The sequence below is a fragment of the Pseudochelatococcus contaminans genome (assembly GCF_014195635.1).
Taxonomy (GTDB): Bacteria; Pseudomonadota; Alphaproteobacteria; order Rhizobiales; family Beijerinckiaceae; genus Pseudochelatococcus; species Pseudochelatococcus contaminans.
In genome coordinates, this window is record NZ_JACICC010000002.1 from 1 (window position 1) to 52,804 (window position 52,804).

Consider the following 52,804-nt stretch of genomic DNA (forward strand, 5'->3'; position numbering starts at 1 on the left):
TCGCCGGCGAGGCTGGCAAAGATGCGGTCGAACACGCCCAACCGGCTCCAGCGCATAAAGCGGTTGTAAAGCGTCTTGTGTGGACCGTAGTCCTTCGGCGCATCCTTCCACTGCAAGCCGTTCTTGATCACGTAGACGATGCCACTGACCACGCGCCGGTCATCGACGCGCGGAACCCCATGCGGCAGCGGGAAAAACGGCGATATCCGCGCCATCTGGCACTCACTCAACAAAAACAAATCACCCATCGCAGCCTCCTCAATGGAGACTGTGAATCACATCTAAAGCCAAATTAATAGGTCCTGAACCTAGTGAAAAGGCCTCCGGCATCCCAAGACCGTACACGTCTCCGGGGCTCGGGAGTATTTTTGTAACCGCCGCATCTATGCTGAATAAATTACGCTTCGCCGTAAATTTTACAGATTCAACACTCTGAATTATCTTCAAAAAATCATCTACACTTTTATAGAAATTCTTTATCTCGACCTTCTTTCCGATCTTGCTTTTTAAATAATGTGCAATAAATGACTTCTTCTTTGCATCGGATATATACAGGCATTTTTCTTTGTCATCATACAAGCAGAATAACTGCTTTGACAGCTCCACCTGATCTTTCGATCTTGGGTTGGCCTCATCAATACCTAAGGTAAGATTTGCAACATCTTCGCTATATGACGTCTTGTCACCATACTTGAAACTTGACCACCAATACGTACTACTATCAGAAAAAATCTCTACCTTATACACGCTGTGACCATGCAAGTACCTATGGCTGTCTTCCCCCACAATTGGAGAAAAATCAGACATGCTCGCGGTTTTCTCGCCAACAATCAGATGCATTGCAGAAAACTCCAACGCCATCCCAAGCACCCCGTCTCAGCCATCCACATTATGGCGAGACTGGGGCGCTGCTATGATTCAGTCAAGCTAGCTGAACCGGCAACCTATCTATGAGCCGATGTTAGTCAGAACAGATAGTGAACACAAGTCGATTCGGCGGGCCGCATCATGACGCCTCCCCCTTGTCACCGCGAAGCGTGCGTAAATCGCCGTCCGTCAACGTCACGTTCAGAGCCTTTGCGAGCTTGACGATTCCGGCAGGGGTAAACTTCAACGTCTCGTTGATCCCCTCACTACCGTCAGGCTTCTCATATATGGTCGCCTTGTTCGTAGCGTAGCCAGCCTTGCGCTTGTCGGCATATGCTAAGAGCCGCTTGCTGCCGGTCTGACGATAAGCCCAGCCGTTTCGTTGCAACCATGCGACGAACTTGTTCTGTGTGGTCTGAAGCATGGCGACTGCCTGGCGGAGACCGAACAGGTCGTCAGCACCAGCGATCCGGTCGAGGGCGTCGACGTCCTCGCGCATGTCGGCGATCTGCGCGTTCTTTTCCTCGATCCGTACTTTCTGGTGCTCGATCTGTGCAGCCTGATTGGCAGCGAGCATCAGGGCTTCGGCGAAGGTCTGTGGGATGGGGAATTCGGGTGCAGCGGGCTTGGCAGGCTGCTTCACCGCTTCTTCCAGTTCCATCCAGCGGTCTATGATCTTGGCGCGGAGGTCGACGCGGTAGCCGGAAACGAGGATGAGGGTTTCGCGCTTGGGGAGGTTGAAGACCGGGTTCGACTTGCCGGAGGCGTCTTTGTAGCTGCCAGCAAATTTGCTGGCAGTCCCTTCGCCCAGCGTTTCCAGCATGTTGCGGATGTCACGGAGAACGTCAGCGTGGTTCTTGATCGTCAGCTCGGCAATCTCCCGGCTCGACATGGCGAGCGGTTCGCCAGCGGTCGGCGTGAACAGCGACAGCTCATTCTGTGCGGCGGCGACCGGCTCCTTGTTCGCCTCGCGCTCCTGCTGGATGAGTTTGTATGTCTCCCGGCCAGCCGGCAGCGGGCATACCCAAGTGTGGATCGCCTCAATCTCCGATGCGCGATAAGCAAACCGCGCGCTGTGGTCGACCGACTCGACGTAGATCAGCACGTCTTCCGGGGTGCGGGCGTTGGCGGTGTCGCCGAACCTCACGTTCGCGGGCAGGTTTTCCGACAGGATGTACACGACAACTTGGTGATCGCCCGGCCCCAGCGTTTCCGGCCGACGCCACAACGCCACGGCGTCTCTCTTCCTCGGCGGGATAACCGTGCTGAATACTTGCCTCTCAACTCCTTGAAACATGGGAACTTGATGGATGCCGTCCGACTGGATGGCGTACTGCTTCGGCAGTTCATGGGGGACGATGTCGGTTCGGCGGTGCGCTACAGGCGCGCGTGTGCTATTGGCGGGGATAGCCATTCTAGCCTCCTACATAGGCTTGATCGGTTAGGGCAAGCTTGGTGCGGGAACACCTTGCTTGCCCGCTTAAGTTACACAACTTTGTCATGCCGTCAAGGGCATTGCGCATGTTGTGTAACTGGACTATCTTCCGCGTATGTCTGGAGAACTGAAATCTGTGCGCCTACAAATGGTCATCGCCCCCTCTCAGGTGGCGACCATAGACGCTTGGCGGAAAGAGCAGGATGATCTGCCATCACGGTCAGAAGCCATCCGCCGGTTGATTGATCTAGGGATAGAGACTGCGAAGGAGCGCGCTCAACAAAAAGCCCCGCCGAAGCAGGGCTGAAAGATCACGCTAAAGGCGTGCGTGTGATATTCGCGAAGTCGGACGCATTCAAGCTTGCGAACGAGAACGTGTAAAGCATGGTGAACGCCCGGCCCGTGCTGCATGATCCTTAAAATTTCTGCTTTACTGCCACACATTTATATTCAAGCGCCTTGCCACCTTTAACCGTCAATCGCGCGTCACCTGTCAGCCTGTCTGCAACAAACTCCCAATCCCACGCTGCCCCCCAGCCCCCCGAAAAAGACAGCTTATCGACGGTAGAGAAGAAGTTGGTAATCCCACCCGAATGCCCGTCCAACTCTTGCCAGCGCTTTGTGACCCCGACCAAAGCGGCGCTGCCCGTTGGGGCGGATAAGCCATACCCACCATCAGGAGCACAAGGCGTCAGATCCGCGACAAAATCGCCCGAAATGCAACTCACCATGTCACCGAATGCCTTATGGTCGCCAAGGCTTAAGACAATTTCCGGTGCCCCTTTTCGCTCGCAGCGGATAACCCGATCCGCCGATTGCACCACATCGCCGCGGCTCTCCCCTGGCTTCCATGCGCAAATCTCGGCCTCTTGGTTCTTCCAGCATGCGCCATCTGGCCGCATTCTACCCAACCGACCGCTCGGCTTCTGGCTGCCTGGAAACTCGTTGTAATAGCCGAGCGACTGTCCACTAGGCTCGATATTGATAATTGCGAATCGGTCGCCGGCAGTAATCTGAAAGCTGCCCTTCCGAATATCTGGACCGGGGGCGATAGGGCTGAAGTCGCACGGGCCGTCGATCAGTATCTCACCGCGAACAGCGAGCATACAATCAGCGGGGCGCGCGATAGCTTCCCCTGCCATAAATGCTCCCGCAAAAATAATAGCCCGCTTCACCCAACCCACGTCACAATCCTTCCCACAGAAACAATACAGTACCATTAGCCGGCGGACCTGTCGTCAGCATAGCATAATCAATTATCGAACTGCGCTCGCGACGTTCCGTAGAAATCCCTGATTTACCCTCATTTGCACTCCCGCAAACTGCTCTGCTGCCTCGCGCGCATCGCTCATACCCGTTATGTTCACATCTGTTTTCGGATTATAATTCATCACCGTTGACCTATTGAAGACGCTCGGGTCGGGGGTCAAGGGGCGCGCGTCCATCATTGCCGCAATGTTGTCATTCGCGCGGGCTAGGCCGCCGCTTTCGGCGTACCCAGCGAGAGCTTGACTTGCCTGCCGAACGGCATCCAGAAGCGTGGCGTGCGGCTTACTTTGCTGTTCAGGTTGCGGCTGCGCGTCGATCTTTTGCTGATGCTCTCTCTGAAATTTCTCCAAATACTTATTGTATCGCCTGATCAACGTTTGCGCATTCTGCCCCTGTTCAATACCTCCAGGGAGGCTCGTCCACTCGCCCCTAAGCGCCCTGCCAATCCCCGCAATGGTCTCGGGATCGCCCGAGCGAAGGTCGTCGTGCAAATTCCGCCCCGTGGCTCTTTTGTATCTCGTTCTCGCTAGGTACCATGCCGCCTTATCTTGATTGGGAGGGGTGAACTCCTTCAGGCCCAGCGCATTTGCAGCGCCGTCCCATGTTCCTTTTAGCATTTGAAAGAGGCCAGCGGCAGAGCTTGTTCTTCCGGCGTTTGGCCCGCGCCTGATAGGAACGTCTACGCGAGGATGATCTGCATAAGAACTGAATCGACGCCCTCCGTACATGACGTTGTAGGCTGGGGATTCGCTTGATGCAATCGTGGCGAGTAACGCCTTTTGCTCCGGTGTCTCCACTCCGGAAAATGGCACATAACCCGACGCGTCGACTGCTGGTGACGTGCCCGCACCCTCTCCCCTCTCCTTCCCTCCCAACCACGATGGAGCATTACGCTGCCACCACGTTCGGTTATCGCCTCCTTCACCACCGCTCGCCGGCTTCCCTCCCCCTTCTCCAAACCCAAGCTTACCCTTTGCCCAATTCCAGGCTCGGCCAGCCGGGCTTGCATTCCATGCCGACTTCTCCGCTGCCTTTCCTTCATCAATGCGCTGCTGGATCTTGTCCGTGGATTGCTGGCGGTATTCTTCATCAGTCGCGAGCTTGTATGAATCGTATCCAGCGAACGCCCCCAGAGCGACGCCGCCAGCACGGGCCAGACCGCCAAACAGACCAAGAAGGCCCATCCTGCCGCCACCGCCCCTAGCGAGGTCTGTAGCCCCTGCCCCGACCTTCAGAAACGCCCCCAAAATATCCGTCACCCATTTACCGGCGACATAGGCGGCAAACCCGGTGAATGCGATTTGCAGCGCCCCGATGCCGCCAATTTCATCCCCGCCCAATTTCTTGAGCCAGTCAGAAACCGTAGCGAGGGTGTCTTTCAGCTTCTGGATTGTGGGTTCCCACTTTGCCCAATCAACGAGCCCGACCTCGCCCGTCTCCTTCCACCGCTTGTAATCCTGATACAGCGTGACAAGTCCGGCCGCCGCCAGCGCCAATAATCGTATGGGCGAGGACAGCAGCCATACCGCGCCGGCAAGCCCTCCGATCATAATCATTGCGGCCTTCACGGCAGGGTCCAGATCATTGAAGTTGACGATTGCATCGAGGATCATCCGCGACATGTCGAGGACGCCCTTGGCAATGTCGCTGACGACACGGGCGATTTTGCTGCCATGCTCGTCGAGGAACTCCGTAAACTGCTTGATCTGCGGCCCCAGCTCCTTGTTTAACGAGTGGACGATCTTATCGGTAATAACCGAAATGGATTCGCCCATGCTCCGCCAGTGGCCCATGAACTCCTTGGCGGATCGCCCTGCCTCATCGGGATCGAGCCCGAGCTTTCGCAACTTGGAGTTGTATTCAGCGATGTACTTGTCGAGCGGTTCCAGCATCGCCTGAAAGGTGCTTTCATCGATGCCGAACCGCTCAGCAAAAGCGCGAGCGTTCGCGTAGGGCATCGTGCGAAACTTCTCGCCCAGCGCCTTGAATGTCGCAGCGGTGTCGTTGAGATTGACGCCAGAGCCTAGAAAATGCTGGAGAACACCCTTTCCGCCCGGATTGTCCCGCATGAACCGGGCGAGGTTTTCCATCGACTGCCTTGCGCCGGAAGCCGAGCCACCGACCTGCTCAACGGCATAGCTGATCCCCTTGATCTTCCCGGCAGACGATCCAAGCCTGTCCGACGAATAGGCCATTGCCTCCATTTCCCGAGACAGCCGGGCAGTGGCAGCCGTCACGGTCGCTGCCATGACCTGTACTGCCGATCCGAGCGCAAGAGCAGTCTGCGTCATGCTCTTGACGCCCTCGACAAATTTCTTCGCACCAGCCTCATCAATCTTGAAGCCGAGGGCGACGAGGAACTCACGAATGACGTTGGGATTATCGGCCATGGTGGTTATTGTCCGATCTGTTTTGCGCAAATTTGAACACAAAAATATTGACGCAAGCCCCGCCGTTGTGTATAAATATACACAACAAAGGAGCGCTGTTCATGACTTCCAGCCGGGACATCATCAAGCAGATAGAGGCCGATGGCTGGTATTTGGTCGGCACCACAGGCTCGCACCATCACTACAAGCACCCGACGAAGCCGGGAAAGGTGACGGTGCCGCATCCGAAGAAGGATCTGCCGAAGGGTACGCTCCTATCGATCAAGAAGCAGGCGGGGCTCAAATAGCCCCACTAGGAGGTCTCAATGCGATACGTGGCATTTATTCATAAAGACCCGGGCAGCGATTACGGCGTCAGCTTCCCCGATTTTCCCGGCTGCATCTCAGCGGGGTCTACGGTTGATGAGGCGGTGGCCAATGCAATCGAGGCCCTGTCGGGGCATGTCGCTGTGATGGTGGCGGATGGCGATGAAATCCCCCCTCCGCGCGCGCTGGATGGCGTGCTGGCCGATCCGGAGTTTGCAGAGGAGCGCGAGGGGGCAACCTATGTCTACGTTCCGCTGATCCGTGAGAGAGGCGCATGGATCAGGGTCAACGTATCGATGGACTCAGGGCTTGTTGAGGCCATTGATGCTGCAGCAAAACAGCGCGGTCTTACCCGATCCGCGTTTCTCGCAGCGGCAGCGCGGAAGGAAATCGAGGCTGCGGCTTAACGCAGTCTACGTTTTCTTCGCTGCCTCCTGCGCCCGTGCCGAGTTCTCGTCAGAGGCATCCAGCGCCTCGTTCATGATCGCGACATCCACAAGGTCGAGTGTGCCGTCAACGAGGCTTTCGTAACGGCATACTCCCCTCAAGGCCGGCCTCAATAGCCAATCCTCGTGATCGGGCAGTATCACAGGCTCGTAGCTGGGGCCGCCGGTCGTTCTGCGTTCAATCCGGATTGGCCGGCGCGAAAAAAACCGCCGAGATTCCCCTGAATGACCTGGGACACGATGCCGAGAAGCGCCAGCAGATCGATGTCGTCGAACATCATGCGTCTGGCGTTTGCGCTCCATACCGGAGCCCACCCAAGCCCGCCGTCCTGCTGGCGGGACGTAACAGAAAGGCAGATGTCGACGACGTAATCAAAGTCCTCATCGGTCATCGCCGCGACGGCTTTTGTCAGTGGCTCAATCGAGGCCAGATCGGACAATGATCCCGCCTCGGATGCGGATGTAACGCTGACCATCATCGGCGCCAGTCGGCGCACGATATGCGCCTGACGACGGGCATCTATCCGGCCATATCGATATGTATGGCCGCTCGCTTCAAATTGACTGTCCATGCTGGCGGCCCTCAAATTTCCGGCGTGCCGGTGCCGATCTTCTGATCAAGCTGTACGAAATCGAATACCCACTCCATAATCGGCCCGGTTTTGGCATAGCTGTTGGATGGGAATCTGCGGAAAGCGCCCTGTTGGCCGGTAATGCTGTCACCGCGAACGACGTCACGCAGCGAGAACGTATTCCTGCCGTGGTAGGCGCTGGACGATGTCTGATAGTTGTACATGTCCGTCATCTGCGCGTTTGTCGGGCTGGTCTTCAGCAGGCGGATTGTTACAGTGCCAGCGCGGCCGGCATGCAGGTTATGCTGCCCTTGCCCGCCAGCCCCGATCATCATCGTATTTTTGTCGTCTGCCATTTCCACGGTGATGCCCTCTTCGGCAACGCCGGATTCATTCCCGAGGGAAATCGTGGACGTCAAAACAGAACTAAGAGAAATATTCCCCCCAGGCCCAGAAATCGCGGCCTGAATGTCAAGAAAGCTGTATGTTGCCACGCTGAGCCTCCATTATCGATTGATGTTGATCATTACATTGGTGCTGTGAATAGCGCCCGCGAGTTTGGCGGCCACCTGAATCGGAACAGATTTGCGTGCCTCCCGGTCTGCTTGCGCCTGCGTACTGACAGGCGGGGCATAGACATAGAAACCCTTGGCCAGCGTATCCCCAGTGCGTAGCTGGCCAAAGCCGTCAGCGAGCCACACGCCGGGAGCCACAAGGCCATTGTTCACGGCTTGTACCAATGTGGTCTCTATCGTCGTGACGATGCGATGCGTGCCCTCGTCAGTCTGCGGTATCTTCGTCGTGCTCTGATAGAGCAGGTTGAAAACATCCGTCTGTACCGCATCCTTGAGCCAGTCCGTGCCGTGCACTTCATCGAAGAAGTAGCCATTCGCCATCACGCCTTCCTGGATGATGGCTGTATCGTTGGCATAGCGAACGAATACGTTGATGTTCTTGGAGTGCAGCGCAGCGGCCTGAGATTCAGTAAGGCTTTCTGCGACGATGCCCGGCTCCTGCTTGAACTTGAGCGTGATGGTGGTGCGGTTGCCGGTAAAGTCCACGGTAAAGGCGCGGCCATACAACGACGCTGCAGCAAACGGGCTGGATGATGAGTATTGGACAAATGTGTTGCGATAGTTCAGCGCCTTGATGCGGCTGCCGATATCAAGTGCATAGGACGCATCGAGTGACCGGGAGTCCTGCGTTGTGACGCCGAAAATACGGCTGTGGCCTGTGACCTCGATAAACTCAGCTGTCGCGAGAATATCATTGTCGGGCAAATCGCCTGCCGCGATCAACAGGCCATACCACTCCGACGAAACGTCGGCCAAAGCCCGAACGCCGTCGATAAGGGCCTCAGCGTCAGCGCCGTCGACTGGCACAGAGGCATGCGCACTGTCCAATCCGAGCAGTCCCGAGATATCAGTCCCGGTGGAGTGAGCGCTACCGTAGCCAATTTTTGACGAAACACCGCTCGTTGCACTGGTCACATCGAAGCGATTGCTTGCGCTGTCCCAAGTGATCACCGCGCCAGTCAGCTTTGCATTGACCGCCGTCGCAACGCCATTCAGGTTTGTGACCGCTGACAGGTCGACACCTGATACGGTCTTCGGGGCCCCATCAACTGCAATCTTGAACGACCCAGCGGTTACCGCGGTGAACGCGCCAATCTCTTGTTGAGCGACAGACCGAACCCCGCCGTGCAGGACACCAGCCGTCGCCACCCTTGCCCACCGGCCGATATACACCTCTGCCGGGCGCGGAGCCTGGGAGAAAAAGAGGGACGCGGCCTTATACTCTGGCGCGTCAGTGCCAAAATCCTGCGCAATGCCGTCGATAGCGGTATAGCGCCGGATGCGTTCGGCGATATCGATAACGGGCGACGCGCCCGCGATTAAGAGCGCCCCGAAATTGCGGCGCGGGGCCGCCATCGGCGACATATTAAGAGTGACGTTAACAACATTGCTGACTGACAAGCCCTTGGCCATGGTCACTTCTCCACTTCCCAGGGATCGCCGTTGATTGCGCCCTGCGCTGAATTAAGGTTGAGGATTGCGTATTCGCGGGTAATCTCGCGGCGGACACGGATGGTTAGATCTGCACCCCTGATCCACCTCTGCTGCACGAGGCTGGGCACCGATACGACTGCACCGACATCGACAAGGCCCATGTCCCTGAGTTGCAGCGGCTCGCGATTTTGAGCGATCGACAGGCCATCACGGAGGATGCCCGCATAGCGATGGCTGTTCGGGCCGTAGAAGCTCGCAGTCACGCTGACAACCTCGTGCCGACTCAGCGTCGTCGAGCCCTCACCTGCCGAATTGTGGATCTGGACGGCGTTATCGTCCGGCTCTCGGTGGACAATGCCAACGGCCGCCCAATCCGTTTCAGAAGACGGCTGCTTCGGCGGGATCGGCTGCCATCGGGGGCGTACCATCGTCGCAGATAGCCCCGTAATGCCGGCGACCATCTCCTGAAGGAAATCTTCAAGATCATCATCTTCCAGCGGGGACGGTTTTGACGCAGGCGTGAGGTATCCGCCCGTCGCGCTGGTTCTTGCGGACATGGGTGGCCTCGTTGATATTATGGGTTGTGTTAGGGTGAGATCAGGTCGCAGGTTGCCGCGACGAACCCGGCCCCGTACCGCGAATAGTCGTTGACATTGGAAACAGTGTAGCTGCGACCGTTCCAGCTGAGGATGTCGGCGGCGACGTCACCATACCCAGCCGTCAGCTGGAATTGCGTATGGACCATGATCGAGCCCTTGAGCCGCGATCCTGTATCGATGCGATCAAGGATATCGCCGGTATCTGCCGTGACCACGCCGCTGATAGTTGTGGTCTGAGATGTCTCTTTGACGCGGCCATGGCTGTCGACGGATTGCGTCACCCGTGTCACGGCAAGTTCGTCCGCGAACATCGGATCGTTCAAGATGTCCGATACGTCGAGCAGGGGCATTACCGTTCTCCCCTGCCCTTGCTGCCGATGACGTGAGTGATGGATTTGCGAAGCTGCCCGGTGTCGATCAGAGGCTTTTCACTCGTTCTGGGTGCCTTTTTCCGGTTTTTACGCTGATAAAGCGTTCGCTCTGAGAGCGGGGCGAACTCGCCGCTATTGATGACCTTTTTGACCGCATTTTCCGCCGTAATCCCGACCGAAGTCAGAACCTTTGTGACAGCCTCCTTGTCACCTGCCAGCGCCTTCTTTGCGCCGGCCCCCATGCGTTTGGCGATCTTGTCCTCCACGGATTTTATGCCGGGGATCAGAAACGGTCGCGCCGGTATGTTCATGTCCGGCTTGCCGAACTCATGAACATAGCCGATCACAGCATTCGATGCCGGGCCATCCCTACGCCCTGCTTTCTCATCGGGGATGCCAACATATACCTGCTTGTCTGTGAGCCTGCGGATGATTTTCAGCGACTCTTGCAACCGATCTGTAACAATTTTGACGCTCATAGCTGCACTGCCCCTACGCCGATCATTCGGGAGAGCTGAATGAACTGCGCGCCATAAGTGGTGAGATTCCACGCGCCCGCGCCATCGACCGTTGATGATCCTGTATCATAGGAAACGCTCACCTTATCGACGGATTTGGACGACACCACGCCACTGGCTGCCCCCGGCGTGCCGCCCTTCGATGATGACGCCACGGCCTGAGTCTGAAGCGCCAGATTATGGGCCACGAACAGCCCAAGGCCATAATCCAGTAGATCGCCCCATCGATCCACGACCAGCGTCTTCTGCCCTATTCCCACCCAGAACGAGATGCGAGCGTCCGGGAACCGCGTCACGTCACCAAACTCAGGGAAAGCGGCGCGGAACCCGGAGACGTCCATCACGCGACCTCCGCCTCTGCGATGGCGGCAGCGATCCTTTCGTTGCTCCAACGGCCATCGACTTTGACGCCCAGTTCGGCGGCGCGAGCAAGCAAGGCCTCGCGACCGTCCGCTTCACCAGCGGGCAGCGCGGCCTCTGCCTCCAATGCCGGCGCGCTGTGCTCCCCCGACCACCAATGGCCCGCGATATCATCGGTAACATCATGCCCGCCGACCTCGAAACGACGCGTCGTACCGTCGTCCAGCAGGAGGGTGAAAGGCTTTGTTACGTTGATTGTAGCCATCGCCTCAGACTCCGCTGCGGTAGCCGACCGTCTCAGGATACACGACCTCCACCTGACCGATGCGGCCGTAGTACGGCACCTTGACCCAGATGCCCTGATACTGGGGCGCAACGGGCTGAAGCGGAACGATCGGGAAACGCACGAATTCCGGCCGCTGGCTGTACGCAACCATGCGATCTGTAGACGCGCCGGGCAGGAGCGCCTTGTCGAGCCACTTCACCGAGTTGATCTCCAGCGGAATACCGCGCTCCGCCGTCAGGATGTTATTCTCCTTCAGGAAGGCCAAGATCGTGGTGTTCGCAGCCGATGATGCAATCGTGGTCGAGATGTACCCGAACGGCTCAGGAGCAACCAGCAACTTTGTCGGGGGCGACGTATAGCCCGATGCGGCCCAGACCGAAATCAACAGCTCGTTGACGTCCTTGCGGATCTCATCGGCCGTTTTGGTTTTCCACGTCGCTGTTCCCGCAGCGCCGTTAGCGACGTTGCTGGAGTTCGTGACGTGCGTCGAGTTCAGGAGGCCGGTCGCACCGATGTCCGACGACCCAACGTATGCGACCTGATCAAGGTCCATCTGGTGCTTGCGGTTCAGGCCGGCCAGCATCTGCACGTCGATGGGACGCCCCGTCAAGCGGGCAGACTCCAGTTCGGGCACAGTGTACGCCACCTCACTCGCCCACAGCGTCAGCGGAGCGCTGATTTTGCTAATATCGAGCTGGATACGCGGCAGAGTGGTGGTTTCCGCGCCGGCCCATGCGATACCATCCGGCACGACACCGCCGTTGCTCGCGAAGGTGGACAGCGTATAGCTGGTGGAAGTATCGCCGATCTGGACATCGGTGCGCAGGTCAATGTCGCGCTCCCATGTCGTGGCAATCAGCGGCTCATGAACGACCGGGTCGAGCCGCTCAAGCTCACCAATCAGGAATGCACCGGCGCTGTCATAGGTGGCCTGGTCGAAGGTGGTGAATGCGTCACGAGTGTAGAGGGACGGACGCAAGATTGCCGGGGACTTGACAAGCGCCGTCGTCCCCGCGAGGTCACGCGAGTTAAAGGTCATGTATCTCTCCAATGTCAGGGGTGACGACGCCAGGCGTCAGATTCGGTACGCGATTTCGGTCACGCCATTGGCGTCGGCCGGCCCCGTGAAATAGGCGCCAGCGACAGCAACGGTTTCGTTTGCGACGAGCGCCGCCTCGATGTCGCCAACAGCCTTGCCGGTGACGGCCGCCACGCGGACGTATACCGCGCCATTCTTGGCGGCGGTGCCGGCCTTGAGGTTGACGGAGATGTAGCCGCGCCTCAGGATGTCGATGATGCCCGACGCGGGCGGCTCAGCGGCACCAAAGGTATTGGTGACAGACTGTGTGGGGTAAGCGCGGACGGTCAGGCAGTACACGTCCGTAGCGGCATCGCCCGCTTCGAGAGGCTGGATCCTTCCGGAGACCAGCTTGGCGAAAGCGCCGAAGGCCTTGGGGGGCTTTGCGCTGTCAACAATCTGCTGCTCGATCGTCAGACTGTCGGTGCGCGAGACCGAGCCAGCAAAGCCGGCCGGCACCCGAGTTTTGTATGCGACCATGTTATGGACCTTTCAGGTTATGCGCGCTTGGCGCGGCGATCGTTGATGAGCTGCTGATAGCGTTCGGCCGTCATCGGCCCTTGCGGGATATGCCCGCGACTCGGCGCCGCCGGGCGGCTGTTCGCGGTTTTCACCAGCTCCGACGCGGCGCGGAAAATGATCTCTGCGGTGTCGCAACTCATTGCCGCAAAATCGGCCGGCTTACCGCCGAGAACGGCTTCGACGTGTGTGCGCTTGCTATCATTGGCATAGGCAGCCTTGAGCGCCGCAGAGCGAAGGCCACAGAGCGCATCACGCGTGACCCTGCGCTTGGCCCTTGCATCGAACGTGGGGAGCTTGATGCCGGGAGCGAGGATTTCAGCCCGCGCCAGCGTGTCGGTGAAGGCGTCGCGGATAGCGGCGGAATCGAGCGTCGCTTCGCCCTTTTTCTCTTCCTCGCCATCGTCGTCTCCGGTTTCTGCCTTAGCATTCTCTTCGGGGTCATCGTCCGCCGTCGCCCCGCCTTCAAGGCGATCCAGCCGGGCAGCGATATTCGCCAACTGCGTGGTCAGCGCGGCGAGGGGATCAGCCGGATCCGGCTCATCGGCCGCTACCTGCGCTTCCGGCTCGGGCTGCTTGACCTCGATGACGATCTTCTGCGGCTCGTCACCGCCGGTTTCATCCTGCGCGGCTTCAATCTCCTCCTCGAAGGCCGCTTCGTCGTTGGCCTTGAAGGCCGTCCTCATACGGTCCCAGACCGTGCGTGCTTTCTTGGCCACAACGGGCTCCTTGTCCTGGATTGCACATGATGGGCCACAGCGGCCCCGATCCACGAGGGCAACGTGATTGCCCACGATCCTTGTCTGCCGGCCCAGGCCGGGCCGGATTTGCTCGCGCTCGCACTCGTAGCCGCACGAAACCTCGCGCTTGCCTGCGCGCACGTCAGAAATTGCGTCGGCATCAGTGATGAGCAGATCGGCGATCAGATAATCCGACAGCACACCCTCGCCCCGGCGCGGATTGAGCACCGTGCCGATCGCGAGGCTGCGCCATGTCTCCGGCACCACAAAACCGGCAGGATGGTCGTTCGTGACCGGCTTTCCCGCGAATGACAGGATCGCGTCAGGATCGAACAGCGTCTCGGCGTCGCGCTCGACCGTGATCATGCCCCGGCCAGCTTCCGGCTCAAGATCGGGCACCTCTCCGGCTGCATAGAGCATCGGCCCCGTGCGGGCGATACGCACGTCCATGCACAGCAGATAGCCCTCGGGCGTCAGGCGTTGAGATGCGCCGATCTGTTCGTCCACCAGCGTTGCCGGCGCACGGTCTGTCGTCATGGTCATGTCGGTTCTTGGCTCAATAAAAAGGCCCGCCGAAGCGAGCCTGATGAGATGAAGTAATTGTCGCGATTATGCTGCGACGTCGTCGCGCCCAGGTATGTCCAGCGCATACGCTTCCTGCCAGACATCGGCGTGGTACGCTTTCACCGATCCGTAATTCTGATCGAACACGTCGATAGCGGGGATACCCATTTCAATCGAGGCGCGCTTCAGCAGCCGCCAGTTGAACTCCTGCCCATGGTAGAGCATCGACATGCGCTTGACGGTCGCGTACTCTTGAGAACGGTCCAGTTCCACTTCAAGCTTGTTCGCCTTCTTCACCGCTTGACTGGCGGTGTTCATGGCTGTTGCTTCGCGGCGGGTTCCGATCTCGGCCTTCGTCCTCTCCGCCGTCAAAGCACGCTGCTCGGCAATCTGCTTTGCTTCTTCGGACGCCACGAGAGCCTTGAGTGCATCGAGGTAGGTCGTAGGGGCGGCGGGGGCCTTCGGTTGCGCCGCTTCCAGCTCCAGCCAGCGGCGGATGATCTTGAGCCGCAGCGGCGCGTCGTACCCGGCCACGAGCGTAATGGTGAGATCCTTCGGAAGACGGATTTCGGAAATGTAGCCCCGATTGTCGTAAGTGATTGAAATACCTTGATCCCTCAAAACTGAGGAATCCTTCGCCCAGCCGGGTAGCACCGCATCCAGCAGGGCGCGTATATCGCGGACGACGTTATCGTGCCGCTTCTCCGTCAGCTCGGCAATTTCCCTACTCGACATGGTGAGCGGACCAGCACCCGCGCCGACGCCAATAAACGGCGAAAGGGCATTCTGCTGAACCGGGGCATTTTGGATCATTGCTGCGGGCTCCTTTTTGGCTTCGACATGCTGCTGGACAAATTCATGGACATGCTGGCCGCGCTTGAGCGGACCGAGCCATTTGTGGATCGCGAGAAGACCGGCGATCTTGAAGGACATCTGCTGTTTAGTGCTGATCGTCTCGGCGAAGATCACGTCATCAACGCCCGGAGGCGTCGGGCCACCGAACCTCGCACCGGTGGGAATGTCGCTCTTGAGCTGTGCGAAAATAAGCTCCTGCCCCGGCTTCGCGAGGTCAGGTCGACGCCAAAGTAGGACGAGAGTGCCCTTCCCATACAGATCTGTCCGGCTGAATACATGCCGCTCACCGCTCGTGAGCACTTCAGAGTCAGGGCCGGTGATGACGATGGAGTACAGGTCCGGCAAAGTGTTGGGGTCAATGTCGGACGTTTGGTGCGCTACAGACGTGCGCGTGCTATTAGCTTTCGCAGCCATGTCGATCTCCCTAATAGATCGGTCATCGGTTAGGGCCGGTGAGGAAGTTGGCGCTTCCCATCGGCCTGCTACCGTGGTAGCACTGTTTCCATGAGCGAACAAGAAAAAACTTTGCTACCACGGAAAGGCAAGCGCGGTCCTGCCCCCACAGGTAAAGGGCAGCAGGTGGTCACGCGCCTTCATGACGATCTATTGTCCCCCTTAGACAAGCTCATTGTAGACAGCGGAGAGGCGCTCTCGCGCCCCGAAGCAATCCGCAGGGCTCTGCGCGAGTACCTCCGCGACAAAGGCTACCTGCCAAAGTGAGCAGCAACCTATGGCTATCAACCCTGAAACCACCGTCAGAAAGCTCGTGTCCCTGCCCAAAACGATGGTGCAGGAGATTGATGATTTCCGCTTTCAGGAACGAATCAAAACTGAGGCCGAGGCCATCCGTCAGTTGATCGCGCTCGGCCTAGCCGCAGTCAGGCTCCGCGATAAAGGCTACATGCCCCAACAGAACGATGGGCAACCGCTCAATCGTCAGGAATGACGGGCTCCGGGTAGCATCTGCAATTTGGGAGCGCGCCGGCATGCCCCACCATGCCGTCCAACTCCGGCAGCTCGCTCCACCTCACAAATTTTCCATTCATCGCCTTGTGAGATGGCCGGACGTCGCTATCACCGGACGTGCGCCAGATATAGCCATCGCTCCCGACATACTCCGCTCTTGCCTGTGTCAATAGCGTAGCCGTGCGCGATACCTCAGTGCGGGCGATCATGTTGGCCCGGCTAGCGGTCACGTCGCCTGCCTCCATGATCTTCTTCGCGATCTCGCTCGCTCGCGTGCCCTGCGTAATGCCCTCGATCGTAAGATCATGGACGCGCTGGGCGGCCTCAGAGGGCAGGCTCGTAATCAGCCGCACCTGCTCAGCCATCCGCGCTCGCATCACTTCTCCGGTAGGAGCGTTTGCGATTTCGTGTCGCAGAGCCCGCCCCATTTTGCGGGACACCTGCATCCACCGCCGCTTATCGTGAGCCTCAACCTCCAAAACCATGCGGCGCGCTACAGATTCCGCCCATCCGCCAATTGTGCCGGAGTAACGCGTGAGAGCGCCTTCAATGGCGGGGATTTGTGCGGGGTTTCCGGCATCAAATCCTGAAACAATGACATCTACCGCCCGAGCAACCCCGCGCAGTTTTTGAGCGTACTCATTTTCAATGCGCCGCGATGCCCTCCAGGCGCTCTTACTCGATTGCGGCGCCCGGTCGATAGTCACCGGCGTCATCGCCAGCTTCGGCAGCGTCAGGCCCTGGCAATGCTGGCACATCCTCGTAGCCCCCCTCTCTCGGGAGCGGGTCGTTCTCCGCCTCCGCTATATCTTCGCCGGTGATGTTGTCCCAAACGCCTGAGACGTCCGCAGACTGCTTCAGCTCCTTCAGGGCAGTAGCGCGGCTTACCAGACCTGCATCAGCGGCCTGCACCACCGCTCCTGTGACACCTACAGCAATCGTGGCGCGCTCTGTTTCGGACATCTGCCAGAGCGAATTGAACTTGAAATTCATGTCCTTCGGCGGAGAGTTGCCGATGTCCGATCGGTAAATCAGAGCAAGAAGCTTGACGATGCCGGCCCGAAGCTTCGCTTCCTGCTGCTGCGCGATCATGTCGTAATAGTTGCGGATGTCCGCGTCGCCTGTCGCGTTTAACCCGGCAGGGGATTGCCCAAACAGCCGCACCAGCGGAATTTGCAGCGCACCGGAAATCTGCTGGGCGAACTGAAGGAGAACATCCGACAAGCCGGAAAACGTGTAGCTGTGCGCCTGAAAATTGTCCTTCGCGTCTAGCAGCGTCAGTCCCTCATTGGACTGCATCAGCCGGACCATCTCGAACATGCGGGTCAGCGCCTGTTCGCCCGGCCCGCCGGCGGCGAGGATTTCCCGCAGCCCGTCCACTGACACCGTGCGCAGGTGTGCCTTGTACACGAGTTGCGCCACGCCCTGCGTCGAGCTGTCGAAGGCGAGCAGCCTGTCATACAATCGCTCGACGATACTCAGGCCCCAGCCGTATTCCGCCACACGCTGCCAATACGGCAGGTCGACACCCTCCATGCGGATCACACGGCTGTAGTGCACACGCTTACCGCGCAGCGCCGGAGCGCTGATCATGACATCGTAATATTTTGGCCGCCCGAGATCGGGGCCGTAATCCTCAATGACATCATCCAGGGCCGGAACCACAGTCCATCGGTCAAGAACGAGAAGACCCTTGAACTGTCCCCTGGACACCGTCTCAACCCGGAGTGGCGTTGATACGTCCTGACCCTCAACCAGAATGACCGCGATAGCGCCGCCGTACAGTCGGGACCATTTGATCGTGTCGTTTAGCGCCTGCCAGATGGCGCGCTTCTCAAACCCAGCTTGCACGACATCAATGTCTTCAGGGCTTATGGACGACGTGATGTCGATGCCGGCGCGCGTCATGTCCTCCGCGACGCAATCGACAGCCTGACCGACAATCCAAGAGCCGCGGTACATCCATTCGAGTTGGGCGCGCTGCCGGGTAATAGCATTCTGAGCATAGGTGCCGCCGGATGCGATATTGTTCGTGCCGATGCCAAGCTTGGCCGCGACGTTCTGGAAAGAGTCCGTCGTCTGATGCCTGGGCGCACCGGTGCCGGCGCGCTTCCGATTTTGTCTGCGCGCCATGCTTATCAACCTGTTGTATTGCTTAGTCTGCGAAGGCTAGCGCGAGAATCTCTGCCGCCGTCCCGCCGCCGCACATCTCGACCACGGCGTCTATGAAAGGATCGATCTGGTCATCGTGTGTTCCATCCGGGAATGACGCGTATTCGGCATCAAACACTGGCCGCCACGGCGCGCTTTTGGGGACCGACACCAGACCTGCCGCCACTGATGGCACGGCGTCTAGCGCTCGGGTGTACTTGTCTTTCTCACGCTGAAGCGCCGTGACCGGGATGGCCTTGCGACTCAAGGTCTGGATCAGCCCTGTGCCGGACACCTTGTCCTCGACCACCATATTGCGCAGGTGGCCATAATCCGCAGCACTCAGACCCTTAGCCTTAGCCCAGAATGCCAACGCCGTCGCCTCAAGCTCAGGCGCCTCAAACCGCCCGCGAGCCAAATCGATCAGGTATGCTCGACCATCATACCCCGCGCCCCAATGCTCAAAAACAGAATAGTCGTTCCGTTCTTTCGTCTTTTGCGCCGTATCGACATAGATCGCCCGCCACTTCAGTCGCGGCAGGTCATCATACTCATTCAGCCATTCAGCCTTGAACAAATTGCCACCAGAAACAACCGGGTCTTGCATATATTGGCTGGCAAACTCTTGCGCGTGCAAACGCAGGATGCCGATCTGTGCAGCGTCGTGCTTCTTCTCCCACAATGGCCCCGAAGAAAGATCATGCGGGATCATGACTGCCTTCGGGTGCACCTGTGCGCATTCATCGTCGATCCAAACCGGCAACTTCAGAACGTGCCATTCCTCACCCGACGTCTCCAGCAGATGCGCTACGAAGTCATCGACGTGCAGCCGTTGCATGATCACGATGACCGGCACGCTTTCGTCTGCAAGGCGGCTTTTGAATGTATTCTGCCAACGGTTGTTGATGAATTTCCGCGTCGTGTCGCTGGAAACATCATCCGGCTTTTGAGGGTCATCAATAATGAGTGCGCCAGTGAACCTCCATGGCTCACCTTCTTCAAGCATCCTTCCAGCTCGGAAGCCGGTGATCGGCTCGCCTGACGCCGCAGCGCGGACATGGCCGCCAGCAGTCGTGCGCCACAATCCCTTTGCCGACGTGTCTGCCCTGAGCGCCACAGGCCATAGCGCCTGATACCCCTCCAGCGCGATAACGTCACGCGCCTTCGCCGAATTGTCCAGTGCAAGTGCCTGCGCGTAGCTTGCGTGGATGAACCGCGCGCCATGGTTAATCGCAAACCCCCGCGCCATGAAGTTCACGACGGCCAGCTCTGTTTTCGAGTAGCCGGGCGGCACATTGATGATCAAGCGCTTGATCTCGCCAGCATATACCCTGTCGAGAGCACGGCACATCACGCGATGGTGCCCGCCAATAGAAAACGCCTGTCCTTGCGCCTCTTGGAAAAAAGCCTCAGTAAACGCCAAGTGCGACCGCCCTAGGCGCCGCCGCTCACTTTCCTTCTCGATCTCGCTCAGCGGCGGAAGCGAGAACTCGGCATGCCTCAAGTTCTTCATCGCTCATCCGGGATAGATCGAACCGCACTCGCGCCGTTGGCCGGCCTGCATCGGGCGCGTCATCATCGAGGTTATGCGCCTGCCTCTCCAACGGGATAAGGCGCGCATTCACCCGCGCCAACTTTTCCAGAAGATCGCCTACGCTTTCGCGGTCCCCCAGGCAAGGGCCGTCAGGCTCGCCACCGTTGAGATAGGTAGCGAGCCTGTCCGCTATTACGCGCTTGATGCCGTGTAACTGCTCAAGGTCTCGCCTATGAGAGGTGACGACACCAAACCCCCTAGACGCAGCCGCCGCGACAACTTCGTCGTCGCTCGCGCGTTGAGGGTGCGCACCCCCTTGCGCACCGTCGCCTCTCGCAAGCCTTTCGCGCACCGCTGTGCGCACTCGCTCGGCGAGTGCCCGCTCCCACCCCTGCTCCTTGGCCTTTTTGCGGATGAAGGACTCAGAAACGCCATGCGCCCGCGCAATCTCGCGGATCGAGAGCTGACCGGCGCGATACTCGCGCTCCACTGCCTCCCAATCGATATTTCTCTTGGGAGTGCTCATCTCACGTCCTCATACAAAAAAGCCGCCCGGACGATGCTGGACGGTAAATGACCTGGACCGCGCGGCAGGACTTGCACCTGCGATGAGCAGGTTATGAGCCGGCGGGTCTGACCACTGAGCTACGCGCAGGTGTCACGGATCCAGTGTACATTCACGCTAGCAAACGGGGGGGCCGCAAATGTTCATGCTTGTATTAACGACACTGCTCTTTTCGACAACGCAAGCGCCGCCCGCAATAACATCATCGACCATCACGACAATTCCAGGATTTTCCAACTTCGAACTTTGCAGTAACGCGGCCACCCGACTGTTCATGAGTAGTCACAATGTCAGGAGAGCAGGCGTGTGCGTGCAGGTTCACTGACGCCAGCGTATACAGTTCAAATCGGCAGATCGTTCAGCGTGTCCTCATCCTCATCGAGGTCGAAAGAGCCAAGTCCTATCAAGGCTCCATCGCCATGCGATACGCTTGCCTGCCTCGTCACGGATATGCCATCGGGTAAAGCGCGCTGGACAGTGACCGTTACAGTCGCATCCTCGACAGAGCCATCTACGGAGACGCGGTCATTGCCGCCCTCATCCGTGGTGAACGTGATGATCAGCGGCATGGAAGACTCCGTGGGAATTGCGACTCTAGAAAAACAAAAACGCCTGAACTCTCGCCCAGACGCTATTATCTCACACTACCTATTTACAGGTAAATGCCACAACGAACCCCGAACGTCAAGTGATCGTTTCATGAATATCCGCGTTTTCTTCTCTTGGGGCTCGAACCGCTCGCATTGGCCGATACCCGTCATCGAACGTTCGCCAGAACGTGGCCAGGGAATGTAGGCCGACGATCAGATAGGTAATATCCTGCACGTCAACATCATCGATGACGACCCTCGTCAGCATCCGCATCACGGCACCAGAACTATCCCTTGCCGCTATTTCACCCCTTGCCGCACGCATTGCCTCCAGCACACGATCGCGCAATTCCTCATCCGAAATCGCGACACCATTCCGCACTTCATCGTCTGGTGGCGCCTCTGTATCCGGTCCAGCCTTTTCCTCGATCATCCGCGCCAGTACGCCAGACGCTGGGCGGGGCGCATCGATTACTCGCGCGTAGTCGGCCATCAGGCGCCGCCAACGCTCGCCGGCCACCACCTGCCCCTCTGTAAGGAACCCCGCCAGATATAGCCGCCCCAACGCGCTCTCTGCACGCTGGTCTTTCCGCATCTTCTCAGGCAGCCACCGGCGATGGGGCTGCTGTGTGACCGTCTCGCGAGGATTAACCGTTGCACCGGCCGTCGAGATCCGTCCTGACGGAGTGCGCTTCGCCTGCTTACGACGCGTCTTCTTTGCCAAAGCCCTGCCCTCCTATCAGCGTCATTGAGCCGCAAACGGAATATCGTCCCCGTCCACATCAGACGAATACGCCCCGCCACCACCGCCATAGCTACCAGACGTGTCACCGCCCTTCGTAGCCGCGTAATTGCCGGATGAGCTGCGTGACCCGCCGTCGTCTTCGCGCTTGCTGTCGAGTATGGCCAGTTCGCCACGGTAACGCTGGAGCACGATTTCGGTCGTGTATCGCTCCTGCCCGTCCTTATCCTGCCACTTGCGAGTCTGGAGCTGGCCTTCCAGATAGACCTTGCTGCCCTTGCGCAGGTATTGTTCTGCGACTTTGGCAAGATGTTCGTTGAAAATGACCACACGATGCCATTCGGTTCGTTCCTGACGCTCGCCGCTGTCCTTTGATCGCCAGCTCTCAGACGTGGCTACGTTCAGGCCGACAATCGGGGCGCCAGACTGCGAGCGGCGCACCTCCGGATCACGGCCCAGGTGGCCCACGATGATGCACTTGTTCACTGATCCAGCCATTATGCAGCCCTCCTATCACAAGGATGAACGCCAAATTCCGCGAGGATGTTTGCCGGGATCGTGCAGCCAGGATCACCCGGCCGAGGGCCAAGGCGCGACGGCCATGTCGTCGGCTCGCGCTGCCATTCCTGGACCATGCCGCGCAGGTAGTTCAAACGTTTGCCCTCATCCACCGGGGGCGAGGCGGCGGGCTGTTTTGCAGCCCTTTCATGGGCCTCGCGGATCTGGTTATTGAAGTATTTCAGAGTGTTGACGTGAGGCTTCCGAGCCAGCGTGCTCTTGATCTCAGCAAGGATGATCGGGGGTCTGTACCCGAGATCTCGCCAAGCGCCCACGTAATCCGTGTCAGGCCGCAGGTTCATCGAGCCAGCCGCTTCAAACGCAGCCTTGATATCGATCATCAGCTGCGTCCATTCGCCAATCTCTCTCTCCGGGGCGGCAACCTTGCCCTCATCGGCAGGTGCCTCGGAGACAGGGGGTAAGGGGGGATTGTTATCTGCTTCTGTATCTGTGTCTGTATAGTTGAACACCTGTTCAACAGGTGCTGCGATTTGTCGTTGTTTTTCCTTCCTTATTTCTGCGCTTGCCTTCCCGGCCGTGGATTTGTTTTTCAACTTGTCCGCGCGATTTGATATTTCAGTCATCGCGCGTGAGTTATGAAGAGCCCCATCGACCAGCAGAAGCTTGCCAAGATCGATCAGTCTTTCGACAACGCTTGTGAAGGTTTTGACGCGCATGCCGCAGTATGTTGCCAAGCGGGAATGATGCAGATCGACGGGCCCGCTCTCTTCGTAGATGCGGCACAGGAGCATGGTGTAGACGCCGACCTCTTGTGGGGTTAGTCCGCGCACACCGTTCATGAAATCGGCCGGATAAAAATCGAAGTATGGAATATGCTTCTTGCTCATTCCACCTCTCCGCCACCAGAAATAAGACGTAGAGGCACAACGCAACCATGTGATGCCGCAGTCTCGTTGGAGTCGTCGGTCGACATCTCCGCTTCGTTAAGTATGTCCCTGAAAAATTCATCCGCGTACTGCTCAACTGGTATGCAGGACAAAGCATTTGGATCATCACTCATAACATGCATGAATCCATATCGAGCAAAAGTCCCCATGAAATTTTGGGCCTTTTGCTCGCTCACGCCTAGCAGGCGACCGATAAATGCAGGATCATTATCAATGGGGGAGCAAATATGGTACATGTAGTCCATAATTGTTACGAGAGCCCCGCGCTCCTCAAGTGTAAGGATTCTCCACGAGTGAAGCGTCGCCTTGTGATATCTTTTGTGCCAATCCGCCTCTGCCATATCAAAACCCTCTCGCCAGTTGCCGCACGGCTGAGTGGCCGGGGGAGCAAAACAGCTCAACCGTCCGCTCGCCCTCGCCATTGCGGTTCTTTGAAATGATGACTTCCAGCTTGTTCTCGGCTGCCTGGAGCTTGTCGTGCAGCTCAATGGCCTTCTCATCTGATGCTGCCGCCTTCAACTCGCGCTGGAGGTAATAGGCCGGCCGATAGAGCAGCATCACCACGTCGGCGTCGTTCTCGATATCGCCAGATTCTCGCAGGTCTGCCATCGAGGGGCGCTTGTCTTCCCTGCCCTCGACGCCGCGGTTGAGCTGGGCCAGCAGCACGATGCAAATGCCGAGCTTCTTACCGATCTCGCGCAGGCCTGTGGTGATCTCGCCTATCTCATAGACGCGGTTGCCACGATACCTGTCAGTGGCCTTGACCTGCTTCAGATAGTCGATGAAGATCACGTTGAGTTTGCGGCCCATTTTTTCGTAGCGGCGCTGCATCGCACGCGCGCGCGCCTCAACCTCGCCCACGGTGATGGATGACCGAGTATCGATGATGATCAGGCGGCCATCCAGGACGCGCTGCGCGTCTACGATATCGTCGCACTGGTGATCCTCCAGCCGGCCTGCGCGAATATCCGAGTGCGTTGGGGAATGCTTGCTCCGATAGGCGATATCTGACAGCGCCCGCGCACCAACGGAATCATCGCTCAGCTCCAGAGAGAAAAATCCCACGCCTCCACCGCGCGGATGGTCGGGATCAGAAAGCGCGATAGCGGACGATAACGCCACGACCGATTTTCCCATTCCCGGCCGACCAGCGATGACAATCAGTTCTCCGGGGCGGTAGCCGAGGATCATGCGGTCGAGATCCGGAAATCCGGTTGTGACCCCCGGCTCACCGGCCTCGCCGGTTCTGATGTCCTGGACCCGGCGCACGACACTGCTGGCAATCTCACCGACAGGACGCCATGTCCCGCCGCTCTCTGCCGTTTCAGCCCTCAGGCTGTCGAGTGCATCCCATGCCGCGGAGAGCCGGTGCTCCGCAAGGCCGCCGCCATCAATGTCGGCATTCGATAGGGCGATGTCCTGCAACCTGCGCAGCACGTAGATATCTCTCACCACGCGCGCATAATCCGATGCTGCCAACGTCGACGTTTCATTGGTCACGCGAGCGATGTAATCCCGCATCGATATGCCGCCGATATCGGAGCCAGCATTGCGAGCGCCAATGGCCTGCATGATTTCGGATATCGAGCCCTTGCGCCCTGCCTCGCGACACTCGGAAATAGCTTCGTAAACGAACCGATGAATCGGCTCCGAGAAATAATCTGGCCGGACGATTGCCTGAACGGTCGAGTAGCTATCTGGTGACAGGATCAGAGCGCCGAGCAGCGCCTGCTCAGATGCAATAGCCTCATGCGACGACTCTTGTGATGGGGCGACGTTCAACTGCGCCTCCCGATTTCAGAGGGCGCGAGAATGCGCAGGGTGACCGGATCGCGCGGCGAGCGGCGTTCAACAGGCAGTATCGTTTCGCAATAGACCGCGAACAGCCGGCGAGCGCGCTGGGCATCCTGCCTGTCGCCGGTATAAATGGCGCGCTCCCTCGCCTCAAGGAACGCCCTGTAGGCTATATCCTCAGCGGACTCGAAAGGAACTACACTCACTGCACGCGCTCTCTCTGTATTGGGGATGAAGCAGAGACTGATGGGTTTCGGCGCAGCCAATGAAATGTCGTGCCGGTGTGTGGAGACTGGAGATCCCAGACCAGCCAAACCCAATCGGCGGTGCCGCCGCCGGCCTTGCCGCCACGCTCCAGATACTCACCTGGCGGGCACGATGGCCGAGGCGTCAGAATGTAGACACGGCTCGGCGGGCGCTCGGCATAGAGGCCAACGGCACGCCCATCGCTCCCGAGGAATTTCAGATCGGCAAAGACGGCAACCTTGTTCGTCGCAATCGTCAGCGCCTTACGGATGAACGCTTCCGTGCCCTTGCCGCCGTAGAATGGCGGGTTGGTCACGATCGAATCGCAGTGTCCCAGCTTGAATGCGCAATCAGCGAGGAAGTCGATCTCACCGACAAACCAGTTCGCATCCGTCCGGCGCACGATATCAGAGCCATCCGCATCGTACCCGTGCGCGATCATCGTTCGGACGATGTTGCCCTTCCCGCATGCGGGATCCAGCGTCAGGCCGCGGAACTTCTCAACGGTCAGCAGCGCGGAGGTGCAATCCTCGCCCTCGACATACCAGTTGTATCTGTCGCGTTCCCAGACCTTCGCGGCCTTCGGGCGCGCTCTTTCCGTGACTGCATTTCCCGTGTCGATGGAGGTCATGCCGGCACCCACGATTGCGATGCGCCCGGTATCAGGCCATCCTCACGCGCCACGATGCGGCCTTTGGACGCCAGTTCGTCAAAGTTAGCATCAGTAACCCGGCGACCGGCTGGGATGGCAAAGATGCGGCGACCGTTCACGGCGCGCTCGTCAGCGGTGAACTCGATCATGATGAAGCCCCCCCCCTGTGAGCAGGCTCAGTGCGCGGGAAGCCGGTACAGACAGGCGCGCTGGATCTTTGCGAATAGGAATGCGCTCGCTCATGCCGCGCCCTCCGATAGGGTGACGAGGATCTGACCGCCCTCTACAGGCTCTCCACGCGAGATTGCGTAGGTCCAGTGGCGGTCATCAATGCCGGTGGCGTCCGCTACGCCATCGAGACTACTTTTTGCGCGGGCAAGCGCATTGTCGCTATCGTATGGACGCCAGTCGGGGGCGCAGAATACGATATCGACATGCATCCGCTCCCACGGCAGCTTGGTAATACCAGCGTCGATGCAAGCAATGCGCGCGTCAAAGCGAGCTTTCTTCGTTGCGCGCGCCTTCTCAGCCCAATGCGCGCGAGCATTCGGCGATAGAGCTGTAGCCGGCCACGGGAGTGAAACTTGGTACGTCATGCCCGCGCCTCCCCGTAGATGCTGGATAGATACGGGAGCGATACACCATTGGGGCTGGTGTAGACGCGAATGCCCAGTTCATCCGATACGGGCCGATAGGTGGCACGTGGGCGGACGGGGAGCGGCTCAGCAACGCGCGCGACCTGTTCGCCATCTTCAGCCATTGCGGCTTTCAATTTAGGCCAGTGCGCCCGTGCAGCGATCTTAGCCGCAGGAACACCCATGACGGCCCCGGTGTATTTGCCGGGATGACCGATCGTGCGCAGCTCTGATTGCAGGAGGCTCTGGCCACAGCCAAAAGCATCGCATATGATCTTGAGGCCAACGCCGTCATTGCTAGCAGCAGCGGCGGCCCGGACCATTTGTTCGGTTAGCGAGACCTTACGGCGCGGCCTCATTGCTCGCCTCCCGTCACCGCCATCTGCCGGTGATCAGTAGACGCCAGCGGCGTTTCATTCTGGCCGCGATACGAGTCCAGAACATGCGAAGTCGCAACAATAGAATCGTGCTCATCGCCGGCTTCGGCTCTCGTTCTGGCAAAGTCATGCTCTAGTGCTCGCATCTGATTTTCCCTCACGGTTTCCCATGCCCGCCAGAGCCGCAAAAATGCGGACGTAGGCAGATCCTTGGGAGGGCGGTAGCGCAGCGACCAAAGCAGGCTGTATCCAACACCTGTTTTCCTGCCGACGCGCTTCATCGCGTTTTGGTAATCTCCGGGGCCGCGTGACTCGCGCATGACCAGTTCATGCGACCACGACGATGCCCGGTCCACTGGATCAATATTATCGAGGAACGCGGTCGGCACTCGGTTAGCCTCCGTGGCTATTTGCGAATTTCTCAAAGACTTTTCGCACATCTGCAAACGGCTCCATGGTTTCTTGGCCATGGGTTTGGACGACCTGTGCAGATGGAGAAGCTGAATGGATGTGACTGATGGCGTCGGGATTCCCGACACCGACATCGAAGACGACAACGTGATTTGGCTGGGCGATCTCTCGCGAGAGGCCGTCATGCGCGCCTACGTTCTGCGCAACCAAAGGAAGCGCGAGAGAGCGCGAACCCGGAGACGGATCGTCGAGATCAATCCCGGCGATGCACCCCAGCCATTCGAAGCCGGGGAAGATCGATAAACCGGAGAGCGTCGTGATGGTGGTCATGACGCTCTCTTTTCTGGGGCGGAGAAAATGTCAGGGCGCAGTTCGTGCGCAGGGACGCCGGTCGCAGCCTCGATGGCGCGGACATGCTCAGCTGGAACCCCGCGCTTCGTGCGCGAGATCCAATGCCAAAGCGTCGATTGAGCGATGCCAAGCGTTTTTGCCAGTCGGACTTGACCGCCCGCTGCCTCAACCGCCCGCTTAAGTGCGTTGTTCTCAGCCATAACCGATATATACCGACCTTTCGGTTTTATGACAACCGTTTTATCGGTGGAGACTGTCGGTTATTTTTTCGGTATCGACACTATTATGAGCAATATCGGCGAGCGCGTGGCGGAATATCGGCGGAGAGCCGGCCTATCCCAAGTGGATCTGGCCGCGCGTGTCGGCATGAGTCAGCAAGGCATACAGTCGATAGAGGCCGGGGAATCCAAGAATCCGCGGAAAATATTGGAGCTTGCGCGTGCACTCGGCGTAACGCCGGAGTTTCTGAAAACAGGCTTGCGAAGGCTAGATGCCCCCGTCTCCCCCCTTCCCACGCCCCCCAGTAGCGCTCAAATTGATTACGTCAAGGTGATAGGCGAGGTCGCGGCCGGAACGTGGAGGGAGGTCTCGTATACTGAATTTGAGGCTTACGATATACCGCTTCCCGTCGATTCACGCTGGCGCAAGGAAGATGTCTTTGCGCTGGTCGTTCGAGGAAACTCAATCAACCGACAAGCGCGTGACGGCTCGTTTGTTTTGTGTTTGCAGGTGTATGCAGCACCTCGTGATTTGGATGACGGGGACTGGGTCGTTGTGGAGCGCCTGCGCGGCGACATGATCGAGACAACTGTCAAAAGGGCGGTCCGCCTGTCAGACGGCAGGTTTGCTTTGCGCCCCGACAGCGATGACCCGAAGTTTCAGGATGACATAATTCTCGATGCCGATACCTGTGACGGCGACGACATAGTTAAGGTGAGTGCGTTTGTTCTGGAATTTATCAGGCCCGCAACGCGGTTTTAGTTGGCGTGGCCGCGCGTATATCAAGGATGTGATGGGCGCGGAGCGCCGCATAAAAGAAGACCCCGCCGAAGCGAGGCCTTAATTCGCTCACGACGCTTTGCGATATCTTATGGCAGCGGGCGGCGGTGCCGCAGAAATAGAGATGAGCTTAGGGAGAAATTGCAATGCATTGCTGTCTCTCGGCCTAAAATAGTCCACAGCCCTACGAGGCAGCCACACCTCGCGGAAATGGCGGCGGAAATCACCTAAGAGAAATTCTGGGTATGCCTTGGCGCTCACCACGCGACCATCTTCGTATACGTGTCGGTATTTCGGTAGGGATTCGGTGTCGATGTTATGACTATCTCGAAGCCACCTACAGAACATCTGCCCCTGCGAAATATCCGGCAGCATCGCCTCGGGAAGAGTGTACCCCATGCGCTCCAAGGGGCCAATGAGCAGAATTGTCAGCTCTCCCAGTACCGAGAAGTGACCATCAGGGACGTTCGGCTGGTTCTCTGTATACCGCCTCAAATGGTACGGCATAATGACTGCTGGAGGTGCGTTACCAGAAATCCAATCGTAAACCCACTTGCTGACCCTAACTGCGAACTGGGGGGAGAGCCATTGAGCGAGATGGATAGCGACCTGGGGATGAACCCACGTGCCTTGCAAGCGAGGCTCACCGCCCGCGTTCGTCTGGATAAGCTCCGTCGTGCGAATATGCACGACGGCCGAGAGCTCATCAGCAAACTCTTTGGCAGAAGGCAGCCGCCAGTAGTCCGGCCATCGCTTGCCCGCCGCCCGGCACATCGCTGTCGCGTTGATATAGCCGTCTTGTGGCCGCTGGGGGATAACTTCTCCGCCTTCGACACGGTGCCGAATTAACTCAAAATGCCCCTGCATAAAATCTCACTCCGAAAAATCGCGCCGGAGTGCTTGACAGCGGAATCGTAAACAGCCATATCGTGCCTATCGAAAGTAGCCGCTGCAAGCCCTACCGGGCCTTGCTGCAAGAGAGCCGGGCCTGCCAGCCCGGCTTTTTGCTGTGCAGGATTGCGCAGCCCGCTGCACATGTGCACTTGAGCGCAGCCATTCAAGGCCACCATCTATATTTAGTGGGTATTTTTTCGATATTCCCGATATGTTTCCGCTAGATCTTGATTTGCATGCTATCCGGGCTCTCCCCACCGGACTTCTATGGCACGCTAGCGCGCCCCCGGCTTACACTGGGGGCTTTTTATTGGACTCTCTAATCGGGCGAATCACAATACGCTGACCAAGTATTCAAGCTCTTTCTTATATTTTGTTTGCGACTGGTTTACCTGTAGGCGGCTCCCGTTGACTGTATGGAATTGACCCACCTTTAGCTTTGGTATTGGAATCCCCTCAGCGCCGCTAATTCGGCCAGCAGACATGAAGTCATCAGTTATCACGAAGGCGTCAGCTGGGTCTGCCACATCAAACAGCTCTGGATATCTCGAGGCCGTAGCATAGGCCTTCTCAACATACATTTGCGATGCCCTGTCTTTCACCCCCTTTTTAGGGCTCCTAGCTCCAACCATGGTCATAACCACTGCCGCGACTTTTGGCACCCTCATCCCGCCAGCACGCTCCGCCCAAATGTTAAAGTCACTATCTGGGCTGGATAACATGTTAAGTGTGATGTCCAGAGATTCTATAGAGTGCTCATCGACCCTCACAGGCACAATCAGCGCATCAGCCGCACACCAAGCAAGATGCGTCCCGCCCCCGTAAAACGGGCTGCAGTCCATGAGGATTTTTGTACAGCCCTTTGATTCAGCCTCATTCTCAAGAATATCCTTAAGACTGAACAGTATATTATTGACTGCCTTCTTGTTCCCTGCCGCCATCGCCTGCTGCAGCTGCTGATAAAGTGCAGACGGAAATGCGAATAGCCGACCATCACCAGCGACAAAAACACCTTTTTTACCACCCTTAAACTGGTCATTGTAGGCGCTTATCATGTAAGATATATCAGCCGGGATCTCCCCAAATGCTGGGCCAAGTACTTTTGGCTGCATTGCGTCGCTAATAGTTACCTCTGGGCTCTCGCCGCGCATGATTGACTCGGTAAGATTCCGTTGAGGGCAAAGGTCAGCGACTAAAGTTGGCTCATCGCGGGTAAATAGCCATGCCAAATTAAATGAAAGGGTTGATTTGCCAATACCGCCTCTCAAGTTGGATACGGCATATGATCTTCTCTTAAATGACACATGGGAGATAAAACCATCTTCCAGAGACTTGTCATGATTGGCGATTATTCTACTCAGGCCGCTGCTCATTAGGGGCGCTCCAGTTATCGGGTGCATATCCATGGCACATGCGGTGCAGGCCGTCAACGATTCAGCAGGTCAATATTATTTTTGCAGGTCGATGGCGAACCAGCAGGCCGACAGGGATGCGGCGACCCAATTAAATATGCGCGGCTCTCCCCTATTCTCATCATCCCTTATACCCCATGCCGGAAGCGAGGCGATACTGAAAAAACCGATTATTTAGAAAATAACCGAAATTACGGTTGACATGAAAACCGAATTATCGGTATTGTCTCCCCATACCCCACGAAGCGCACAGCGCAGGGGGATGGAGAGAGCAATGACATCTACAGTTTCAATCGACATCGACCGTGAGGTGCTGATCCGCGCCATCATCAGCGGCGACTACTCTGTCTCACCGACTGCCCCCGTTCTGGCTGCCGCTGCCAGCGAACTTGTGGCGTTCGAGCCCCCAGCGTCTCCCCTCATCGGACAACACGTCGTCATCCGCACCTATTCGGCAGGCGTCCATTTCGGCACGCTGATCGCGAAAGACGGCACGAACGTCCTCCTCCGCGATGCTCGTCGCCTCTACCGCTGGTCTGGCGCGTTCACGCTGTCCGAGGTCGCCACAAAGGGCGTCGGCACGGAAAGCACCCGCATCGCCGCTGAAATCCCGTTTATCGAGCTGACGCAGGCTATCGAGATCATCCCGACGACGGAAGTTGCGCGCGCCACGTTCGCCAAGATCCACGAGCCCTCGGATGAGTAACAAGTTCCACTTCGCGGGCGGCGACGGCAACGGCTACGGCTACGGCGACGGCAACGGCAACGGCAACGGCTACGGCGACGGCGACGGCGACGGCGACGGCGACGGCTACGGCGACGGCAACGGCAACGGCTACGGCGACGGCGACGGCGACGGCGACGGCGACGGCGACGGCGACGGCGACGGCTACGGCGACGGCAACGGCTACGGCTGATCCGTCATGCGGAGGCGCGCCTGTGCCTCCGCCCTCCACCGAAATTCCGGAGGCGAGTATGAACACCCAATCCCAAACCTACCCCCTTGACGAGTTCCCGGTTTTGATCCGTCCAGGCGTCTCCATCGGTATGATCACGGATGGCATTGCTGATCTGGCGATAGCCTGGGACGACGAGCAGGGCCGGGCCTATATCGAGCGCGTCGAGAGCATTTCCCTGCGCACGGACGACACCACGAAGAAAGACGCCCCCCATGGGAGTGAGTGCCTTTCTGAGCATCATCCTCTGTTTGCGCTGATCGCGGATGAAATCGAGCGCCGCGCAGACGCCGGGGACATCGAGCTGAAATTCGACCGCGAGCCCGATCCCGATTACCTCCGCGATTTGCATGCGGATCGCGGCCTTTACGTCAAACCAGGCAGGAGAGCAGCGTGATGATCACCGATCACCACCGCACGATGGCTGACGCGATAGAGCGTGGAGCGAGAGCCATTGCAGACGCAGGAGTCGATACGACTGTCGACGGCGATTGCTGGCAGGTGCTCATTGACGAGCGGATCAACATCAACGGCTACGGCATGAAAGCGCTGTGGTTTTTCGAGCGGGTTATCGAGCGCGCCAATGAGCTGCGCTGCGAATGGACGATGGAGATCGCGGCATGACGACAGTTGAGAGCGTCCAGAACCGCCTCAAAGAGGCTGTGGCAATCCTACGTGGCAAGGACTATAAGGGCGTTGAAGCGGCGGTGTTTTTGAAGTCGGGAGAGATCTCCGGATACGTCAAGCACTACCCGGCAGGCGCAGACACAAGCAGATATGTCTCCGTTTCGGATGAGATCTGGAAGCACTTCAATGGGACGGCTGACGAAGTAGCCGACAAGGCTGTCGCCTTCGCTCGTGACGCAAGGTTCACCTCGGAAACCGCCGAAGCCGATTACCTGCGCTTGCTCCACAGGGCCATCGACTTTGCCCGCGAGCGCGGCCTCGAAGAACCGATCATCAATCCAATCGCGGAACTGGCGAAGAAGATCAGCCGGAACGCGATCACGGATCAGCGGGTAGATTCCTTCGTGGAGAGCGCCGCGTGACCGAGGCCCTGTATCACGCTGCTGCGTTTATCGCGGCAGTCGGCCCCTCCCTAGCCCTGCTTTTTCTCGCAGCGCGCAATGCCTCGCGCTGACAAGGATACTGCTATGTCTGTCGCCATCGTTGAAAGGGACGAGCCGCCGGCTCCCCAGAACACAAGCAGCGCCGCGCCCATTTCTGCTGCATCTGAGGCTGCATCCATCCTCAGCGTCATCGAGCGCATGGCCCTTGATCCGAACATCGATCCAGACCGGATCGAGCGGTTCATCGACCTGAAAGAGCGAATGGAGCAGCGGGCGGCAGAGCGCGCCTACAGCGAGGCGTTCGCCGCGATGACACCGAACCTCCCAGCAATCTCCCGGCGGGGCAAGGGGCACAACAACACCCAATACGCCAAATGGGAGGACATCCAGGATGGCATCATCCCGATCATATCCCGGCACGGGTTTGGGCTCTCGTTCAAGATCGCTCAAAACAACAACACGGTGACTGTAACAGCCACCCTCCTGCACAATGGCGGCCACAAGGATAGTACCGATTTCGTGACAGCGCCGGACAAGGGACCCGGCCGGAATGATATCCAAGCCATCGGCTCGGCGATCAGCTACGGCAAGAGATATGCCGCTTGCGCTCTGCTGAACATCCGAGTCGCGGGAGAGGACGACGATGGCCGCAAGGCTGGCCTCACGGGTGATGACGTTAAGCCGATCAGCGCCGAACAGCTATCAGAACTGCAACGAGCTCTAGGCGACACCGGGACTGATATTGCGCGGTTCTGTCGCTTCCACAAGATCGATGCGCTGCCGGACCTGCCAGCGGCAAAGCTCGCCTCCGCTATCGCCGGCATCAAGCGGGCGGCGTCGGAGCGCGCGACGAGGGGGGCGTCCCGATGACAGATATCGTCCAAGGCTCGCAGGAATGGCACCAGATCAGGCTCGGCAAGGTGACGGCATCGCGCGTCGCAGATGTCACTGCCCGCACGAAATCCGGCTACTCGGCTTCGCGCGCGAACTACGCCGCAGAACTGATCGTCCAGCGCCTCACCGGCAATCCAACAGAGAGCTACACAAACGCAGCAATGCAATGGGGCACCGACATGGAGCCGGACGCCCGTGTCGCGTATGAATTTTATGCTGGCGTCGACGTGGCGCAGATCGGGTTCGTCGACCACCCAACAATCGCGGCCTCGGGCGCTTCGCCGGACGGGCTTGTCGGAGATGACGGGCTGGTGGAGATTAAATGCCCAAACACAGCCACCCACCTCGAAACGCTAACCACGCAGAAGGTCGCTAGTAAATACGTCACGCAGATGCAGTGGCAGATGGCCGCGACCGGCCGTCAGTGGTGTGATTTCGTCTCGTACGACCCGCGACTGCCAGAGCATCTGCGGCTATTCGTCAAGCGCGTACCGAGGGACGATGCGCTTATCAGCGAGCTTGAGGCCGAGGTAATCGCGTTCCTCAAGGAGGTCGATGATAGGGTTGCATCGCTCGATGCCCTCTACGGGAGGGAGGCAGCATGAGCGCCCCGACGCCTCTCCCCTTCGTTTGGGACGGCGAAGCGTTCCGACCGATCAACCGATACTTCGCCCGTCTTTGCGACAAATATTTCGTTGTCGGAGAGAAATACGATCTTGAGTCCATCGAGGCGCGTTCCGGTCGGAGCCATCGGCACTATTTCGCTGCGATCAGGGAGGCATGGGAGAATCTTCCCGAGCACATGGCAGGTGACTTCCCGTCCGACGAGCACCTTCGTAAGTTTGCGCTGATCAAGGCCGGATACCGAGACGTGCGTTCAATTGTAGCATCGTCAAAGGCCGAGGCTCATCGTCTAGCCGCATTTATCAAACCGATGGATGAATATGCCCTCGTGGCCGTCGAGGCCGCGACAGTGACCGTGGCCACCGCTCAGTCCCAATCCACGAGGGCCATGGGCAAGGAGGCTTTCCAGGCCAGTAAAACCGATGTCCTTGAATACCTCTCCGACCTGATCGGGGTTGCTCCGGCAGAACTGCAAGAGCGCGCGAGGGCGGCATGACACAGATCAACCGTTACCTCGAAGATGAGCACATGGACCGGATTGACCATGCTCTTGGGCGGCCGCTGGACCCTATGGCTGAGACCTACCGAAACCACTACGTGACCGACGCTAACGGGACAGAGGCTGAGGAAATGCGCGCATCGCCGCTCTGGCGCGGCGGTAATGATGTCACCGGGATGGCCACCTTCCACGTGACCGGCGATGGATGCAAGGCTCTGACCGATCACCTGAAACAGATCCGCGACCCGCATCGCGCCTTCGTCGTGACCTTTGATGGCTTCGACGCGACAGTCGTGTCCACGTCTCCGGCGAAGGCTCGGTATGAATACTGGCTCCGAGTTTCCGACTGTTGGCCGGATCTAAAATTCAGTGAGTTCCTGCGCGGTGCCAAGGTTCTGAGGGCGGTATGACTGGCCGCAGTGTGCCCGAGTGGGAGGGCGCGACACCAGATGCCGCCATACCTCCCCGCGTCAAGCTCCGCATCTGGGAGCACCACGAGGGCCGCTGCTACCTCACCGGCAGGAAGATTATGCCGGGCGACCCATACGATTTTGATCATATCACGGCCCTCTGCAATGGCGGGAGGCACGCTGAAAGCAACCTCGCCCCCGTGTTGCGGGAGGCTCACAAGGCCAAGACCGCGGATGATCGCGCCATGAAGGCGAAGGTCGACCGTGTGCGGAAAAAGCACCTTGGTCTCACGCCGCCGAGCCGAATGCCCGGCAGCAAGAACAGCAAGATCAAGCGCAAGATTAATGGGCAGACCGTGGATCGATTGACCGGCGAGCCAATTGGAGGATACCGACGTGGCTAAGATCACAATCAAAACCGCAACCGAATATGATGCAAAATACCTGCATGCCGACTGCGGCGTCAGATATTGGGAGGATGCCATTGTAAACGGCGGCACAGACGATGAAGGAGCTCTAATCCCATTCCGCGACGGCGACACATGGTGCCCAGTCATTGAGATCGAGACAGGCATCATTGTGGGCTGGCCGAAAGGTACTACAGCAGACCTGCATTACAAGGTGTGCGACGAGGGGAAGTACACCCTTCTCGACGCACACAAAGAGAAGATCATCAGCATCGACGGCTATGTGCCAAGGATCATGTCCCCCGGAGGCAATGGATACGGCGATTACGTCATCATGACCATTGATGGTGATGGGCGAATTGCTGGCTGGCACGCCGACCTCTCCAGCTTCGAGGAATCCTCCAATGACCACTGACACCGCAGATACCGGCGTAGCAGCCGATGAGCTGAAAGCATTCATCGAGCGTATCGAGCGGCTCGAAGAGGAAAAGGCCAGCGTCTCCGGCGACATCAAGGAAGTGTACGCCGAGCTGAAGGGTCGTGGCTTCGATGGGAAGGCCATTCGCAAGATCGTCCAGCTCCGCAAGAAATCGCGCGATGAGCGCGCCGAGGAAGAGGCGATTCTTGAGCTTTACCTACAGGCACTTGGGATGGAGGCGGCGTGATGGGCTGGGGCATCTTGGATTTTATCTTCGGCCCATCCGGCGACATACAGCAGAAGCTCCGGCTTATCGAAGGCCGCGTTTACAGCCTCAAAGCGGAAAACACCCGGCTTGCAGCTGAGTGTCATGAACTGCGGCGGCAGTTGAACGAGGCCCGCGCGGCCATCACGGCAGCATCTGACGCGCTGCTTCAGGTTGATACCTCGCCGATCACGGAGGCCGGCAATGACCACCTATGACCTCTCCACCCTCCGTGACCTGCTGGTGCGGGTAGAGACGCCCGCGCTCGCGGCTCAGTTCGCATACGAATTCGCCGACGCCATGCTCAAGGAAAGGACACGCCATGACAGTCAAGATACCTGACAGCCTGCCGTGGAGTGCAAACGGCGACGGTGCCGGCAGCATCCAGAATTCAACCGGCGGGTGGCTGACCAATGAGGCCGACATCAACGAGCGAACCGCCTACATAGTCCACGCCTGCAATGCCTATCCGAAGCTGGTGGAAGCGTTGAAGGACATTCTCGCATGGGATGAGAGGCGCGGGTATCTCGTACCATACAAACAACGCGATCCCGCCCGCGCCGCCCTTAAAGCCGCTGGAGCAGAGCCATGACCGATGCACGCGAAAGATTGGCGCGCGCAATATGCACTGCATTCCACGGCGATGACGACTACTGGACCAGCTTCGATGCCGAGGCAGACTCTGTTCTTACCGCCCTGAACCTCACCCCAGACGCCGCCACCGCCCTAATGGACGGTACAGCGGTTGTCGTGCCGGTGGAGCCGACAGACGAGCAGTTGAGGGCGCTTGAGAAGGCAGGCGGGTTCAATCTCACCGGCTATTTAGACGCCCTCGCCGCCAGCCCCTACCGGAGTAACAGCGATGGCGCGTAGGCGAAAGCTATCGGACGACCGGGATATTGCCATGCGGCAAATGTCAACTGATCTGGCAAAGGGCTCGTTCGTCGTCACGGCTCTGGCCCGCTGGCAGCACCAGATCATGGAGTTCATCCACGAGGAATATATCGCCCCGCTCCGCGCTGAAAATGCCGAACTGCGGGCCAAGATACAGGAGTTGCAGGCTCATGCAGACTGACGCGCCAGGCTCTTTTGACGCATGGCCCCTAAGCGAATACGGACCGGGCCGCATCCACACAAATGACGAGGTCAGAATTTGGCACGCAGCTGTCGCTTGGGCGACAGCACGGGAGAGGGAGAGAGAGAAGCAGCGTCTCATAGCGGGGGTAAGGGATGGTTCAATCGCCGCTTTTGTTAACTATGGCCATGATCTGCCTGATACCAGTGATCTCGACTGCCCGTACTGTGGCGGATCGGGCCACAAGGATGACGTTCGCGGGGAGACTTGGCTTCCGATTGCGACCGCGCCGAAAGACGGTACGCCCGTGCTCTGCTTTACGCCGGACAACGACTTCAGCGCGATCACAGGCATCGACGTGCTTTGGTGGGATGATGACGACTGGCTTTACGCCGGCTCGCCAGTGGCGTTCCAGCCCACACACTGGATGCCGTTACCTGCCGCCCCGCCATCACCAGCCGCTGTTGACGACAACAAAGCGCCGGACGACGCCCGATATGGTGATTCCCATATCGGAACCGAACCGCCTACTGCCTGCATGAATTGGGCCGGCTGGGACGCCAGTAACCTGCCATGGAGCGCGGCTCATCATCAGGACCGGGTTTGTCGAGCAGTCTTTGGAGAGGCGTGGTCGATGGGCCAAGCAAACAAACTCATATCGTTGATTGAGCGGACTTGGAGTACGCCCAACCGCGCCGAGCCGCCCGCAGACCATATTCCTGACGCCAAGAAAATGGTCGCCACCACCGCCCAGACCGAACCACCGCCTGCCTATCCGGCAGAAGAGCGCGAGGCGTGTGCAAAGGTGGCGGAATCATTCGGGCCGAATCGACCTCTTCAATGTAAACGGCCAATACCCGAGCGCATCATAGGGCGGTGGGAAGGTGAGCAGGCAGCCAGCGCTGCGATTGCCGCCGCCATCCGCGCCCGTGATGTCCTCAACACACCCCTCCCCCCTCTATCAGGAGAAGAGAAGGGGGGAGATGGATGACGAACGATGAAGCGCCGGTTCGGCTGGAGGATGCGATCGCGCTCGCATTCCCCCACGGCGGCATGACTGTTGCCGGCCTTCGCCGGGAAGCCGCCCGAGGCCGATTGTCAATCTGGCGGATCGCCAATAAAGATTTTACGTCACTGTCCGCCATTCGTGAGATGCTGGAAAAATGTCGCGTCGATTGCAGCCCCCCAAGCTTGTCCTCCGTCCAGCCGAGGAAGACCGGGGGGCGGTCTGGATCATATACTACCAGCGACGCCGCTACAGCACTGGCTGCGGCGAGAGCGACCGTTCGGGGGCTCAAGAGGCACTAGAGCGGTTTCTTGCGAAGCTCAGGGTCGAAGACGGACTGCCTTCATCCGCCCCAGCCCATGGCGTTTTTGTTGCCGACGCCCTCACGCTCTATCTGACAGAAAAGCAGGATGAAGTAGCGAGGAAGGGCGAGCTGGCCTCCAGAATCGATACGCTCCTCGACTTCTGGGGAGACAAAACCCTCGCCGACATCCACGAGGATAGCTGTAAAGATTACGCCAAGGCCCGCACAACGCCTGCGGCCGCACGACGTGAACTGGAAGATCTCCGCGCCGCAGTCGCGATGGCCATCCGCAAGGGCATATGCCGCGAATCGGTCAAGGTGACGCTCCCGCCCAAGCCCCGAGGGCGGGTCCGATTTATGACGCGCGACGAAGTAGCCCGGCTGCTCTGGACAGCTTGGCGGCGGAAAGAGATACAGAAGGGTGAGGATACCGCCAAATATACTACTCGCCACGTTGCCAGATACATCCTGGCCGCCTTGTATACTGGATCCAGATCGGCCCGCGTTCATCGCGCATCATTTTATCCGGAAGACGGTCGGCCATTCTTCGATCTCGACGCGGGTATATTCTACCGTATGTCGCCTGACGAGAAAATACGGCCCAACAAACGAGCGCCACCAATCCGCATACCCGCCCGTTTGATGGCGCACATGAAGCGATGGAAGGCGATGGGTCTGCGATACCCCGTCGAGTATAATGGCAAGCCGGCAGATCCGAAGAAGGCGTTTCGCGCCACAGTAGCTCGCGCCCGGCTTAGCGACGACATCGTCAGGCACACGTTCCGGCATACGACGGTTACATGGCTGATGCAGGCGGGCATGCCGGTTTACGATGTGGCGGGGTTTGCCGGGATGTCTGAAAAAGTCGTGGAAGAGGTCTACGGTCACCACCATCCGGATCATCACGCCGGGATCAGTGACGCATTCACTTCGGGACGAGCAGGACGGAGGAAAGCGTGAATGTGTCCCGCAATGCGCCCCGTGAAAATCTACATCTGCCGCTAAGTGATTGTAATACATGGTCGGAGCGAGAGGATTCGAACCTCCGACCCCCTCGTCCCGAACGAGGTGCGCTACCAGACTGCGCTACGCTCCGACATCGCTAGATCAGCTGCAGGCGAAACCCCTCAGCGGCTGATAGAGATAGGCTTATAGCGCCGTGCCTCTGGCTCCGCAAGCGTTGCCTAACAAATTATCCACCGGGAAAATCTTCTCGACGACAGTCGAAGCACCATTCCGACAAGACATGGCTTTACAGGCAAGGCAAGCCATATCTTGTCGTACTATCCGCGCTTCTGCCTATCGAAAGTAACCGACCTAACTCAATTCGGCAGTGGAACGTGTGGAAGCAGGAGTCGTCGGCGAGCTACGTTCGGCAATCCACCATGCGATCATGGCCCCGATCGCGCAGACCAGCATAACCGCAGCGGGCGGAATCAGCGTCCCGTTATGAACCAACCCCAAAAGCCCCCCCACGGCACCGGCAAAGACGTATTGCAGGACGCCGTATAGTGAGGACGCGGAGCCGCTATTCCCGGGTGCGCTTTCCATCACCAACGCAGTCACGTTGCCAAAGATTAGACTCAGGCTGACCAGCGACAAGAACAACAACAGCACCACAATGATCAAACTATCGAAGCCGGCAAGCAGAGCAGCCACCAGCAGCGCCACGAAGCCCGCGTGGATCGCCAGACCGATGGGAAGGATTTGCCTTTCCCGCCAGCGATTCAGCAGCCGGATATTCACATATCCAAACAGGATTTCCCCGATGGCGATCGCTGCGAAAATGAAACTATAGACCGTCGGCGTCAGGCCGAAATAATCGACGAAGATAAACGCCGAAGAACCGATATAGACAAACATCCCGGCAAGAGTGAAGGCGCCTGACAGCGCAAACGCGGAGAAACGTCCCAGTCGTAACACGCGGGTCGATGCCATCAGCGCTGAAATAATACCGCTTTTGCTGCGGGCGGCGGGCGGCAATGGTTCCGGAACGACCCTCATTGTCGCGAAAACCGCGAGGACGCCGATCCCGGCCAATACCCAGAAGATCGAGCGCCAGCCGAAAGCCCCGAGCAATAGTCCCCCTATCGGCGGCGCGGCGATGGGGGCTACCATCATGACCTGCATGAGCATCGAGAACACTTTCGCACTCTCGCGCGGCTCATAAAGATCCGCGACAATCGCGCGCGGGATCACAAGTCCGGCCGCACCCCCCAGCCCCTGCAGCACACGCCCGATCATGAAAGTCGTCATATCTTGCGCAACTGCTATCAGCACGGATGCCGCGATGAACAGCACAATACCGGCAACCAGCGGCGCACGACGTCCGAACCTGTCAGTAAGCGGACCATAAAAAAACTGACCGACGGCAAGACCAATCAAAAACACTGATAGTGACGTTTGCAACGTGCCAGCATCTGTATTCAGAGATCGACCGATATCGCCGAAAGCGGGAAGATACATATCGATCGCCATCGCATCGAAAGCGGTGACGACACCGAGGATGATGACAAGCGGCAGCGATTCGGCCAGTGTGAGCTTAGGAGACGGAGCAAGTTTCTGTTCCATGACAACCTCAAAAAATGCGGCCAGCCTCATACCATCACGACCCAAGGGCCATCACGACCCACGGGGCACTTTGCAGGCTTGTCCCATGACCATGCATCGAATAAGACTGACCAGTCGGAAATCTTATATGACTGGCCAGTCGGAAATTAAAGGGAAAAGTTCGTGGCGCGGAAAAAAGAAATCGACAAGGATCGCATTCTTGACGCTGCGGATGCGGTGATCCTTGAATCAGGCGGACGATTCTTTACTCTGGATGCGGTAGCCGAGCGCGCGGGAATCAGCAAAGGCGGCCTCGTTTACAGCTTTCCGACGAAGGACGCGCTCGTCGCGGCCGCACTGGAACGTGAGATGAGCCGCTTCAGCACAGCCGTACGCGCACGAGCTGAGAGCGATGGCGGCGATTCCAGGCGCCAGCTTCTTGCTCATGTCGAGCAGGCCCTCGCCGAGAATGACTCCCTTTCCCGCCAGGCGGCTTTCCTGATGGTTGCGCTGGTTCACGCACCGGACATGGTCGGCCCGGCCAGAACCTTCTACAGTCATCTGTTCAAGCAATTCGAGCCGGATACACTACGTGGACGCGAGATTCGGCAAGCAGTTTTGGCAATGGAGGGGCTGTTTCTTTTACGTGGCCTCGGCTTTGTCGATGTGCAGGCGGAGGAGTGGGAATCCGTCCTCAAGCATGCCTGCGAGACGATCATCGGTAATTATTGAGCGCAAGAACCCCGTTGGAATTATGGTCCATATAAAACGCGTAAAATCAATAAGATAGAGCATTTCCCCGACTGATTGAATCGGCCGGACGATGCAAATCGGTTTGGCTCTGATTCACACCTTCTGCCATGGAGGGCGCAGGATGCCAGCGCCAAGGAGTTGCAGTTCTAAGACCGGGCGCATTTGCGATTGCCGTGGCTCGCCGAACAAAAAACAACATAATACGAAACTGTAGTACTCGGCTGAACGGTTTATTGCCCATCGGTGGAACGTAATGGCTTTGTATCGCGTTGCTTCGATATCCGGAGACGGAATGTAAACGCATAATGGAGGACGATAATGCTAAGAGGCGCGCTGTTATGGATCATCGGTATACCGATCCCGATCATCCTGATTCTTCTGGTACTCGGCTATCTGTAAAGTCGGGCCACGCGATATCAGGCTTTATGGTCCGGCAGAGGCGGCAAGGAGCGGTCTTGCAAGACATCTGCCAGGCGTGTCCTTGCCGAACCGGGCCTGAGAGGTTTCTGCTGGCTTTCGTGGGGAGCCCATCCGGACAGCCAGAGAATGTCGAATGTCGCGGGCAGCCGCCCATCCTTGTCCGCGAATCGCTCAAAATAGACTTCGCAGGCGCGCAAGAGCGTCGCCCGACGCAACGGGCGGCGACTCCGTTCCGTCAACGTGTTTGTGAGGCCCATTCCGCGCAGGTCGCGCATTAGCGACAGTGGGCTGCCATAACGAACTGTTACCCGGTCAACATCCGCAACAGGCAGCGCGAACCCCGCGCGCTGTAAAAGCCCACCCAGATCGCGCAGATCCACGAAAGGTGAGATGCGTGGACTGATACCCCCGTCGATTTCCGATTCAGCCTGAGCAAATGCCGCCCGCAGTTCCTTCAGGGTTTCTCCGCCGAAAAACGCTGCCAGAAACAGACCATCGGGCTTTAGAATGCGACGCACCTGAACAAATGCCCCCGGAAGGTCATTCACATTCTGCATGGCGAGAATGGAAGCGACGAGATCGAAGGACTCTCTGGCGAACGGCAATAATTCCTCATCAGCGGCGACGGTGCCCCGCCCTTCCGGTCCGGAAACCGGGGATGCGCGGACCACGCTTCCAGCAGGGTTCAATCTGGACAATGCTGCCGCGACAGCGGGGACCGGGGTGCCTAGATCGAGCATAACGTTGAAGTTGCGCTTGACGGCCGCCAGCCTGTCCACAAGATCTTCGACCACCCGCGATAGCAGGAAATCGCTATAACCTGTCTCGCTCCGCAATGCCCGGATCAGGCGGCGGCGCTGTAGTGAACGGTCGAAAAGGCTGGGCTCGGATGTCATGCGCGCTATGTAGCGCATTGACATGGACAGGCGCAACCGGCAGGGGAAAGACTTGGCAGGCAGGCTGGATGTGCTGGCACGATGCCAATCTTCCATCTGCCTTTGGGCATTTCTGCATGACGGATCTACGCAATATACAGAGTGCCGCAGCTAACACACCTATGGCTCAGAACACGCAACGGGCTCTTCCATATGCAATAGAAGCGCCAGATCAACCTTGCCTGCCTCAATCAACATCAGCGAGACTGCTCTCTCTTTTCGGTGAGACACGGATACTGTCAAAGAGATTGAGCGATAATCTTTCACGCCAGCGTCAGCTGCTGCTCGATCTGCTTTATCCGCCCGCATGCCCTCTGTGTATGACAGCCGTTGCGGACCACCACGCATTGTGCGCCCGGTGCTGGAGCGAGCTTGCGTTGCTTGAACGTCCTTTTTGCGAACGTCTGGGCCTGCCTTTCGCTGTGGATCTGGGTGGACCGATTCTGTCGGCCGAAGCCATGGCCAACCCGCCCGTTTTTCAACGCGCGCGGGCAGCGGCGCGTTATGAGGGCGGCGCGCGCACCCTCACCCACCGCCTCAAATATGGCGACAGGCTGGAAATTGCCCGGCTTATGGCGCGTATGATGATGCGCGCCGGACCGGACATTTTGTCCGATGCCGATATGATCGTTCCTGTGCCATTGCACTATGGCCGCCTGTGGATGCGGCGCTTCAATCAGGCAGGCACGTTGTCGGCGGAACTATCGCGATTGACCGGCGTTCCGTGGCAGCCGCAGGTGCTGGAGCGGCGCAGGTACACGCGGTCACAGGTCGGCCTTTCCCGTTCCAAGCGGGCAAGCAACCTTCAGGCGGCCTTCCACGTTTCGCAGCAGCGGCGGCCGTTTGTCGAGGGACGCCGCATCTTGCTCGTGGACGACGTGATGACCACCGGCGCAACTGCAAACGCCTGTGCCCGCACGCTGCTCGTAGCCGGCGCGGTCAACGTCGATGTGCTTGTGTTTGCAAGAGTTGTAATGGCAGACTGACACAACAGTCGCTGTGCGGAATCAACCGATGCGGCTCCGCTTTTTTCGCTGCGATGAGCTTCAGCTGGGGGTATTTCAGTGGCGAGGATGATTTTGACATCCGTGCCTTGGCAAATGATCACCCAAAGCCACCGCACACCGGACAGGAGATGATAATGCCCGATATCACGATCTACACAAAGGAATGGTGCCCCTATTGCGTCAGGGCCAAGGCGCTGCTGTCTTCCAAAAACGCGTCTTTCACGGAAATTGACATCGAGAAACACCCGGAAGCTCGCGATGAGATGATCGCGCGCGCGGGCGGACGCACCTCCGTCCCGCAGATATTCATCGGGGACCGACATGTCGGCGGTTCTGACGATCTACACGCCCTCGCCGCGCGTGGCGAACTCGACACCCTGCTGGCAGGCTCTGCCTAATTTTTCTTCATCCTCATGCCGGGAGGCAGCATTATGGCCACGAACGACGCCCCGAAAGACACAGCCCGTGATGCGGCCCTTGTCGTCGCCTGTGTCCAGATGCGGTCTTCCCGCGATCCCGCCGCGAACCGGGATGCCGCAATCAACGGTATCCGGGAGGCGGCTGACGCCGGGGCCGTTTATATCCAGACGCCGGAGATGACATCCCTGCTGGTGCGGGATCGCAAGGAACTGTTCGCCAAGGCGGAGGATCAGACTCACGATCCGCTGATTGCTGCGGCGCGCGAGGTTGCGCGGGAAAAACGCGTCACCGTCCATCTGGGGTCACTGCCCCTGCTTGAGGGCGACCGCATTGCCAACCGGGCTATCGTGATAGACCCGAAAGGTGAAATTGCCGCCACCTATGACAAGATTCACCTGTTTGACGTAGATCTGCCGAACGGGGAAAGCTGGCGCGAATCCGCCACTTACGCCGGCGGGCATCAGGCAGTGACGGCCCCCCTCGCGGTTGGGGAGGACACTTACACACTTGGCGTTTCGATCTGCTACGACTTGCGCTTTCCTTATCTCTACCGGGCTCTTGCGGAGGTCGGAGCGGTCATTCTGACGGCTCCGGCGTGCTTCACGCGGCAGACGGGCGAGGCGCATTGGCAGGTTCTGCAACGGGCGCGCGCCATCGAAAACGGCGCGTTCATGATTTCTGCCGCGCAGGGTGGCACCCATGACGATGGCCGCCATACGTGGGGGCATTCCATCATTGTGGATCCCTGGGGACGCGTCATGGCGGAAGGCGGTTCGGAGCCCGGTATCATACTGGCCAGCATCGACCCCGCCATGGTGGCTCAGGTGCGCGCCCAGATCCCGTCGCTACGGCATACACAGTTGTTTTCATTGCCGGATAGCAACGAGAGCTGATAGCGGCCCGGCCTTTGGATGTCTCCTGACAGGGCGATCGGCACGCACTTATAAGGGCGAATAGAGCAGCGTGTTTACAGATAGTAACAAAAGATTCACCAACACGCTGAATTGACCCGAATAACGAACCGATTGGCGCAGATTTTCGCCACGATTCCGGGCAATATTCATCCGCGTCGCCCCTCTGGAAGCGCACTCCTTTTAAACTCTTGCAGTCAACTGGCAATGGCATCGCACATTGCCAGCCATGCACCAATATTGTGCCGTCGCAGGCCAGTCTATCCGCGCAACACGACTGTTGTTCGGTTAGTTGACCACTCGCGGATGCAAAGTCCAACTCTGTTGCGATGCCCGCCACCGCAAATTGATCTCTGCCAATCGTCCCGCCATCCCATTCTGGTGAAAATCATGCAGACAGCCATCACGATTATCGCCGTCGTTACAGCGTTCAGCATTTTCCTCATGCTGCATCAGGTGCGTCCCCGGTGATCGGGGATGGACCTGATGTACTGGAAGCTCACAGATTACTGCGGCGGAAGAACCTTGACCTGCGTTTCGACAGCGCGATCTTCCGCCACCCCGGCTGCAAGCGTGACGTCGATATCGACGGGCGTTTCAAAAGCCGGATGGCGAACGGGTACGGAAAATAGCGCCCCATTCTGATGGTCCGCGCGCACGGGCAGCCCAAACGACCATCCCGCTGGCCCCTCCAGAAAAATGCCCTCTCCTGCCAGTTCAGCCCCCTCCCCTTTTGTCCCGTCGATGGTGAGGATGAGGTTCGAACCCACGATACTCGCTCGCGCCACCGGCGACGTGCCGCCCGGTTCCAGCGTGACAGGCGTCAGAGCGACGGCATCCTCCCATAATCCGGCGATCTGCTCGATATCCGACAACGTGGCGGCCACCGTTGCCTGCTCCGGAATGCAGATGTCGCGGCATACGCCAAAATCGATATTGACGCGCAGCTCCACCGCCTTTCCTGCGGCGACGGGCGTCACTTCAACAGGAAAGCGCACCGTGCTCAAGTAGCCGATGGCATGGCCGGTGCCGTCGAAAAAGCGTTGCGGCACCGGATAGCGCACGTTGACATCCGCAACGTTATCCGACGCCCCCCAATCGAAAACCGTCGGCACCCCGGAGTCACCCGGCTCGCGCCAGTATGTCTTGTATCCGTCAGCGAGGGCGATTTCGACCACGGCACGAAAACGACCGCTGGCTTCGTCACGTCCGGCGGGGAACAGCCTCACCTGCGCCGGCTGGCCCGGTTTGGCGCGAACGGTGGATAGCGGCGATGCGACAGCTATCGTCGACAAACACCACACAGCCAGCATCATGACCGCAATGGGCGCCAAGACGCAGGCAGCAGCTGTTGAAATGCCCCTTTTGAGCCACCGTGGGCCGAGCGAGTAGCGTATTATGGCTTATCTCCCTTATGGAGGGGCTAGATTGCATTCAACTCAACGGCTGAACTTGAGCCCAAACTGTTCCAGAGACAATTCGCACTTTGTTGGAATGCGGGAAGAGTACGGCAGTTTTTGATATGAGCGCATTCTTGTCCACCAGATATTTTCATCCGGCAGGAACACCCTTGGCCAAATCAGACATTCTGAAAAGGACAGAAACAACGCTTTGATTATCATGCTTTTTAGTCATTTGCGTTCAATCCAGGAGATTGTCTCGAACGTGAAGTGCTTCATGAAACCTTGCCAACCACGGTTTGGAGGTTTTGTTGGGAACACTTGATGGCTTTGCCACCCGGACGCGAGGAAAAAAGAGATTCCATTCGGTTATTTTCTCGCATAGCATGTAAGATATCAGGAGAGCATCATGCATTTTGGCCATGCCGAGACAGATTCCGATCAATATCTTGATGGCCAGTTGCTTGTGGCTATGCCCGGCATGGTGGACGATAATTTCGCACGCACCGTGGTCTATCTCTGCGCCCACTCGGAAGATGGCGCAATGGGTATCGTGATCAACAAGCAGGCGACAGAGATCGAATTTGCGGACCTGCTGGTGCAGCTCAACATTGTTGGTGAAGAAGAAGCCGCCCACCTGCCGGTGGAAATTGCCAACATCGATGTGTTACGCGGCGGGCCGGTTGAAGGTGGCCGCGGCTTCGTGCTGCACACGCCGGACTTTTCCGTAGACAATTCAACGCTGTCGATGAACAATGGGATTTGCTTGACTGCCACCATCGACATTCTGCGCGCCATTGCGGGTGGCACCGGTCCATCCCGCAAGCTTTTCGCGCTCGGCTATGCAGGCTGGGCGCCAGGCCAACTCGAAAACGAGATACAGGCCAATGGCTGGCTTCACTGCCCCGCCACTGCAACGCTGCTGTTCGAGACCGCGCCGGAGCACAAGTACGACATGGCCCTGCGCAGCATTGGCGCGGATATTGCCACGCTGTCAGTACAAGCCGGCCACGCCTGAACCGGCATTTCCCGCCAGACAAGCTGACCCACCCGCCGAAACCTCGCGTCGATCTGGAGGGCGACAGGCGTAACCCCTATGCCGCCGCCGATGTCGCACCGAGGAAGCGGCGAGCGTCGTGCGCCGTCATGGCGTTACCGAAGGCAAAGCCCTGCGCATAGCGGCAGCCGAGATCTGCCAGCGAGGACGCGCCGGTTTCATTTTCCACACCGTCGGCAATGATATCCATGTCCAGATCCTGCGCCAGCGTGATGATGGAGCGCAGCATGCCGGGACGAGAACCATCGCCAAGATCGCGCACGAAAACACGATCGGCCCGCAGCGTATCGAACGGCAGATACCGCATCTGCGACAGCGCGAAATAGCCGGTGCCGAAACCGTCGAGCACGAGTCCCGCACCGAGCTGGCGCAAACGGATCAGCATCTGGGCGGCGAACTCGGGATTCTCGGTCAACATCGCTTCCCGGAAGCCGAGCTTCAGCGACTGCGGACGCACGGCATGTGCCGACAGCACGCGTTTGACATCGGCGATAAACTCATGGCGCAGCAGCCGCGCGCTGAACAGCGTCAGAGTGGCGAAAATCGGCGGTTCAACCTCAAGCGCCATTTGCCACGTTGCCAACTCGCGGGCCGTGCGTTCAAGCGCATATTGCCCGATCTCGCCAATAATGCCGATATCCTCTGCGACCGGCACAAACTCATCGGCCTCAAGCCGCCCAAGTCGCGGATGATCCCAATAGGGGCGAACGTCGAAGCCGGCGATGGTGCGATCATCGAGACTGACGATGGGCTGGAAGATGAGGCGGATTTCATGCCGCTCGATAGCACGCCGCAGATCGCCCTCAAGCGCCAGCCGCGCAAGGCGCTGGGCGCTCATGCCCGGGCGGAACACCTCGATGCGATCTCCGCCGTGCTGCTTGGCGTTGAGCATGGCGATTTCGGCATTCTTGACCATCCCCCCCTCGCCTTCGGCCGCCTGCGCGCCATAAAGAGCAATGCCGATGGACGCCTTGAGGAAGATTTCCCTGTCGCCAAAGCTGACAGGAGTCGCAATTGATCGCCGCACCATATCCGCGAAGGCGATGATGCGCTCCGGCTCCGTCTCGGACATCAGGATGACGCCCCATTCGTCGCCGCCGAAGCGGGCAATCGTGTCCTGCGGGCGCAACAAACGTCCCAGCCGGCGCGATAACGTCAGCATGATCGAGTCGGCGGCAGTCGGCCCCACGGCTTCCACCACCTCCCGGAAACCATCGAGATCGATGTAGATCACCGTGGGCCGGATGGATGGCGTCTGAGCCGCGAACACCAGCGCCGACTCCAGCCTGTCCTGCAAAAGCTGACGATTAGGCAGCCCGGTGAGGGAATCGTGCACGGCATCGAACAACAAACGTTCTTCGGCGTTGCGCGCATCGGTCACATCCGCCAGCACGCCGACAACGCGAATGACCTCGCCATCGGCGCCCACCACCGGGCGCGCCCGCAGATTGAACCAGAAATATTGCCCATCTGCCGCCCGCAGCCGGAAGTCCAGCGTCAGCCGGCCGCGACGCTGCTCAAGTACCGTATCGAGAGTGCCGCGAAACCGATCCCGGTCGAACGGATGCATCGCATCGACAAACTTGCCGATTGATCCGTCCAGCGCCCCACGCGCAAGCAGCAGCAGGCTTTCCAGTTCCTCACCCACATGAATACGATCGGCGCTGACATCCCAATCGAACACCACATCGCCGGATCCGGCCAGCGCCAACGCCCGGCGTTCCGTGTCCGACACCAGCCCCTGCGCCAGCGCGCCTCCGGCAAAGGCGTGCTGGACCACAGTGAAACCGATCAGCAGCACGATCAGCACAAGCCCGCCCATCAGCGCCGATGGCACCAGATCACGCGTCAACTGCCCGTTGATCGTCAGGCTCGCCGCCGTCACCCATACCAGCAGCAGGAACCACGTCGGGATCAGCATCACCGCGCGGTCATAGCCGTGGCTGGCAAGATGTACGACGAGGATGAAGCCGATTCCGGCCACCACCGCGATGGAAATGCGCGCAACCCCCGCCGCAACGGGCGCATCGAATGCCGCCAGGCCGACCAGCGCACCGAGAAACACCAGCCACGCCAAGGTGAAGTGGCTGTAGCGCACATGCCAGCGGCTGAGGTTGAGATAGGCGAACAGAAACACCAGCAAGGTCGCAGCCAGCACCGCCTCCGCAGCGGCGCGATAAACCATGTTGGTGGATGGCGCTATGGGGAATAGCTGCTGGAAGAAACCGAAATCGATACACGCATAGGCCAGCACTGCCCAGGCCAGAGCCGCGGCGGCGGGGAAGATCACCGCCCCTTTCACCACGAAGACGACAGTGAGAAACAATGCCAGCAGCCCGGCGATGCCGATAATGATGCCTTTATAAAGCGTCAGCCCGTTGGTCTTGGCCTTGTAGGCCTCCGGCTCCCAAAGGTAGAGCTGCGGCAGGCCCGAGGATCGCAATTCGGCGATAAAGGTGACAGTGGAACCGGGATCGAGCGTGATGTTGAAGATATCGGCCCCGGTGGCCTCCTGCCGCTCCGGGCGGATGCCCTGACTCGCGGTGATCGCCGCGATGCGTGACGAGCCCAGATCCGGCCAGATCATGCCGGAACCCACCAGCCGGTAATGCGGCGCAACCAGTATGCGTTCAAGCTGCTCGTCGGTGTCGTTGGTGAGCGCGAACACGATCCAGTCCGGCCGGGTGCCCCCTTCGCGCGCGCGCACGGCAACGCGGCGGACGATACCGTCCGATCCCGGCGCGGTTGATATCTGGATGAGATCGCTTTCCGCCTTGTGGTGCTGGACGATGGACGTCAGATCGATGGCCAGCGCATCCGGCGCGACCCGCACGGGTTCGACAGCCGACGCCTGATGCATCAGCCCGGAAGCGAAAAAAACCATCGTCGCCAGAAGAAAAACGCGGATCACAAACAACGCACAGATCTCGTTATCTAAAGCCGCTTCCGAAAAAGCACGAACCACCTTGTCGAACGGAATTGCGACGAAATAGCAGACTTACCGGACACCAGCCCTTCCGTTAGCACGGCAGGGACGGCAACGCCATGGCCGTTTCCGGCTCATGGGCTGTAGCGACGCATGAACTCATCCTTCAGCATGGCATACAGGAAATGATCTTCCCATACGCCAGCTATACAAAGATACTCTCTAGCATATCCCTCCCGCACGAAACCGACTTTTTCGAGGAGGCCGATGGATGGCCTGTTGATGGGCAGGCACGATGCCTCGATCCGGCGCAGGCCAAGCGAACTGTAAACGAAATGCGACGCTGCGATCACCGCCTTCGTCATGTATCCCTGACAGGCGTAACGCTCGCCCATCCAGTAGCCGAGGGTGCAGGTCTGCACCACGCCGCGCCGCACAGGGCCAAGCGTCAGTCCGCCCATCAATGCGCCGTCTTCCTCGCGAAACAGGAAAAACGGATAGGATGCATCACGCGCCACGTCCTCCTCATACCACGCGATGCGGCGGCGAAAAGCCGGGCGGGTCAGATCGTCCGGAGGCCAGGTCGGCTCCCATCGCTCCAGAAATGAGCGGCTTTCCTCACGAATGGCTGCCCATGCCTCGAAGTCGCGCATCTGCGGGATGCGCAGATGAATGCCCGCGCCGCGCACGAAAGGAGACTGACTGCCAGCAGTGGAAAACTGGAACCACGTCATGCGTCAACCTTCCCGCAGCAGGCGCGGAATCACGCCCGCCCTCCTGAGGACACCGGAGACGGGGCCAACGGATACGAAGGTCGGCGCGGACTTCATCAACTCACTTCCCACGAATCGCACGTCACTGCTGGTTACATCGTCAAGCTTGGCGACAACTTCCTTGTGCGGCAAGACTTTTCCCAGCGACAGCACCTGCCGCGCAATCTGATCCGCGCGCGCTGCCGGGGATTCCAGCGCCGAGAGATAAGACAGCTTCAACTGCGCACGGGCGCGGTCTACCTCCTTGTCGGAGGCTTGCTCCGCCGCCTCGCGCAGGCAACCCAGCATCACGGGCAGCAATTCGCCGACATCAGCGGGCGCTGTGCCCGCAGACATGCCGAACACGCCAGCATCTGAAAAACCCCAGTGGAAAGCATCGACGGAATAGGCCAGCCCGCGTTGCTCACGCACCTCCTGAAACAGCCGCGACGACATGCCGCCCCCGAGAAGATGCGCGAAAACCTGCATCGCATAAGCCTCGTGCGCCAGAAAAGGCATGCCGCGATAGCCCACGAGCAGGTGCGTTTGCTCCAGGCTGCGACGCAGCCGCTTCTCACTACCGCAGTAAACGGCGGGTTGCGGAGCCTCCGGCGCACCGGCGGGAATTGCTCCGAACAGCTTGCGGGCGAGCGCTTCCACCTGCGCATGATCCACCGCGCCGACAGCAGCAACGACCATGCGCGACGCGCGATAGTTGCGGGCAAGATAGGCCAGAATCGCCTCGCGGCTGAAGCCGTTCACAGACTCCGGCGTAC

Annotated in this window: 75 protein-coding genes and 1 tRNA gene (1 of these 76 cut by a window edge); 31 read left to right on the plus strand and 45 right to left on the minus strand. The window is 58.8% G+C overall.

Features of this window, described 5'->3' with window-relative positions:
- From FHS81_RS04005 to FHS81_RS04015, 3 genes are all read right to left on the minus strand, one after another.
- Positions 1-248: transposase (locus tag FHS81_RS04005; RefSeq protein WP_183750790.1), on the minus strand; the 248-nt coding region annotated here is incomplete at its 3' end.
- Between the two features lie 10 nt (positions 249-258).
- On the minus strand, positions 259-861 hold the full coding sequence (locus FHS81_RS04010) for a hypothetical protein (protein WP_183750791.1): 603 nt from the start codon (positions 859-861) through the stop codon (positions 259-261).
- 145 nt (positions 862-1,006) lie between these two features.
- Entirely contained in the window at positions 1,007-2,281 is a 1,275-nt protein-coding gene (locus FHS81_RS04015) for a phage regulatory protein/antirepressor Ant (protein WP_183750792.1), read from the minus strand.
- A 136-nt stretch (positions 2,282-2,417) separates the two neighbouring features.
- On the opposite strand from FHS81_RS04015, the gene FHS81_RS04020 reads away from it, so the two are divergent.
- Positions 2,418-2,609 (plus strand): hypothetical protein, encoded by a 192-nt coding sequence (locus FHS81_RS04020; RefSeq protein ID WP_183750793.1) that lies wholly within the window; start codon positions 2,418-2,420, stop codon positions 2,607-2,609.
- 109 nt (positions 2,610-2,718) lie between these two features.
- Here FHS81_RS04020 and FHS81_RS04025 read toward each other — a convergent pair whose 3' ends face one another.
- Positions 2,719-3,486 carry a hypothetical protein gene (locus FHS81_RS04025; protein ID WP_183750794.1) on the minus strand — a complete coding sequence of 256 codons (768 nt, stop codon included), beginning with the start codon at positions 3,484-3,486 and terminating at the stop codon, positions 2,719-2,721.
- Between the two features lie 72 nt (positions 3,487-3,558).
- Entirely contained in the window at positions 3,559-5,961 is a 2,403-nt protein-coding gene (locus FHS81_RS04030) for a lysozyme family protein (RefSeq protein ID WP_183750795.1), read from the minus strand.
- 101 nt (positions 5,962-6,062) lie between these two features.
- Between FHS81_RS04030 and FHS81_RS04035 the strand changes: the two genes are divergently transcribed.
- Together FHS81_RS04035 and FHS81_RS04040 are read left to right on the plus strand one after the other, a co-directional pair.
- Complete coding sequence (locus tag FHS81_RS04035; RefSeq protein ID WP_183750796.1) at positions 6,063-6,248, plus strand: type II toxin-antitoxin system HicA family toxin; 186 nt, start codon at positions 6,063-6,065, stop codon at positions 6,246-6,248.
- 18 nt (positions 6,249-6,266) lie between these two features.
- The gene (locus FHS81_RS04040; RefSeq protein ID WP_183750797.1) at positions 6,267-6,674 is read left to right on the plus strand and encodes a type II toxin-antitoxin system HicB family antitoxin; all 408 of its coding nucleotides are present in this window, start codon (positions 6,267-6,269) and stop codon (positions 6,672-6,674) included.
- Positions 6,675-6,680: 6 nt separating this feature from the next.
- Here the strand turns inward: FHS81_RS04040 and FHS81_RS19135 are convergent, their stop codons facing one another.
- The 13 genes from FHS81_RS19135 to FHS81_RS18665 all read right to left on the minus strand — a co-directional run bounded on the left by FHS81_RS19135 (position 6,681) and on the right by FHS81_RS18665 (position 15,598).
- On the minus strand, positions 6,681-6,815 hold the full coding sequence (locus tag FHS81_RS19135; RefSeq protein ID WP_281374406.1) for a DUF6889 family protein: 135 nt from the start codon (positions 6,813-6,815) through the stop codon (positions 6,681-6,683).
- Between the two features lie 38 nt (positions 6,816-6,853).
- Positions 6,854-7,285 carry a phage tail assembly chaperone gene (locus tag FHS81_RS04045; protein WP_183750798.1) on the minus strand — a complete coding sequence of 144 codons (432 nt, stop codon included), beginning with the start codon at positions 7,283-7,285 and terminating at the stop codon, positions 6,854-6,856.
- An 11-nt stretch (positions 7,286-7,296) separates the two neighbouring features.
- Positions 7,297-7,779: a tail tube family protein gene (locus tag FHS81_RS04050; RefSeq protein WP_183750799.1), complete on the minus strand. Its 483-nt coding sequence runs from the start codon at positions 7,777-7,779 to the stop codon at positions 7,297-7,299.
- Positions 7,780-7,791: 12 nt separating this feature from the next.
- Complete coding sequence (locus tag FHS81_RS04055; protein WP_183750800.1) at positions 7,792-9,273, minus strand: DUF3383 domain-containing protein; 1,482 nt, start codon at positions 9,271-9,273, stop codon at positions 7,792-7,794.
- A 2-nt stretch (positions 9,274-9,275) separates the two neighbouring features.
- Entirely contained in the window at positions 9,276-9,851 is a 576-nt protein-coding gene (locus FHS81_RS04060; protein WP_183750801.1) for a phage neck terminator protein, read from the minus strand.
- A gap of 29 nt (positions 9,852-9,880) precedes the next feature.
- Positions 9,881-10,243, minus strand: a complete 363-nt coding sequence (locus FHS81_RS04065) for a hypothetical protein (protein WP_183750802.1) — start codon at positions 10,241-10,243, stop codon at positions 9,881-9,883.
- Positions 10,243-10,815: a hypothetical protein gene (locus FHS81_RS04070; protein ID WP_183750803.1), complete on the minus strand. Its 573-nt coding sequence runs from the start codon at positions 10,813-10,815 to the stop codon at positions 10,243-10,245. Before FHS81_RS04070 ends, FHS81_RS04065 begins: the two co-directional genes overlap by 1 nt.
- Positions 10,740-11,123, minus strand: a complete 384-nt coding sequence (locus tag FHS81_RS04075) for a DUF4054 domain-containing protein (RefSeq protein ID WP_183751238.1) — start codon at positions 11,121-11,123, stop codon at positions 10,740-10,742. The genes FHS81_RS04070 and FHS81_RS04075 overlap by 76 nt, the downstream gene beginning before the upstream one ends.
- Positions 11,123-11,407, minus strand: a complete 285-nt coding sequence (locus tag FHS81_RS04080; protein WP_183750804.1) for an STY1053 family phage-associated protein — start codon at positions 11,405-11,407, stop codon at positions 11,123-11,125. Before FHS81_RS04080 ends, FHS81_RS04075 begins: the two co-directional genes overlap by 1 nt.
- 4 nt (positions 11,408-11,411) lie before the next feature.
- A complete protein-coding gene (locus FHS81_RS04085) occupies positions 11,412-12,467 on the minus strand; it encodes a DUF2184 domain-containing protein (protein WP_183750805.1) in 1,056 nt (351 codons plus the stop codon).
- Between the two features lie 36 nt (positions 12,468-12,503).
- Complete coding sequence (locus FHS81_RS04090; RefSeq protein WP_183750806.1) at positions 12,504-12,986, minus strand: structural cement protein Gp24; 483 nt, start codon at positions 12,984-12,986, stop codon at positions 12,504-12,506.
- 17 nt (positions 12,987-13,003) lie between these two features.
- Positions 13,004-14,302 carry a DUF2213 domain-containing protein gene (locus tag FHS81_RS04095; protein WP_183750807.1) on the minus strand — a complete coding sequence of 433 codons (1,299 nt, stop codon included), beginning with the start codon at positions 14,300-14,302 and terminating at the stop codon, positions 13,004-13,006.
- A gap of 72 nt (positions 14,303-14,374) precedes the next feature.
- Positions 14,375-15,598: a Rha family transcriptional regulator gene (locus FHS81_RS18665; protein ID WP_210281538.1), complete on the minus strand. Its 1,224-nt coding sequence runs from the start codon at positions 15,596-15,598 to the stop codon at positions 14,375-14,377.
- 90 nt (positions 15,599-15,688) lie between these two features.
- Between FHS81_RS18665 and FHS81_RS04105 the strand changes: the two genes are divergently transcribed.
- Together FHS81_RS04105 and FHS81_RS04110 are read left to right on the plus strand one after the other, a co-directional pair.
- Positions 15,689-15,904 carry a ribbon-helix-helix domain-containing protein gene (locus tag FHS81_RS04105; protein ID WP_183750808.1) on the plus strand — a complete coding sequence of 72 codons (216 nt, stop codon included), beginning with the start codon at positions 15,689-15,691 and terminating at the stop codon, positions 15,902-15,904.
- 10 nt (positions 15,905-15,914) lie between these two features.
- The gene (locus FHS81_RS04110; protein ID WP_183750809.1) at positions 15,915-16,130 is read left to right on the plus strand and encodes a ribbon-helix-helix domain-containing protein; all 216 of its coding nucleotides are present in this window, start codon (positions 15,915-15,917) and stop codon (positions 16,128-16,130) included.
- Here FHS81_RS04110 and FHS81_RS19245 read toward each other — a convergent pair.
- The 18 genes from FHS81_RS19245 to FHS81_RS04200 form a co-directional block, all read right to left on the minus strand.
- Entirely contained in the window at positions 16,114-16,857 is a 744-nt protein-coding gene (locus tag FHS81_RS19245; protein WP_343052412.1) for a phage head morphogenesis protein, read from the minus strand. The genes FHS81_RS04110 and FHS81_RS19245 overlap by 17 nt on opposite strands.
- Positions 16,826-18,283, minus strand: coding sequence for a DUF1073 domain-containing protein (locus FHS81_RS04120; RefSeq protein WP_183750811.1), 1,458 nt, complete (start codon positions 18,281-18,283; stop codon positions 16,826-16,828). The genes FHS81_RS19245 and FHS81_RS04120 overlap by 32 nt, the downstream gene beginning before the upstream one ends.
- A gap of 22 nt (positions 18,284-18,305) precedes the next feature.
- Positions 18,306-19,805, minus strand: coding sequence for a phage terminase large subunit (gene terL / locus FHS81_RS04125; protein WP_246374716.1), 1,500 nt, complete (start codon positions 19,803-19,805; stop codon positions 18,306-18,308).
- On the minus strand, positions 19,750-20,361 hold the full coding sequence (locus FHS81_RS04130; protein WP_183750812.1) for a hypothetical protein: 612 nt from the start codon (positions 20,359-20,361) through the stop codon (positions 19,750-19,752). The genes terL and FHS81_RS04130 overlap by 56 nt, the downstream gene beginning before the upstream one ends.
- Before the next feature lie 380 nt (positions 20,362-20,741).
- Complete coding sequence (locus FHS81_RS04135; protein WP_183750813.1) at positions 20,742-20,969, minus strand: hypothetical protein; 228 nt, start codon at positions 20,967-20,969, stop codon at positions 20,742-20,744.
- Positions 20,970-21,084: 115 nt separating this feature from the next.
- Positions 21,085-21,714 carry a hypothetical protein gene (locus tag FHS81_RS04140; protein WP_183750814.1) on the minus strand — a complete coding sequence of 210 codons (630 nt, stop codon included), beginning with the start codon at positions 21,712-21,714 and terminating at the stop codon, positions 21,085-21,087.
- Between the two features lie 21 nt (positions 21,715-21,735).
- Positions 21,736-22,230: a single-stranded DNA-binding protein gene (ssb, locus tag FHS81_RS04145; RefSeq protein WP_210281540.1), complete on the minus strand. Its 495-nt coding sequence runs from the start codon at positions 22,228-22,230 to the stop codon at positions 21,736-21,738.
- A complete protein-coding gene (locus FHS81_RS04150) occupies positions 22,230-23,138 on the minus strand; it encodes a DUF1376 domain-containing protein (protein ID WP_183750815.1) in 909 nt (302 codons plus the stop codon). The genes ssb and FHS81_RS04150 overlap by 1 nt, the downstream gene beginning before the upstream one ends.
- Positions 23,135-23,539 (minus strand): hypothetical protein, encoded by a 405-nt coding sequence (locus FHS81_RS04155; RefSeq protein WP_183750816.1) that lies wholly within the window; start codon positions 23,537-23,539, stop codon positions 23,135-23,137. Before FHS81_RS04155 ends, FHS81_RS04150 begins: the two co-directional genes overlap by 4 nt.
- A gap of 1 nt (position 23,540) precedes the next feature.
- Positions 23,541-24,980, minus strand: coding sequence for a replicative DNA helicase (locus FHS81_RS04160; protein WP_183750817.1), 1,440 nt, complete (start codon positions 24,978-24,980; stop codon positions 23,541-23,543).
- Positions 24,977-25,198, minus strand: coding sequence for a hypothetical protein (locus FHS81_RS04165; RefSeq protein ID WP_183750818.1), 222 nt, complete (start codon positions 25,196-25,198; stop codon positions 24,977-24,979). Before FHS81_RS04165 ends, FHS81_RS04160 begins: the two co-directional genes overlap by 4 nt.
- Positions 25,195-25,869, minus strand: a complete 675-nt coding sequence (locus tag FHS81_RS04170) for a TRM11 family methyltransferase (protein ID WP_183750819.1) — start codon at positions 25,867-25,869, stop codon at positions 25,195-25,197. Before FHS81_RS04170 ends, FHS81_RS04165 begins: the two co-directional genes overlap by 4 nt.
- Positions 25,866-26,039, minus strand: a complete 174-nt coding sequence (locus FHS81_RS04175; protein ID WP_183750820.1) for a hypothetical protein — start codon at positions 26,037-26,039, stop codon at positions 25,866-25,868. The genes FHS81_RS04170 and FHS81_RS04175 overlap by 4 nt, the downstream gene beginning before the upstream one ends.
- 90 nt (positions 26,040-26,129) lie before the next feature.
- On the minus strand, positions 26,130-26,486 hold the full coding sequence (locus tag FHS81_RS04180; protein ID WP_183750821.1) for a RusA family crossover junction endodeoxyribonuclease: 357 nt from the start codon (positions 26,484-26,486) through the stop codon (positions 26,130-26,132).
- Positions 26,483-26,884, minus strand: coding sequence for a hypothetical protein (locus tag FHS81_RS04185; protein WP_183750822.1), 402 nt, complete (start codon positions 26,882-26,884; stop codon positions 26,483-26,485). Before FHS81_RS04185 ends, FHS81_RS04180 begins: the two co-directional genes overlap by 4 nt.
- Positions 26,881-27,291, minus strand: a complete 411-nt coding sequence (locus FHS81_RS04190) for a hypothetical protein (RefSeq protein WP_183750823.1) — start codon at positions 27,289-27,291, stop codon at positions 26,881-26,883. Before FHS81_RS04190 ends, FHS81_RS04185 begins: the two co-directional genes overlap by 4 nt.
- A 4-nt stretch (positions 27,292-27,295) precedes the next feature.
- A complete protein-coding gene (locus tag FHS81_RS04195) occupies positions 27,296-27,643 on the minus strand; it encodes a hypothetical protein (protein WP_183750824.1) in 348 nt (115 codons plus the stop codon).
- Positions 27,640-27,864: a transcriptional regulator gene (locus tag FHS81_RS04200; protein WP_183750825.1), complete on the minus strand. Its 225-nt coding sequence runs from the start codon at positions 27,862-27,864 to the stop codon at positions 27,640-27,642. The genes FHS81_RS04195 and FHS81_RS04200 overlap by 4 nt, the downstream gene beginning before the upstream one ends.
- A 28-nt stretch (positions 27,865-27,892) precedes the next feature.
- Between FHS81_RS04200 and FHS81_RS04205 the strand changes: the two genes are divergently transcribed.
- Positions 27,893-28,645 (plus strand): helix-turn-helix domain-containing protein, encoded by a 753-nt coding sequence (locus FHS81_RS04205; RefSeq protein WP_183750826.1) that lies wholly within the window; start codon positions 27,893-27,895, stop codon positions 28,643-28,645.
- An 87-nt stretch (positions 28,646-28,732) separates the two neighbouring features.
- Here the strand turns inward: FHS81_RS04205 and FHS81_RS04210 are convergent, their stop codons facing one another.
- Positions 28,733-29,530: a KilA-N domain-containing protein gene (locus FHS81_RS04210; RefSeq protein ID WP_183750827.1), complete on the minus strand. Its 798-nt coding sequence runs from the start codon at positions 29,528-29,530 to the stop codon at positions 28,733-28,735.
- 359 nt (positions 29,531-29,889) lie between these two features.
- Positions 29,890-30,930, minus strand: a complete 1,041-nt coding sequence (locus tag FHS81_RS04215) for a ParA family protein (RefSeq protein WP_183750828.1) — start codon at positions 30,928-30,930, stop codon at positions 29,890-29,892.
- Between the two features lie 31 nt (positions 30,931-30,961).
- Here FHS81_RS04215 and FHS81_RS18670 point away from each other — a divergent pair, with 31 nt between their 5' ends.
- The 20 genes from FHS81_RS18670 (at position 30,962) to FHS81_RS04310 (ending at position 39,857) form a co-directional block, all read left to right on the plus strand.
- Positions 30,962-31,147, plus strand: a complete 186-nt coding sequence (locus FHS81_RS18670; protein ID WP_210281541.1) for a hypothetical protein — start codon at positions 30,962-30,964, stop codon at positions 31,145-31,147.
- 96 nt (positions 31,148-31,243) lie between these two features.
- Positions 31,244-31,675 carry a DUF6948 domain-containing protein gene (locus tag FHS81_RS04220; RefSeq protein WP_210281542.1) on the plus strand — a complete coding sequence of 144 codons (432 nt, stop codon included), beginning with the start codon at positions 31,244-31,246 and terminating at the stop codon, positions 31,673-31,675.
- On the plus strand, positions 31,668-31,886 hold the full coding sequence (locus FHS81_RS04225) for a hypothetical protein (RefSeq protein WP_183750829.1): 219 nt from the start codon (positions 31,668-31,670) through the stop codon (positions 31,884-31,886). Before FHS81_RS04220 ends, FHS81_RS04225 begins: the two co-directional genes overlap by 8 nt.
- Before the next feature lie 58 nt (positions 31,887-31,944).
- Positions 31,945-32,322 carry a hypothetical protein gene (locus FHS81_RS04230; RefSeq protein ID WP_183750830.1) on the plus strand — a complete coding sequence of 126 codons (378 nt, stop codon included), beginning with the start codon at positions 31,945-31,947 and terminating at the stop codon, positions 32,320-32,322.
- Positions 32,319-32,549: a hypothetical protein gene (locus tag FHS81_RS04235; RefSeq protein ID WP_183750831.1), complete on the plus strand. Its 231-nt coding sequence runs from the start codon at positions 32,319-32,321 to the stop codon at positions 32,547-32,549. Before FHS81_RS04230 ends, FHS81_RS04235 begins: the two co-directional genes overlap by 4 nt.
- A complete protein-coding gene (locus FHS81_RS04240) occupies positions 32,546-32,974 on the plus strand; it encodes a hypothetical protein (protein ID WP_183750832.1) in 429 nt (142 codons plus the stop codon). The genes FHS81_RS04235 and FHS81_RS04240 overlap by 4 nt, the downstream gene beginning before the upstream one ends.
- Positions 32,975-33,193: 219 nt before the next feature.
- On the plus strand, positions 33,194-33,865 hold the full coding sequence (locus tag FHS81_RS04245; protein WP_183750833.1) for an ERF family protein: 672 nt from the start codon (positions 33,194-33,196) through the stop codon (positions 33,863-33,865).
- Positions 33,862-34,494, plus strand: coding sequence for a lambda exonuclease family protein (locus tag FHS81_RS04250; RefSeq protein ID WP_183750834.1), 633 nt, complete (start codon positions 33,862-33,864; stop codon positions 34,492-34,494). The genes FHS81_RS04245 and FHS81_RS04250 overlap by 4 nt, the downstream gene beginning before the upstream one ends.
- The gene (locus FHS81_RS04255; protein WP_183750835.1) at positions 34,491-35,009 is read left to right on the plus strand and encodes a hypothetical protein; all 519 of its coding nucleotides are present in this window, start codon (positions 34,491-34,493) and stop codon (positions 35,007-35,009) included. The genes FHS81_RS04250 and FHS81_RS04255 overlap by 4 nt, the downstream gene beginning before the upstream one ends.
- The gene (locus tag FHS81_RS04260; RefSeq protein WP_183750836.1) at positions 35,006-35,422 is read left to right on the plus strand and encodes a hypothetical protein; all 417 of its coding nucleotides are present in this window, start codon (positions 35,006-35,008) and stop codon (positions 35,420-35,422) included. Before FHS81_RS04255 ends, FHS81_RS04260 begins: the two co-directional genes overlap by 4 nt.
- Positions 35,419-35,826, plus strand: coding sequence for an HNH endonuclease (locus FHS81_RS04265; RefSeq protein ID WP_210281543.1), 408 nt, complete (start codon positions 35,419-35,421; stop codon positions 35,824-35,826). The genes FHS81_RS04260 and FHS81_RS04265 overlap by 4 nt, the downstream gene beginning before the upstream one ends.
- Positions 35,819-36,244, plus strand: coding sequence for a hypothetical protein (locus FHS81_RS04270; protein ID WP_183750837.1), 426 nt, complete (start codon positions 35,819-35,821; stop codon positions 36,242-36,244). The genes FHS81_RS04265 and FHS81_RS04270 overlap by 8 nt, the downstream gene beginning before the upstream one ends.
- The gene (locus FHS81_RS04275; RefSeq protein ID WP_183750838.1) at positions 36,234-36,494 is read left to right on the plus strand and encodes a DUF2312 domain-containing protein; all 261 of its coding nucleotides are present in this window, start codon (positions 36,234-36,236) and stop codon (positions 36,492-36,494) included. The genes FHS81_RS04270 and FHS81_RS04275 overlap by 11 nt, the downstream gene beginning before the upstream one ends.
- Positions 36,494-36,730 carry a hypothetical protein gene (locus tag FHS81_RS04280; RefSeq protein WP_183750839.1) on the plus strand — a complete coding sequence of 79 codons (237 nt, stop codon included), beginning with the start codon at positions 36,494-36,496 and terminating at the stop codon, positions 36,728-36,730. Before FHS81_RS04275 ends, FHS81_RS04280 begins: the two co-directional genes overlap by 1 nt.
- A complete protein-coding gene (locus FHS81_RS04285; protein ID WP_183750840.1) occupies positions 36,717-36,854 on the plus strand; it encodes a hypothetical protein in 138 nt (45 codons plus the stop codon). The genes FHS81_RS04280 and FHS81_RS04285 overlap by 14 nt, the downstream gene beginning before the upstream one ends.
- Positions 36,835-37,104 carry a hypothetical protein gene (locus tag FHS81_RS04290; protein ID WP_183750841.1) on the plus strand — a complete coding sequence of 90 codons (270 nt, stop codon included), beginning with the start codon at positions 36,835-36,837 and terminating at the stop codon, positions 37,102-37,104. The genes FHS81_RS04285 and FHS81_RS04290 overlap by 20 nt, the downstream gene beginning before the upstream one ends.
- Positions 37,101-37,385 (plus strand): hypothetical protein, encoded by a 285-nt coding sequence (locus FHS81_RS04295; protein ID WP_183750842.1) that lies wholly within the window; start codon positions 37,101-37,103, stop codon positions 37,383-37,385. Before FHS81_RS04290 ends, FHS81_RS04295 begins: the two co-directional genes overlap by 4 nt.
- Positions 37,386-37,425: 40 nt before the next feature.
- Positions 37,426-37,587, plus strand: coding sequence for a hypothetical protein (locus FHS81_RS04300; RefSeq protein ID WP_183750843.1), 162 nt, complete (start codon positions 37,426-37,428; stop codon positions 37,585-37,587).
- Entirely contained in the window at positions 37,577-38,578 is a 1,002-nt protein-coding gene (locus FHS81_RS04305; protein ID WP_183750844.1) for a DUF551 domain-containing protein, read from the plus strand. The genes FHS81_RS04300 and FHS81_RS04305 overlap by 11 nt, the downstream gene beginning before the upstream one ends.
- Before the next feature lie 184 nt (positions 38,579-38,762).
- On the plus strand, positions 38,763-39,857 hold the full coding sequence (locus FHS81_RS04310; protein ID WP_246374719.1) for a site-specific integrase: 1,095 nt from the start codon (positions 38,763-38,765) through the stop codon (positions 39,855-39,857).
- A gap of 59 nt (positions 39,858-39,916) precedes the next feature.
- Here the strand turns inward: FHS81_RS04310 and FHS81_RS04315 are convergent.
- Both FHS81_RS04315 and FHS81_RS04320 read right to left on the minus strand, forming a co-directional pair.
- Positions 39,917-39,993: transfer RNA gene (locus FHS81_RS04315), tRNA-Pro, on the minus strand.
- 221 nt (positions 39,994-40,214) lie between these two features.
- The gene (locus tag FHS81_RS04320; RefSeq protein ID WP_183750846.1) at positions 40,215-41,468 is read right to left on the minus strand and encodes a multidrug effflux MFS transporter; all 1,254 of its coding nucleotides are present in this window, start codon (positions 41,466-41,468) and stop codon (positions 40,215-40,217) included.
- Between the two features lie 162 nt (positions 41,469-41,630).
- Between FHS81_RS04320 and FHS81_RS04325 the strand changes: the two genes are divergently transcribed.
- Positions 41,631-42,179 (plus strand): TetR family transcriptional regulator, encoded by a 549-nt coding sequence (locus tag FHS81_RS04325; RefSeq protein ID WP_183750847.1) that lies wholly within the window; start codon positions 41,631-41,633, stop codon positions 42,177-42,179.
- 437 nt (positions 42,180-42,616) lie between these two features.
- On the opposite strand, the gene FHS81_RS04330 is transcribed toward FHS81_RS04325, so the two are convergent.
- Positions 42,617-43,516, minus strand: a complete 900-nt coding sequence (locus FHS81_RS04330; protein WP_183751243.1) for a methyltransferase domain-containing protein — start codon at positions 43,514-43,516, stop codon at positions 42,617-42,619.
- A gap of 287 nt (positions 43,517-43,803) precedes the next feature.
- On the opposite strand from FHS81_RS04330, the gene FHS81_RS04335 reads away from it, so the two are divergent.
- The 3 genes from FHS81_RS04335 (at position 43,804) to FHS81_RS04345 (ending at position 45,875) form a co-directional block, all read left to right on the plus strand.
- On the plus strand, positions 43,804-44,541 hold the full coding sequence (locus FHS81_RS04335; RefSeq protein ID WP_246374721.1) for a ComF family protein: 738 nt from the start codon (positions 43,804-43,806) through the stop codon (positions 44,539-44,541).
- A gap of 155 nt (positions 44,542-44,696) precedes the next feature.
- Positions 44,697-44,960 carry a glutaredoxin 3 gene (gene grxC / locus FHS81_RS04340; RefSeq protein WP_183750848.1) on the plus strand — a complete coding sequence of 88 codons (264 nt, stop codon included), beginning with the start codon at positions 44,697-44,699 and terminating at the stop codon, positions 44,958-44,960.
- A gap of 33 nt (positions 44,961-44,993) precedes the next feature.
- Positions 44,994-45,875 carry a carbon-nitrogen hydrolase family protein gene (locus FHS81_RS04345; RefSeq protein ID WP_246374723.1) on the plus strand — a complete coding sequence of 294 codons (882 nt, stop codon included), beginning with the start codon at positions 44,994-44,996 and terminating at the stop codon, positions 45,873-45,875.
- A gap of 524 nt (positions 45,876-46,399) precedes the next feature.
- Here the strand turns inward: FHS81_RS04345 and FHS81_RS04350 are convergent.
- The gene (locus FHS81_RS04350; RefSeq protein ID WP_183750849.1) at positions 46,400-47,188 is read right to left on the minus strand and encodes a protein-disulfide reductase DsbD domain-containing protein; all 789 of its coding nucleotides are present in this window, start codon (positions 47,186-47,188) and stop codon (positions 46,400-46,402) included.
- Between the two features lie 514 nt (positions 47,189-47,702).
- Between FHS81_RS04350 and FHS81_RS04355 the strand changes: the two genes are divergently transcribed.
- On the plus strand, positions 47,703-48,311 hold the full coding sequence (locus FHS81_RS04355; protein ID WP_183750850.1) for a YqgE/AlgH family protein: 609 nt from the start codon (positions 47,703-47,705) through the stop codon (positions 48,309-48,311).
- 76 nt (positions 48,312-48,387) lie between these two features.
- Here FHS81_RS04355 and FHS81_RS04360 read toward each other — a convergent pair whose 3' ends face one another.
- The 3 genes from FHS81_RS04360 to FHS81_RS04370 all read right to left on the minus strand — a co-directional run.
- Positions 48,388-51,234, minus strand: a complete 2,847-nt coding sequence (locus FHS81_RS04360; protein WP_183751246.1) for a putative bifunctional diguanylate cyclase/phosphodiesterase — start codon at positions 51,232-51,234, stop codon at positions 48,388-48,390.
- A 176-nt stretch (positions 51,235-51,410) separates the two neighbouring features.
- A complete protein-coding gene (locus FHS81_RS04365) occupies positions 51,411-52,010 on the minus strand; it encodes a GNAT family N-acetyltransferase (RefSeq protein WP_183750851.1) in 600 nt (199 codons plus the stop codon).
- A gap of 3 nt (positions 52,011-52,013) precedes the next feature.
- Positions 52,014-52,804, minus strand: partial view of a M16 family metallopeptidase gene (locus tag FHS81_RS04370; RefSeq protein ID WP_183750852.1) — the 3' portion only. The gene runs 490 nt beyond the window's last position; the window shows 791 of its 1,281 coding nt (coding positions 491-1,281); its start codon lies off the right edge, out of view; its stop codon occupies positions 52,014-52,016.

Excerpts from the sequence above, each read along its gene's own strand:
- FHS81_RS04180 (WP_183750821.1), bottom strand. The coding sequence starts at position 26,486 with ATGACGTACCAAGTTTCACTCCCGTGGCCGGCTACAGCTCTATCGCCG.
- FHS81_RS04170 (WP_183750819.1), bottom strand. The coding sequence starts at position 25,869 with ATGACCTCCATCGACACGGGAAATGCAGTCACGGAAAGAGCGCGCCCG.
- FHS81_RS04200 (WP_183750825.1), bottom strand. The coding sequence starts at position 27,864 with ATGGCTGAGAACAACGCACTTAAGCGGGCGGTTGAGGCAGCGGGCGGT.
- FHS81_RS18670 (WP_210281541.1), top strand. The coding sequence starts at position 30,962 with ATGGCACATGCGGTGCAGGCCGTCAACGATTCAGCAGGTCAATATTAT.
- grxC (WP_183750848.1), top strand. The coding sequence starts at position 44,697 with ATGCCCGATATCACGATCTACACAAAGGAATGGTGCCCCTATTGCGTC.
- FHS81_RS04080 (WP_183750804.1), bottom strand. The coding sequence starts at position 11,407 with ATGGCTACAATCAACGTAACAAAGCCTTTCACCCTCCTGCTGGACGAC.
- FHS81_RS04045 (WP_183750798.1), bottom strand. The coding sequence starts at position 7,285 with ATGGACAGTCAATTTGAAGCGAGCGGCCATACATATCGATATGGCCGG.
- FHS81_RS04035 (WP_183750796.1), top strand. The coding sequence starts at position 6,063 with ATGACTTCCAGCCGGGACATCATCAAGCAGATAGAGGCCGATGGCTGG.
- FHS81_RS04210 (WP_183750827.1), bottom strand. The coding sequence starts at position 29,530 with ATGCAGGGGCATTTTGAGTTAATTCGGCACCGTGTCGAAGGCGGAGAA.
- FHS81_RS04305 (WP_183750844.1), top strand. The coding sequence starts at position 37,577 with ATGCAGACTGACGCGCCAGGCTCTTTTGACGCATGGCCCCTAAGCGAA.
- FHS81_RS04075 (WP_183751238.1), bottom strand. The coding sequence starts at position 11,123 with ATGGACGTCTCCGGGTTCCGCGCCGCTTTCCCTGAGTTTGGTGACGTG.
- FHS81_RS04040 (WP_183750797.1), top strand. The coding sequence starts at position 6,267 with ATGCGATACGTGGCATTTATTCATAAAGACCCGGGCAGCGATTACGGC.
- FHS81_RS04215 (WP_183750828.1), bottom strand. The coding sequence starts at position 30,930 with ATGAGCAGCGGCCTGAGTAGAATAATCGCCAATCATGACAAGTCTCTG.
- FHS81_RS04030 (WP_183750795.1), bottom strand. The coding sequence starts at position 5,961 with ATGGCCGATAATCCCAACGTCATTCGTGAGTTCCTCGTCGCCCTCGGC.
- FHS81_RS04060 (WP_183750801.1), bottom strand. The coding sequence starts at position 9,851 with ATGTCCGCAAGAACCAGCGCGACGGGCGGATACCTCACGCCTGCGTCA.
- FHS81_RS04245 (WP_183750833.1), top strand. The coding sequence starts at position 33,194 with ATGGCCCTTGATCCGAACATCGATCCAGACCGGATCGAGCGGTTCATC.
- FHS81_RS04090 (WP_183750806.1), bottom strand. The coding sequence starts at position 12,986 with ATGGTCGCATACAAAACTCGGGTGCCGGCCGGCTTTGCTGGCTCGGTC.
- FHS81_RS04330 (WP_183751243.1), bottom strand. The coding sequence starts at position 43,516 with ATGACATCCGAGCCCAGCCTTTTCGACCGTTCACTACAGCGCCGCCGC.
- FHS81_RS04320 (WP_183750846.1), bottom strand. The coding sequence starts at position 41,468 with ATGGAACAGAAACTTGCTCCGTCTCCTAAGCTCACACTGGCCGAATCG.
- FHS81_RS04355 (WP_183750850.1), top strand. The coding sequence starts at position 47,703 with ATGCATTTTGGCCATGCCGAGACAGATTCCGATCAATATCTTGATGGC.
- FHS81_RS04260 (WP_183750836.1), top strand. The coding sequence starts at position 35,006 with ATGACACAGATCAACCGTTACCTCGAAGATGAGCACATGGACCGGATT.
- FHS81_RS18665 (WP_210281538.1), bottom strand. The coding sequence starts at position 15,598 with ATGGCTGCGAAAGCTAATAGCACGCGCACGTCTGTAGCGCACCAAACG.
- FHS81_RS04150 (WP_183750815.1), bottom strand. The coding sequence starts at position 23,138 with ATGAGCAAGAAGCATATTCCATACTTCGATTTTTATCCGGCCGATTTC.
- ssb (WP_210281540.1), bottom strand. The coding sequence starts at position 22,230 with ATGGCTGGATCAGTGAACAAGTGCATCATCGTGGGCCACCTGGGCCGT.
- FHS81_RS04105 (WP_183750808.1), top strand. The coding sequence starts at position 15,689 with ATGAGCGAACAAGAAAAAACTTTGCTACCACGGAAAGGCAAGCGCGGT.
- FHS81_RS04120 (WP_183750811.1), bottom strand. The coding sequence starts at position 18,283 with ATGGCGCGCAGACAAAATCGGAAGCGCGCCGGCACCGGTGCGCCCAGG.
- FHS81_RS04230 (WP_183750830.1), top strand. The coding sequence starts at position 31,945 with ATGAACACCCAATCCCAAACCTACCCCCTTGACGAGTTCCCGGTTTTG.
- FHS81_RS04135 (WP_183750813.1), bottom strand. The coding sequence starts at position 20,969 with ATGCCGCTGATCATCACGTTCACCACGGATGAGGGCGGCAATGACCGC.
- FHS81_RS04185 (WP_183750822.1), bottom strand. The coding sequence starts at position 26,884 with ATGAGGCCGCGCCGTAAGGTCTCGCTAACCGAACAAATGGTCCGGGCC.
- FHS81_RS04365 (WP_183750851.1), bottom strand. The coding sequence starts at position 52,010 with ATGACGTGGTTCCAGTTTTCCACTGCTGGCAGTCAGTCTCCTTTCGTG.
- FHS81_RS04265 (WP_210281543.1), top strand. The coding sequence starts at position 35,419 with ATGACTGGCCGCAGTGTGCCCGAGTGGGAGGGCGCGACACCAGATGCC.
- FHS81_RS04110 (WP_183750809.1), top strand. The coding sequence starts at position 15,915 with ATGGCTATCAACCCTGAAACCACCGTCAGAAAGCTCGTGTCCCTGCCC.
- FHS81_RS04250 (WP_183750834.1), top strand. The coding sequence starts at position 33,862 with ATGACAGATATCGTCCAAGGCTCGCAGGAATGGCACCAGATCAGGCTC.
- FHS81_RS04155 (WP_183750816.1), bottom strand. The coding sequence starts at position 23,539 with ATGGCAGAGGCGGATTGGCACAAAAGATATCACAAGGCGACGCTTCAC.
- FHS81_RS04345 (WP_246374723.1), top strand. The coding sequence starts at position 44,994 with ATGGCCACGAACGACGCCCCGAAAGACACAGCCCGTGATGCGGCCCTT.
- FHS81_RS04290 (WP_183750841.1), top strand. The coding sequence starts at position 36,835 with ATGACAGTCAAGATACCTGACAGCCTGCCGTGGAGTGCAAACGGCGAC.
- FHS81_RS04085 (WP_183750805.1), bottom strand. The coding sequence starts at position 12,467 with ATGACCTTTAACTCGCGTGACCTCGCGGGGACGACGGCGCTTGTCAAG.
- FHS81_RS04015 (WP_183750792.1), bottom strand. The coding sequence starts at position 2,281 with ATGGCTATCCCCGCCAATAGCACACGCGCGCCTGTAGCGCACCGCCGA.
- FHS81_RS04225 (WP_183750829.1), top strand. The coding sequence starts at position 31,668 with ATGAGTAACAAGTTCCACTTCGCGGGCGGCGACGGCAACGGCTACGGC.
- FHS81_RS04095 (WP_183750807.1), bottom strand. The coding sequence starts at position 14,302 with ATGACGACAGACCGTGCGCCGGCAACGCTGGTGGACGAACAGATCGGC.
- FHS81_RS04065 (WP_183750802.1), bottom strand. The coding sequence starts at position 10,243 with ATGCCCCTGCTCGACGTATCGGACATCTTGAACGATCCGATGTTCGCG.
- FHS81_RS04300 (WP_183750843.1), top strand. The coding sequence starts at position 37,426 with ATGTCAACTGATCTGGCAAAGGGCTCGTTCGTCGTCACGGCTCTGGCC.
- FHS81_RS04360 (WP_183751246.1), bottom strand. The coding sequence starts at position 51,234 with ATGGTTTTTTTCGCTTCCGGGCTGATGCATCAGGCGTCGGCTGTCGAA.
- FHS81_RS04010 (WP_183750791.1), bottom strand. The coding sequence starts at position 861 with ATGGCGTTGGAGTTTTCTGCAATGCATCTGATTGTTGGCGAGAAAACC.
- FHS81_RS04255 (WP_183750835.1), top strand. The coding sequence starts at position 34,491 with ATGAGCGCCCCGACGCCTCTCCCCTTCGTTTGGGACGGCGAAGCGTTC.
- FHS81_RS04205 (WP_183750826.1), top strand. The coding sequence starts at position 27,893 with ATGACAACCGTTTTATCGGTGGAGACTGTCGGTTATTTTTTCGGTATC.
- FHS81_RS04055 (WP_183750800.1), bottom strand. The coding sequence starts at position 9,273 with ATGGCCAAGGGCTTGTCAGTCAGCAATGTTGTTAACGTCACTCTTAAT.
- FHS81_RS04295 (WP_183750842.1), top strand. The coding sequence starts at position 37,101 with ATGACCGATGCACGCGAAAGATTGGCGCGCGCAATATGCACTGCATTC.
- FHS81_RS04175 (WP_183750820.1), bottom strand. The coding sequence starts at position 26,039 with ATGATCGAGTTCACCGCTGACGAGCGCGCCGTGAACGGTCGCCGCATC.
- FHS81_RS04280 (WP_183750839.1), top strand. The coding sequence starts at position 36,494 with ATGGGCTGGGGCATCTTGGATTTTATCTTCGGCCCATCCGGCGACATA.
- FHS81_RS04130 (WP_183750812.1), bottom strand. The coding sequence starts at position 20,361 with ATGAGCACTCCCAAGAGAAATATCGATTGGGAGGCAGTGGAGCGCGAG.
- FHS81_RS04020 (WP_183750793.1), top strand. The coding sequence starts at position 2,418 with ATGTCTGGAGAACTGAAATCTGTGCGCCTACAAATGGTCATCGCCCCC.
- FHS81_RS04275 (WP_183750838.1), top strand. The coding sequence starts at position 36,234 with ATGACCACTGACACCGCAGATACCGGCGTAGCAGCCGATGAGCTGAAA.
- FHS81_RS04195 (WP_183750824.1), bottom strand. The coding sequence starts at position 27,643 with ATGACCACCATCACGACGCTCTCCGGTTTATCGATCTTCCCCGGCTTC.
- FHS81_RS04240 (WP_183750832.1), top strand. The coding sequence starts at position 32,546 with ATGACGACAGTTGAGAGCGTCCAGAACCGCCTCAAAGAGGCTGTGGCA.
- FHS81_RS04285 (WP_183750840.1), top strand. The coding sequence starts at position 36,717 with ATGACCACCTATGACCTCTCCACCCTCCGTGACCTGCTGGTGCGGGTA.
- FHS81_RS04220 (WP_210281542.1), top strand. The coding sequence starts at position 31,244 with ATGACATCTACAGTTTCAATCGACATCGACCGTGAGGTGCTGATCCGC.